The sequence below is a fragment of the Quadrisphaera sp. DSM 44207 genome, assembly GCF_900101335.1.
In the GTDB taxonomy this organism is placed as follows: domain Bacteria; phylum Actinomycetota; class Actinomycetes; order Actinomycetales; family Quadrisphaeraceae; genus DSM-44207.
The window spans coordinates 1,139,820-1,196,585 of record NZ_FNKA01000001.1 but is presented as its reverse complement, the minus strand read 5'-3'; the positions used below and the strand labels follow the sequence as shown (position 1 = coordinate 1,196,585).

Here is a 56,766-nt window from a genome sequence, read left to right as displayed (position 1 = left end):
CCACGACGGGTGCCGGGAGTGCACCGGCTACCACGTCCGGCGCGAGGAGCGCCGTCGCGACCGCTCCCGAGCGCGCCGCGAGCTGCGCGCCTACCGCGACGACGACCGGGAGGACGCCGCACCGGCGAGCCGCGGCCGGCGCGCCTGAGCGCGTCCGGCGCTCAGCCGGCCAGGGCGGCGGAGACGACCGCGCGGGCCTCCTCCTGCACCTGCGCCAGGTGGGAGCGGCCGCGGAAGGACTCGGCGTAGATCTTGTACACGTCCTCGGTGCCCGAGGGCCGCGCCGCGAACCACGCGTCCTGCGTGAGCACCTTCAGGCCGCCGATCGCCTCCCCGTTGCCCGGCGCCCGCGTGAGCACCGCGGTGATCGGCTGGCCCGCCAGCTCCCCGGCGCTCACGTCCGAGGGGCTGAGGCGGGCCAGGCGCGCCTTCTCCTCCCGGGAGGCGGGAGCGTCCACGCGCGCGTAGGCGGGGTCGCCGTGCTCGGCGACGAGCTGCGCGTACAGCTCGCTCGGGCTGCGGCCGGTCGCGCCGCGGATCTCGCTGGCCAGCAGCGCCAGGAGGATGCCGTCCTTGTCCGTCGTCCACACCGTGCCGTCGGTGCGCAGGAAGGAGGCGCCGGCGGACTCCTCCCCGCCGAAGCCCACGGACCCGTCGAGCAGCCCGGGCACGAAGTGCTTGAACCCCACCGGCACCTCGAGCAGGCGCCGCCCCAGCGCGGCCACCACCCGGTCGATCATGGACGACGACACGAGCGTCTTGCCCACCGCCACCTCCGCGCCCCACCGCGGCCGGTGGCTGAACAGGTAGGAGATCGCCACGGCGAGGTAGTGGTTCGGGTTCATCAGCCCGCCGTCGGGGGTGACGATGCCGTGCCGGTCGGCGTCCGCGTCGTTGCCGGTGGCGATGTCGTACTGCGCCTCGCCCTGCATCGTCGTGATGAGGTTCGCCATCGCCGACGGCGAGGAGCAGTCCATGCGGATCTTGCCGTCGGAGTCCAACGGCATGAACGACCAGCGCGGGTCGACGGTGTCGTCGACGACGCTCAGCTGCAGGCCGTGCCGCTCGGCGATCTCCCCCCAGTAGCTCACGGAGGCGCCGCCGAGCGGGTCGGCGCCGATGCGCACCGCCTCGCGCCGCACGGCCTCCAGGTCGAGCGCGCTGGGCAGGTCGTCGACGTAGGAGGAGAGGAAGTCGAAGCCCTCCGCCGCCGCCCGCGCCCGCTCGAACGGCACGCGGCGCACGCCGTCGAGCCCGTTCTCGAGCAGCTCGTTGGCGCGCGCCGCGATGGCGCTCGTCGCCTCCGAGCCGGCCGGGCCGCCGTGCGGGGGGTTGTACTTGAAGCCGCCGTCGCGCGGGGGGTTGTGGGACGGCGTCACCACGATCCCGTCGGCCGTGCCGGCGCCGCGCTCGCGGTTCAGCCGCAGGACGGCGTGGGAGACCGCCGGCGTGGGCGTGTAGCCGTCGCGGGAGTCCACGAGCACCTGCACGTCGTTGCCGGCGAGGACCTCCAGCGCCGTGCGCCAGGCCGGCTCGGACAGCGCGTGGGGGTCGCGGCCGATGAGCAGCGGCCCGCTCACGCCCTGGGCGGCGCGGTGCTCCACGATCGCCTGCGTGGTCGCGAGGATGTGCGCCTCGTTGAAGGCGGCGTCCAGGGACGAGCCGCGGTGCCCGGAGGTGCCGAAGACGACCCGCTGCGCGGGGTCGCTCGGGTCGGGCTCGACGTCCGCGTAGGCGGACAGCAGGGCGTCGAGGTCGACGAGGTCCTCGGGACGGGCGCGGGTGCCGGCGCGGGGGTGCATGGGCGCCATCCCACCGCTCCGGCGGTGATCGGGCAACAGCCGCGGCGCCCGGCCGGGTGGTCAGCGCCTGCGGGCGCGGGGGTCGTCCTCGGAGGGCATGAGCACCCACAGCACCGCGTACACGACCACCTGCGTGCCGGGCAGGACGAGGGAGAGGACGAACAGCAGCCGCACGAGGAACGGGCTGAGCCCGAAGCGGCGCGCCAGGCCGGCGCAGACGCCGGCGACGACGCGGCCGGAGCGGGGGCGCACGAGGGATCTCATCCGGCCATCCCACTCCTCCCGTCGTGGTCGTGCGATCCCCGTCCGCGCGCGGGCGGGAACTGCACGACCACGACGGGAGGAGGGCGGGACGTCAGGCGCGGACGGCGTCCCCGGTCTGAGCGCCGGCCTGGGCCGGCACGCGCAGGTCGACGACGTCGGGGCCGGCGGGGCGCCCGGCGCCGAGCACCTGCCGCGCCGCGAGGTCGATCGTGGCGCGGTCGTAGGCGAAGTACGGGCGCAGCGCCTCCGGGGCGGCCGTGCGGCCCCAGTCGTGGATGAGCTTCTGCGTCTCGGCCGACCCGTCGTGCCAGCGGCGCAGCACGTCGTGCAGGTTCAGCGGGGACGGCGAGGCCTCGCCGTCCCCGAGGAGGAACGCCAGGCGCGGCACGGCGTCCGCCGGCGTCGTCTCCCCGCGCTCGACCTCGAGCACGACCTCGTAGCAGGCGTCGAACTGCTCCTGCGCGGAGGCGAGCTCGGGGCAGAAGGTGCCGGGCAGCGCGGCCCGGTGCAGGCGGTCCAGCTCGGCCACCTCCCTGGTCTCCAGGTAGCGGTAGTAGGAGCCGGCGATGCGGATCACGCCGAGGTTCCACGCCAGGTACCACATCTTCGACCACGCCCGCCACAGGTCGAAGTCGCGGAAGGCGGTGTAGGAGCCGGCGATGAGCTTGTCGTTGTTGTCGAGGATCGCCTGGTTGAGGGTGTCGACGTAGGCGAAGCGCTCGGCCGAGAGGTCGCCGTCGGCCAGGCCCGCCAGCAGGGTCGGCACGAACGCCTCGACGACGGCCATGGTGTTGGCCATGCCGCGGCTGAACAGGGCGTCGATGGCCCCGGCGGCGTGGCTCATCAGCGCCCAGCGGTCACCCACGGTGCGCGAGGAGGAGAACTGGGTGCGGCCGGTGGAGATCCACGGGAACACCGGCTCGGCGTCGGCGAACTGCGCGGCCACGGTCGGGTGGGCGGCGAGGAACTCGGCCCACTCCTGCTCGACGGGCACGCCCTCGCGCACCGGGTGCGAGCGCAGGTCCAGGTTCAGCCCGACGCTGACCAGGTCGGAGCCGGCCTCGTCGTGGTTGTCGAAGGGGATGACCCACATCCAGCCGCCGTCGAAGAGGTGGTGCAGCGTGCCCTCGTGCCAGGGGGAGGGCTGGCCGCTGGCGGCGTCCACGTCGTCGTAGCGCCGCACGCCGCGCATGTGGGTGAAGATCGTGCGGGAGGCGGTGGCGAAGCGGCACGGCTCCTCGCGCAGCCCCAGCTGGTTCGCCAGCACCGACTGGCGCCCGGTGGCGTCGACGACGTACCGGGCGCCGATCACCTCGCCGTCGGCGAGCTCCACGGCGACGGCGTCGTCGCCCAGGTGCACGTGCTGCACGCGCACGCCCTCGCGGGCCAGCGCCCCGTAGCGCACGGCCGCGTCGAAGAGGTACTGGTCGACGTCCGCGCGCATCAGGTGGGACTCCGGGCCGAACGGGCCGGCGGAGACGTTGCACTGGGTGACCTCGTAGGGGGCGTGCTGCTGCCCGGCGCGCTGGTAGACGAAGCCGAAGTTGCGCTTGATGCCGCAGCGGGCGCTGACGTGCTCGGCGAGCCCGGCGGAGGTGGACACGTGCGCCAGCTCGGGCACGTCGTAGCGGGCGGCCAGCTGGCGCAGCAGGAAGGAGGTCTCCCCGATCGTCGACTCGCCGAGGGCGAAGCGGGGGTGGCGGGCGCTGTCGACGAGCGCGACGCGGACGCCGCTGCGGGCCAGCAGGGCCGCGACGGTGCTGCCGCCGATGCCGCTGCCGAGGACGACGACGTCCACCTCGGTCGTCGGCGCGGGGGCGCTCGCGGGGGTGGTCGTGGGCTCGGGGCTCATGCGGGGGTCCTCTCGGAGGGGGTCGGTCGGGGGGCGGGTTCGGGGGCCGGGCCGGGCCGGGCGGGGACGGCGTCCGCCGCCGGGGCCGCGGGCGGGGCGAGGGGCACGAGCGCGAGGAGGGGGCCGGTGAGCACCGTGGTGAGCACGGCCGTGGCGACGAGGACGGCGTGCAGCCGGGCGTCGAGGATCCCGGCGCTCAGCCCGACCTGGAGGACGACGAGCTCGGTGAGCCCCCGGGTGTTGAGCAGGATCCCCAGGCCGAGCGCCTCGGGGCGGGGCAGGCCGCACCACAGCGCCGGCAGCGTCGTGCCGGCGACCTTGCCGGCGACCGCGACGGCCAGCACGAGGGCGAGGGTGGCCAGGCCGGAGGCGCCGAGGGTCGTCAGGTCCACGGTCAGGCCGGTGACGACGAAGAACGCCGGCAGCAGCAGGGTCGCGGACAGGTCCGCCAGCCGGACCTCCAGGCGCTCGACGGTGACCGCGTGCCGGGGCAGGGCCAGCCCGAGCAGGAACGGCCCGAAGACGCTGTGCAGGCCCATCTCGTGGGTGCACCAGGCGGACAGCACCGCGGCGAGCAGCGTCACCGACACGGCGGTGCGGGGCGAGAGGCGGTCCAGCAGGCCGCGGGCCGTGGCCCGCGCGAGCAGCGGGCGGACGACCCCGAGCATCCCGGCCGTGATCGCGACCAGGCCGCCGAGCACCGCCGCGGGGGAGTCGGTGGCCGCCCCGGCCAGGGACACCGCCACGGCCAGCGCCAGCCACGCCACGACGTCCGTGACCGCCGCGCACGCCAGCGCCAGGCCGCCGAGCCCGGTGCCGACGAGGCCGCGGTCGCGCAGGATGCGCGCCAGCACCGGGAACGCCGTCACCGCGAGCGCCGTGCCGAGGAACGCGACGAACGGCGCGAGCGCCACGGGCCCGGCGTCCGTGCGGTCGTGGGCGCCGTGCAGGGCGAGGGCGAGCACCGTCCCGAGCGCGAAGGGCACCGCGATCGAGGACGCCGCGACGGTGCCCACCAGGCGCCCGCGCCGGCGCACCTGCCCCAGGTCGACCTCCAGGCCCACCAGCAGCATGAAGACGACCAGTCCCAGCTGGGCCACGAGCTGCAGGAACGGGCGGGTGCCCGGGGGCACGAGGGCGTCCAGGACGCCGGGGGCGAGCGCGCCGAGCAGGCTCGGGCCGAGGGCGATGCCGGCGACGATCTCGCCGACGACGGCCGGCTGGCGCAGGGCGCGGAAGAGCGCGCCGCCCAGCTGGGCGGCGGCCACGACGACCGCCAGCGCCAGGAGGACCTGGCCGAGGAGCTCCGGGGTCACCGCGCGCTCATGAGAACAGCCTCGTCGTCTCCCCGGCCGCGCGGCGCGCGGCCTGCTCCTGGGAGTGGGCGATGCCCGCGCGGGCCTGGGCGGCGGCCATGGTGCGCCGGGTCATCCCGTCGTGGGCCAGCTCCCGCTGCCACGCGGCCACCCGGGGGCCGGTCTGCTGGGTGAAGTGGGGGATGACCTCGCGGGCGAACAGGTCGTAGGAGCGCTTGGAGGCCTCCGGGTCGGCGAGCTCGCCGTGCTCGATCACGAAGGTGCCGAACCCGCCGGAGATCTCTTGGAGCTTCTCGATGTGCGCGATCGCCTGCGCCGGGGTGCCGACCACGGCGTGCCCGACGAGGCCGAGGACGTCGCACACGGCGTCCACGTCGTCGAGGTCGACCGGCACGTTCATCGGCAGGACCTGGCTCATGAACCGGATGTAGTGCCGCAGCCCCCAGCGCACCTCCGCGCGGGCCTGCTCCTCGGTCTCCGCGACGTGGACGGGGCTGACCACCGACCAGCGCCGCCGGTCGAGGACCTGCCCGTAGCGCTCGGCCTGCTCCTCGGCGACCTCCCAGGCGGTGGTCATGGGGTTCTCCACGCCGCCGCCGATGGAGGCGGAGGCGCCGAACTGCAGCATCCCGGCGCCGAAGCGGCCCGCCAGGCGGGGCCCGGACGGCGACTTGAACGCCGCGACCCGGATGTCCAGCTCCTCGCTGTGGGGCCGCAGGTGCAGCTGCGCGTCGCGCAGGACGAACCAGTCGGTGGTGCGGCTGACCGGGCCCTCGTAGCGCAGCAGCTCGGTGATGACCTCGAGGGCCTCCTCCATCATCCGGCGCGCCTGCATCGGGTCGTGACCGATCATCGTGGAGTCCAGCGCGAGGGCTCCGGCCCCGACGCCGAAGACCAGGCGGCCGCGGGTGAGGTGGTCGAGCTGGACGATGCGGTCCAGCAGGGTGAGGGGGTGGTGGTAGGAGAGCGTCGCCACGCCGGTGCCGAGCCGGATCGAGCGCGTGCGCTGGGCCGCGGCGGCGATCATCAGCTCCGGGGAGGCGATGACCTGCCAGCCGCCGGAGTGGTGCTCCCCGAACCAGAACTCGTCGTAGCCGAGCCGGTCGCAGTGCTCGACCAGCTGCAGGTCGGTCTCCAGCTGCAGCGTCGGGTTGTGGGTGGGGCGGTGCACGGGGAACGTGAGCACCCCGAACTTCAACCTGCTGGTGGGCACAGCTCTCCCCTGGTCGCTCCGGCTGCGGGCCGGCGACGACCGCACCCCGCGCCGCCATCGAACCCGGCGTCGGCGCGCCCGGTCAAGGACGCCGCGGGAACCGGTTGCGCGGAGCGCTCGGCGGCCGATCCGCCCCCTCACCAGGCGTTACGGGTACTGACTGAGCGTTCCGTGTCACGCTGTGCCGGTGCCCGAGCTGCCCGAGGTCGAGGCCCTCGCGGGCTTCCTGCGCGAGCGCGCCGTCGGGTCCGTCGTCGCCGCCGTCGAGGTGGCCGCGGTCAGCGTGCTCAAGACCCACGACCCGCCGCCGTCCGCGCTCGCGGGGCAGGAGCTGACCGGCGTCGTGCGGCGCGGGACGTGGCTCGACCTGGACGTCTCCGGCCTGCACCTGTGCGTCCACATGGCCCGCGCGGGCTGGCTGCGGTGGTCGGAGTCCCTGCCGGCGGCCGCCGCGCGCCCGGGCCGGGGCGTCGTGGCGCTGCGCGTGCGCCTCGACGACGGCGCCGTCGACGAGCGGCTGGCCGCGCAGGGCCGCCTGCCCGGCTTCGACCTCACCGAGGCCGGTCCGCGCAAGGAGCTCGCCGTCCACGTCGCGCGCGACCCGCGCCAGGTGCCGGCGATCGCCGCGCTCGGACCGGACCCGCTCGACCCCGCCTTCGACGTCGAGGCCCTCGCCGCGCTGCTGACCGGCTCGCGCCAGCAGGTCGAGGGCCTGCTGCGCGACCAGACCGCGCTCGCCGGCGTGGGCGACGCCTGCAGCGACGAGGTCCTGCACGCTGCGCGCCTGTCGCCCTTCGCCCTCGCCGGCCGCCTGGGCGCCGAGGAGGTCCAGCGGCTGTGGACGGCCCTGCGCGAGGTGCTCCCCGCGGCCGTGGCGGCGTCCGCGGGCCGGCCCGCGGCGGAGCTGGAGGACGCGCAGCGAGCCGGGATGCGGGTGCACGGGCGCACCGGCGAGCCCTGCCCGGCGTGCGGGGACGTCGTGCGCGAGGTCTCCTTCGCCGACCGCTCGCTGCAGTACTGCGCCACCTGCCAGACCGGCGGGGTGCCGCTGGCCGACCGGCGCACCTCCCGCTTCCTGCGCTGATCGCTGCGCCGGTTCCTGCGCCGGGCCACGGCGGGGGGCTGGGAGGATGGGGGCGTGAGCAGCTGGCTGGAGATCGCCCTCGTCCTCCTCTTCGTGCTCGTCGGCGGCTTCTTCTCGATGTCGGAGCTGGCGCTGGTGTCCCTGCGCGACAGCCAGGTGCGCGCCCTGGCCGCCCGCGGCGGGCGCGGCGCCGCCGTCGAGCGGCTGCGCGCCGACGAGAACCGGTTCCTCTCCTCGGTGCAGATCGGCGTCACGCTCGCGGGCTTCTTCGCCGCGAGCTTCGGCGGTGCGCAGCTGGCGGGGCGCCTGCAGCCGCAGCTGGAGGCCTGGGGGGTGCCCGTGGGCATCGCGGCCACCGTCGCCCTGGTCGTCGTGACGATCCTCGTCTCCTACGCCTCCCTCGTGCTGGGCGAGCTGGTGCCCAAGCGCCTCGCGCTGCAGCGCTCCGAGGGCGTCGCCCTGGTCGTGGCGCCCGTGCTCGACCGCATCGCGACCCTGACCCGGCCCGTGGTGTGGGTCCTCGGCCGCTCCACGGACCTCGTGGTCCGGCTGATCGGGCTGGACCCGAACGCCAGCCGCGAGGAGGTCAGCGAGGAGGAGCTGCGGGAGATGGTCAGCAGCCACGAGCAGCTGGGCGCGGAGGAGCGAGCCGTGCTCACCGACGTCTTCGACGCCGCCGACCGGCGCCTGGGCGAGGTGATGATCCCGCGCACCGAGGTCGCCTTCCTCGACGCGTCCCTGGGCGTGGACGAGGCGGCGACCGTGGTCGAGGACCAGCCGCACTCGCGCTACCCGGTCACGGGGGAGTCCGCGGACGACGTCCTCGGCTTCGTGCACGTGCGCGACCTGCTCGCCGCCGCCCGCCGCGGCCGGGGCGGCACCGTGCGCGACCTCGTGCGCCCGGTGGCGCTGCTGCCCGGCTCCAAGACGCTCCTGCCCGCCCTCACGCTCATGCGCCGCAGCGGCCGGCACCTGGCCGTCGTCGTCGACGAGTACGGCGGCACCGACGGCATCGTCACCCTCGAGGACCTCGTCGAGGAGCTCGTCGGCGAGATCGAGGACGAGTACGACCAGGAGGCCGCCGCCGGGCAGCGCGCCGGTGGGCCGAGCGAGCTCGACGGCCTGCTGCACCGCGACGAGGTGGCCGACCAGACCGGCCTGGCGCTGCCCGAGGGCCCGTACGAGACCCTCGGCGGCTTCGTGATGACGGAGCTGGGCCGGGTGCCCGTCGTCGGGGACGAGGTGGAGGCCCTCGGGCACCGCTTCGCGGTCGTCGCCACGGACGGGCGGCGCCCGGCGCGGATCCGCGTCGAGCCCGTGCCGGGAGAGCCGGGAGAGCCGGGGGAGCCGGGGGACGGCGAGGCGGGCAGCGGGTCGCACCCGCTGCGCGCCGACGAGGCCCCGCCCGGCTCGCGCGCCTGGGCGCCCACGCGCTCCGAGGACCTCCTGTCGCCGTCCGCGCCCGACTTCCCCCACCCCTGAGCCCGGGTCCGGGCCCGCGGGCCCGGCTGCGACGATGGCGCCATGGCCAGCGACCTGCCCACCGCGTCCGTGCGCGAGGTGCCCGAGGGCGCCGTGCTCCTCGACGTCCGCGAGGACGACGAGTGGGCGGCCGGCCACGCCCCCGGCGCCGTGCACGTCCCGCTCGGCGACCTGCCGGCGCGCCTCGGCGAGCTGCCCGAGGACGACGTGTACGTCGTCTGCCGCTCGGGGGGCCGCTCGGCGCGCGCGGTGGCGTGGCTGACCCACCACGGCGTGGACGCCGTCAACGTGGACGGCGGCATGGGGGCCTGGCAGGACGCCGGCCTGCCCCTGGTCGGCGAGGGCCCCGAGGAGCCGCGGGTCCTCTGACCCGGTCAGCGGCACCGCCGGTGGCCCGGTCGGGGCGGCCGGGCTGGTTCGACCCGGCCCGCCGGCGTTTCACGCGGCGCCGGGCCGGGTACCGCTGACGCGGTCGATGGCTGCCGCAGCCGCACAGGGGGAGGCACGAGCGTGCCGGTCGAGTCGAGCCGTTCCGCGGCGGGCCCCGCGCCCGATCCCGCGCCGGCGCCCCCGGGGCGGCCCGCGCTGGACGCCGGGGCGCTGCACCTGGCCCACGGCGCCGCGGCCGTCCCCACCGCGCGGCGGGCCCTGGTCACCTCCCTGACCGCGGCCCGCGCCCAGCGCGAGCTCGTCGACGACGCCGCCGTGGTGGTCTCCGAGCTGCTGGGCAACGCCATGCGGCACGCCGAGCCGCTGGGCGACGGCGGCGTGCTGCTGCGCTGGCGCGTGGAGGCGCGCGCGGTGCGCCTGGAGGTCGTCGACGGCGGCGGCGCCGGCTGCGGCCCGGCCCCGCGCGACGCCGCCGACGGCGCGACGTCCGGGCGCGGCCTGCGCATCGTCGACGCCCTGTGCAGCGGGTGGGGCTCGTGCACCGACGACGCGGGCCGGCACACCGTGTGGGCGGTCCTGGGGACCCAGGGCGCCGTCCCGCGCTCCGCCTGAGCGCGGCGCCTGCCATCCTCTCCCGCGTGAGCTCCTCCGCGACGCAGACCGTCCCCGCCGTCGGGCCGCGCCAGCCGTGCCCCTGCGGCTCCGGCAAGCGCTACAAGGCGTGCCACGGCCGCGCCGCCGCGGCGCGGGCGAGCGCGTTCGTGCCGCGGCCCTTCGCCGGCCTGCCCGGCGAGGGCGACTGGGTGGCCCTGCGGGAGGTCGTGCCCGCCGCCACCGCGCTCGTGCGCACCGCGGCCGGCGCCGCCGAGCACGGCGCAGAGCCCGGCGCGCAGGTCGTCGTGGCGAGCGTGCTGCCGGCGGCGGCCGCGGCGCTGCGCCGCGCGGACGGCAGCGTGCTGCTCGGGCTGCAGACCCCGGTCAGCTCCGGGGACCCCAGCCGCGACGCCGCCGCCGCCCTGGTGCGCGCGATGGCCGCCGAGCCGGGCACGGCCCTGCCGCCCGCGGGCCTGCCCGGCCCCGGGCCCCGCCTGCAGGACCTGCTCGACCCCGACGGCGGCTTCGCCGTCACCGTGCACGACGGCTTCGGCTTCTGGGTCGCGGACGGCGCGCGCACCCCCGAGACCGACGCCGCCCTGCAGGAGGCGAACGCCTCCGTCGTCCCCACCCGCCGGCTGACCGGCGTCGAGGCCGCCTACTGGTGCCAGGTGGGACACCGCCGCCACCTGCGCTGGGTGCTGCCGCACGAGGAGGACGCCCTGCTCGACGCCCTCGCGCGCCTGCACGCGGCAGGGGCCTCCGCCCTGGGGCCGGAGAGCCGCTACCTGGGCGCCTTCCGCGCGCACGGCCTGCTGGTGCCGGTGTGGGACCTCGCCCCCGACGCCGGCGCGCAGGACGTCGAGGAGCCCGCCGCGGCCTTCGCCGCGCGCCTGGAGGAGGCGCTGGCCGCCACCGGGCCGCTGAGCGCGGAGGAGCGCCGCGCCCGCGCCGGCGTGGTCTCGCGCCAGCTGACCCTGCGGTGACGCCGCCCGGGCGCGCCGTCCCGACCGGCCTGGCCGTCGTCGTCCCGGCCAAGGACGAGGCGGAGCGGATCGCGGGGACCGTCGCGGCCGCGCGCACCGTCGCCGGCGCCGACCTCGTCGTCGTGGTCGACGACGGCAGCCGCGACGGCACCGGCCGGATCGCCGAGGCGGCCGGCGCGCTCGTCGTGCGCCACGCGCGCAACCGCGGCAAGGCCGCCGCGATGCAGACCGGCGCGGACGCCGTCGCGGCCCGGCCCGGCGGGGCCAGGCGGGCGCTGCTGTTCGTCGACGCCGACCTGGGGGCGACGGCGGCGGCCACGGCGGTGCTCGCCGAGCCCGTCCTGGCCGGGGCCGCCGACATGACCATCGCGGTGCTCCCGCCGCAGTCGGCGCCCGGCGGCGGGCGCGGGCTCGTGGTCGGCCTGGCCCGGCGCGGCGTCGTGCGCGCCACGGGCTGGACGCCGACCCAGCCGCTGTCGGGCATGCGGTGCCTGACCCCGCAGGCCCTGGCCGCGGCCCGTCCCCTCGCGCGCGGCTGGGGCGTGGAGACGGCGCTGACGATCGACCTGCTGCAGCAGGGCTTCCGGGTGCTGGAGGTGCCGTGCCCGCTGCAGCACCGCGTCACCGGCACCGACCGGCGCGCGCAGCTGCACCGCGCGGCGCAGTTCCGCGACGTCGCCCTCGCGCTCGCGGTGCGGCGGGCCCGGCGGGCGCTCAGGCGCCGGCCGGGCGGCTCCCGGAGGGCGCCGGCGCCCGGGTGAGCGCGCGGCCGTCGTCACCGCCGTCCCCCTCGGGGGAGCGCGGGGGCTGCTCGGCGCCCGCCTCCTCCTCGAGCACGCGCGCGCACGCGGCGAGCACGAGCGGCAGGGCCAGCGTCGCTGCGACGGCCGGCACCGCGACGCCGGAGTCGTTGACCGCGAACCCGACGGCCACGAGCACCAGCAGCGACGTCAGCCCGGCGCGCAGCGTCGGCGAGGCCGCGTAGGCCCGCTGCAGCACCGGAGCCCCCCACGCGGCCGGGCGCAGCAGCACCAGCCCGACGAACGCGGCGGCGAACGGCACGAGCAGCGTGAGCGCGTTCAGGCCCAGCAGGCCGAGGTTGGCCATGAGCTTGCGCTGCACCACCTGCCAGGCCCCGCCGTCGAGCACCGTCTGCACGAAGCGGCCCAGGTGGGTGCGGTCGGCCGGGTCGCGCAGCCAGTCGGCCACGGACAGCACCACGATCACCGCGGCCGTGCCCGCGGCCACCACGAGCAGCCGCCGCCACGTCACGCGGCGGCCCGCGACCGCGAGCGCGAGCAGCGCGAACGCCGGCACGATCGCCGGCGGGCCGCCGAAGTCGCTGCCCAGGCCGGGGTAGCCGTCGACCACCGTGGCGACCGCGCCGGTGAGCACGACGGCGGCGACGGCGGCCCGCCGGCGCCCGCGGCGCACTAGGGCGTCCGCGACCGCGGTGGCCAGCAGCAGGGCCCCGGTGGCGAACAGCGCCATCTGCACGTTGCCGAAGCCGTAGAAGCGGCCGCCGACGACGGGCTGGATGCCCATCAGGCTCGAGGTCATCAGCCGCGAGCCGGTGAGCACGTCGAGGGCCAGCACGCCCGCGGTCGCCCCGGCCACGGCGCCCACCGGGCCCAGGCTGGCGCGGCCCCACGGGCCGGCGAGGGCGAGCACGGCCACGCCCGCCGCCCCTCCCGCGACGGCGGGCACCACGCCGAGCGCCGGGTGCTCCAGGCGCCACCACGGCACGAGGTTGGCGAGGAACGTGGCGACGGGGACGGCGGCGAAGAGCACCGAGGCCCACCGCAGCTGGCGCAGCACCCGGCGGCGGCGCACGGGGTCGGTGGCCCGCGTGCGCAGCGCGCGCGCCGCGGCGCCGTAGAGCACCAGCTGCAGGGCGACGAGCGCCCAGAAGAACGGCGCGATGAGCGGGCGCACCGCCTGGTTGGCGGCGTCGGCGTCCAGGACGACCTCCAGCCGCTCCCGCGCGCTCTCCGGCGAGCCGGGCAGCGGGGTGATCACCGCGCCGACGGCGCCGTCGGCGCGGGGCAGGCCCAGCAGCTCCAGCACGGTCGGCAGCAGGTCCGTCGTCTGCACGATGCCGTCCTGGCGGGTGGAGCTGCTGCCCACGAGCGCCTCGGCGTAGGCCCGCCCGCCCGGCCCGGGGCCCGTGGCGGCGAGCAGGCCCAGGTGCGGGCTGCCGCCGGAGCCGGCCAGCGCCGCCACCAGCACGGTCGAGCCCTCCGGTGCTCCGGCCAGGACGGCGCCGACGCGCTCGTCGAGCTGCGCGGCCTGCACCGAGCGCTCGGGGCGGAAGCGCGCGGGGTCGTCGGCCGGGGACTCCTGGGCCCGCTCCTCCGGCGCCTCCTCGGACGCGTCGTCCGCGGCGTCGTCCGCGGCGCCGTCGGCGCCCTGCGCGGCCGCTCCGCCGTCGCCGTCCTCCTGCTGCGCCTGCGGGGCGTCGCCCGCCCCGTCCCCGCCGGCCTCCTGCTCCCCGTCCCGCTCTCCGCTCTGCTCGCCCCGCTGCTCCTCGGACGCGTCCTCGGGCGGGAGGTCGTACGGGGTGTCGTCGGGGTCGCGAAGGGCCCCGGCGTCGACCACGACCAGCTGCGCGCCGGCGGCCACGGCGTCCGCGACGCCCTGCGCGAGCAGCTGCGCCGGCCCGCCGGCGGGGGCGTAGGGGCCGACGAGCGCGCCGTCGCCGTCCGCGAGCGCGACGGCCGCGCCCGGCCCGATCGCCACCGCCGCGACGCCGGCGCGCTGCAGCGCCCCTCCCAGCGCGCCCGGCTGCGCGCCGTAGTCGCCCTGCGCGGCCTCCTGCGCGTACACCGGCCAGCGGCCGAGGGTCGCGGGCCCGCCCGCGGTGGTGTCCGGGGGCTGCGGCGTGCGGCACAGCGGCTCGTCCTCGGTGCGCACCGCGTCGGCGGCGCGCCGCCCGGCCGACAGCGCCAGCCACCCGTCGACCGGGCAGTCCACCGAGCGGACGCTGCGCGTGACGAGGGTGCCGACCGCCCCCTGTCCCAGGAGGCCGTGCAGCGCCGGCGTCGTGGCCGGGTCGACGTCGTCCCAGCGCAGCCCGGGGACGCCGACGACCACGACCGGCCCGGGCACGGCGCCGGCGCGGTCGGGCGCCGCCGCGGCGGCGGGGGAGGCCCCCGCCGCGAGGCCGATCAGCCCGGAGCCGACGACCCCGAGGCCGAGGAGTGTGAGCAGCACGGCCAGCGCGGCGGCGAGCGCGGCGGCGGCCCCCCGCCGTCCCGAGGGCGGGGCTGGGCGGCTCACCCGGCCAGGCTAGTGCCCGGCGCCGTGCTCACCGGCCGGCGCCGCCGAGGTCGAGGGGCCCGCTGCTGCGCGGCGGCAGGCCCGCCGCGGCGTAGCAGGCGTCGACCAGCTCCATCGTGGCCACCGCGTCGTCGGCGTCGACGAGCCGCACGGCGCCGGGGTCGCCGCGCAGCGCGCGGGCCAGGGCGTCGAGCTGGTACGCGTAGGACGAGCGGCGCCCCAGGTGCTCGACGCGCTCGCCGGCGCCGGTGCGCACGACGACGCGGTCGTCCTGCTGCGGCTTGACGAAGTTCGGCGCCTCCGCCTCCCCCGCCGTGCCCACCAGGCGGCAGGCGAAGCGCCACTCCTGCCCGCCCATCCGGCTGCGCACCGCGCCCTCCACCCCGCCGGGCAGCTCGAGGTCGGCGTCCAGCTCGGCGTCGACGCCGGGGTGGTCGGGGTGCTCGACGGCGCGGGCGGCGACCACCCGGGGGCCGGAGCCGAGCTCCGCGCCGTTCGCTGCGCCGTTCCCGGCGCCGTCCCCGCCGGAGCCCGGGGGCAGGTGGCGCAGCGCGTGCAGGCCGTAGCAGCCGAGGTCCATCACGGCGCCGCCGGCGAGCTCCAGGCTCCAGCGCGGGTCGGCGTCGTCGGGCGCCGGCATGAGCATGTCGACCTCGACGCGCCGCAGCTGCCCGAGCTCGCCGCCCGCCGCCAGCTGGCGCAGGCGGGCGGCGACGGGGTGGTGCAGGTAGTGGAAGCCCTCGGCGAGGACGACGCCCGCGGCGGCGGCCGCGTCGCGCACGGCGCGGGCCTCGGCGGCGTTGCCCGCGGACGGCTTCTCGGTGAGCACGTGCTTGCCCGCGCGCACGGCCGCGAGGTTCCACGGCGCGTGCAGGGCGTTGGCGAGCGGGTCGTAGACCACCTCGACCTCGGGGTCCGCGAGCACGTCGGCGTAGCCGGGCAGGACGCGCTCGGCGCCCGCGGCGGCGGCGAACGCCTCGGCGCGGGAGCGGTCGCGGGCGGCGACGGCGACGATGCGGTGGCCGGCCGCGCGGGCCGGCTCGACGAGGGCCTCGGTCGTGATCCGGGCGGCGCCGAGGACGCCGATCCGCAGCGGCTGTCCGCGTCGCACAGGTCCTGCCTCTCGAGGTGGGGGGTGGGCGGCGGGCCCGACCGACACCGGGAGCGCCGCCGCGCCCGAGGATGCTGCCCGGCGCGCGCGAAGGCAAGGACGCCCACCCCGGAGCACCCCGGGGCCGCGGGCCTGAGCACGGGCCGGCGTCAGTAGCGTGGCGGCGGTGAGCCCCGCCCCGTCCGCCCCGCCCCGGCGCCTCGGCTTCCTGGGCCCGGCGGGCACCTTCACCGAGTCCGCGCTGCGCCGCCTGCCCGGCGCGGACGCCGCCGCGCGCGTGCCGTTCGCCAGCGTCGACGCGGCCCTGGACGCCGTGCGCTCCGGGGAGGTCGACGCCGCCGTCGTCCCCATCGAGAACTCCGTGGAGGGCGGGGTGAGCGCCACCCTCGACGCCCTCGCGGCCGGCCACCCGCTCGTCGTCGTCGGCGAGGTGCTCGTGCCGGTCGCCTTCGTCCTCGCCGCGCGCCCGGGCACCCGCCTGGAGGACGTGCGCCGCGTCGGCAGCCACCCGCACGCCCTCGCGCAGTGCCGCGGCTGGATCAGCCGGCACCTGCCGGGCGCCGCCACCGCGCCCAGCGCCTCCACCGCGGCGGCCGCGCACGCGCTGACCGCCGGCGGCGCCGCCTACGACGCGGTGCTGTGCGCGGCCGTGGCCGCCGAGGGTGCCGGCCTGCACGTGCTCGCGGACGGCGTCGCCGACAACGCCTCGGCCGTCACCCGCTTCGTGCTCGTGGCCCCGCCCGGCCCGCCGCCGGCGCCGACGGGCGCCGACAAGACCACCCTCGTCGCCTACCTGGCGCAGAACCACGCGGGAGCGCTGCTGGAGCTGCTGGAGCAGTTCGCCACCCGCGGCATCGACCTCACCCGCATCGAGTCCCGTCCGGTCGGCACCGAGCTGGGCGAGTACTGCTTCTCCATCGACTGCGAGGGCCACGTGCACGACCTGCGCGTGGGGGAGGCCCTCATGGGCCTCAAGCGCGTGTGCCGCCAGCTGCGCTACCTCGGCTCCTACCCGCGCGCCGACGGCCTGGCCCCCAGCCCGCCGCCGGGCACGGCGGACGCCGACTTCACCGCCGCCCACGACTGGCTCACGCGCGTGCGCTCGGGCGCCACCACCTGAGCCGCCGTCCGAGCCCCGGGTGCGGCGCGGGTCAGCGCTCCCCGCGCGCGAGGGCCGCGGCGTGGCGGCCGGGCTCGCGGTAGAGCGGGTAGAGCCGGCCGACGCGAGCGGCGACGCCGTCGCGGTCCAGCCAGGCCGGCCCGCCGAGGCGCTCGAGCGCCTCGGCGGTCAGGTGCACCCGGGCCCAGCCCAGCCCGTCCGGCCGCCGCCCGACCGCGACCAGCTCCCGGCCCTGCCCCGGGGGGCGCTCGAGCAGCGCGCGCACGCCGCGCTCGCCGATGCGCCCGTAGCTCATCGTCTCCACCTCCAGCCCGGGCACGAGCGCCTTGACCACGGACACCGGGCCCGAGCGGACCTCGGCGACCAGCACGTCCGTCCCGGCCGCCCGCAGCCGGCCGGCGACGTCGTCGAGCAGCTCCTGCGGGCCGCCGTCCGCGGGGGTGGAGGGCAGGTCCGCCAGGGCCGTGCTGCTGCGGCGCGAGAGCACCACGGGCTCCAGCAGCGCGCGCACCTCGGCCGCGGAGCGGGAGGTCCAGGCGAGCATCTCCGCCAGGGCCCGCGGCTCCTGCACGCCCGGGCCGGCGGCCACGACCCGCTCCACGTAGTCCGGCGGCGCCACGCGCCGCACCGCGGCCAGGGGGCCGTGCATGAAGGCCAGGCGCGCGCGGGCGGCGGCGAACTCCAGCAGCGCCTTGCGCACCGCGCGCACGGCGTCCGGGTGGGCCGCCTCCCCGCAGGCGCCGAGCACGACGGGCAGCGCGTCGTCGGCGCTGCCGCGCCCGGCCCCGACGCAGTAGACGACGGGGACGCCGAAGGCGGTCGAGGCGAGCTTGACGACCGGCTCGACGTCGGCCGCCTCCAGCCTGGCCAGCACGTCGAGGGCGACGGGGTCGTCCAGGCCGGCGAGGTCGACCACGACCCCGGTGCCCATCGCCCGGAACGACAGCCCGTCGCCGTCGCGCTGCAGCACCTCCAGCAGCGCGTGCGAGAGCGCCTGGGCCCGGGACAGCCCCGCGCCCTGCCCGTTCGTGACCGGCGTCGTCAGCCAGCCGCCGGGCGGTGGGCCACCGGGCAGCTCCGCCTCGTCGGAGGCGACCAGCTCCGCCGGCGCCCACACCGTCTCGCCGTCGGAGAGCCGGGTGGTCGCCAGCCACTGCAGCGGCCGGTCGGCGTCGTAGTCCGACCCCGCCTCGAGGACGAGCGAGACGGGGTCGGCGACGCGGTCGGCGCCCTCGCGGCGCGCCATCTGCGCGTACGAGGCGGTCGGCCGCTCGCGCCCGGCGGCGCCCGCCTTCGGCAGCACGGCCTCCGCCAGCTCGCCGTGGGCACCGGTGCGCGCGTCCTCGCGCGTCGCGCCGTAGCCGATGCCCGCCCCGCCCAGCCCGCCGGCGCCGATCAGGCGCACCGCGTGCACCGGCACGCCGACGCGGTCGAGCCCGTCGAGGGCGAACTCCTCTCCCCGACCGGGGGGCAGGTGCTCGCGGTAGACGTCGGCGGGGCTGCGGCTCACGGGACCTCCGGGATCACGGGACCTCCGGGACGGCGGGCGGGTGCGGAGCGCCTCAGCGGGCGGCGGGCGCTCCCGGCTCGTAGGCGTCCTCCACGCGCGCCTGCCCCGGCCGCGCCGTGCTCGGCCCGAGCCCCGCCCCGCGCAGGGCCGCCTCCACGGCGGCCACGCCGGTGCGCTCGGCCTCGGCCGGCGTGCCGCCCTCGGCGAGCACCACGACGTCGAGCGCCCTGCGGTCGGTGCTGAGGGTGGCGGCGTCCTCCCGCGCCTGCTCGTCGGCCATGGCCGGCACGAGGTCCAGCGGCAGCGCCGCCGCGACGGCGCCCTCGAGGCCGTCGGCGGCGGGGTCGTCCAGGTCGACCACGACGGTGACCCGGTACAGGGAGGGCTCGTAGTCCAGCGGCTCGCTCACGACCCCAGCGTGGCGGACGGCGGCGCCCCCGGCGCGGCGGGCCGGGTGCGCGAGGAGCGCACGGCCGTCACCGCGCCCGCGGCCACCGTCACGACCAGGGCCGCCAGCGCGGTCCAGGCGGCGGGGACCATCACGGCGTCCAGGTGCGCCGTGGAGCGGCCGGCGTCGGCCAGGTCGAAGCCCATCCCCCACGTCACCCACACCGTGGCGGCGGCGAGGACGAGGACGACGGCCCCTGCGCCCGCCGTCCAGGCGCCGCGCTGCTGCCCGCTGGCGCGCGCCCACGCCGCCGTCAGCAGCACCAGGCCGGCCACCAGGGCACCGAGCGCCGTCCACCCCACGACGCGCGACGCCAGGACGAGGTCCGGGCGCTGGCCGGAGACCGCGGGATCACCCGAGACGGGATCTCCAGAGACGGACAGCACCGCCAGGACCGCCGCTGCGGGCAGGCCCACCACGGCGCCCAGCAGGCATGCCGAGCCCCAGAACGCCTGCCGGTCGCCGTGCCGGGCCGCGTGCAGGCCGACGACCGCGCCGGCACCGGCGAGCAGGAAGCCCCCGAGCGGCACCACCAGCAGCGCTAGCCCGCCCAGCACCAGCAGCACCGCCACGACTGGCCCGCGGGACGACGGGCTCGCCGCGGACGGGGTCGGCGCGGGGTGCGACGGGTGCTCCACGGGGCCAGGCTGGTGGCGGCCGCCCGGTGGGTCAACAGCACCGCGCGGCCCCACCCCGGTCGGCTCAGGGCTTGGCGCCCACCCCGGGGGCCACGCGCACCAGCAGGGCGTGCTCGTCCACGCGCATCCGCAGCTCCACGGCGTCGCCGACGGGGTCGCCGTCCAGCTGCGCGGGCTGGGGGGTGTCGGCGCGCAGGGCGATGCCCTTGCCGCTCCAGTGGTGGATGCGGTCCGCGCCGCGCCCGCGGCCGGTCAGCACCCGGCCGGTCACCCCGGCCCACTCGGCCAGGTTGCGCGGCCCGATCGCCACCACGTCCAGGCGGCCGTCGTCGACCTCGGCGTCCGGCAGCAGCGCCAGGCCGCCCTGCAGCTTGCCGACGTTGCCGACCACGACGGTGCGCACCCGGCGCTCGTGGCGGGCGCCGTCCACGTCGATCGTCACCCGAGCCCGCTTGCCCTTCAGCTGCTGCAGGCCTGAGACCACGTAGGCGATCGGCCCGACGCGCGCCTTGAGGGCCTCGGGCGCGTTGGCCATGATCGCGGCGTCGAAGCCCATGCCCGCCATGACGAGGAACGCCTGCTCGTCGGGGGCGGTGTGCTCGTCGCCGCCGGGGCCGACGACGGTGATCCAGCCGACGTCGACGGGCCGGTCCTGGCCCGTCAGCGCCACGCGCATCGCCGCATCGACGTCGTCGGGGGACAGCTCGGCGCCGCGGGGGGTGACGACGTCCAGGTTGCGGGCCAGCAGGTTGCCGGTGCCGGCGGGCGCCAGCCCCATCGGGGTGCCGGTGCCCGCCAGCGCCTCGCCGACGCAGCGCACGGTGCCGTCGCCCCCGCAGGCGACGACGACGTCGGCGCCGGCGTCCAGGGCCTCCTTCGTCTGGCCCACCCCCGGGTCCTCGGCGGTCGTCTCCAGCCACAGCGGCTCCGCCCACCCCAGGTCGGCGCAGACGCGGGTGGCGGCGGCGCGCAGGGGCCCGACGTCCTCGAACTTGCTGGGGTTGACCACGACCGCCGCCAGGGGCTCGCGCGGCGCGGGCGCCGCGGGCGTCGGTTCGGGAGCGGGCTCGGGCACGGGGACCTCCTGGGGCGCCGTCCGGCGCCGGTGCAGGCTCTGGACGGCGACGACGGCGATGACGAGGACGACCACGGCGAGCGCGCTCGACCACAGCGTCAGCTCCAGGCGGGTCACCGGCGGAACGCTAACGGCGCGGCCCGCCGCGGGCACCCGCGGGCTAGGCTGGCCGCTCGTGATCGACGTGCGGCTGCTGCGGGAGGACCCGGGGGCGGTGCGCGCCAGCCAGCGCGCCCGCGGGGCGGACGAGGGGGTCGTGGACGCGGCGCTGTCCGCGGACGCCGAGCGCCGGGCGGCCATGACGCGCTCGGAGTCGCTGCGCGCGGAGCAGAAGGCCCTCGGCAAGCGCGTCGCGTCGGCGCAGGGCGAGGACAAGCAGGCCCTGCTCGCCCGCGCGAGGCAGCTGGCGGACGACGCGAGGGCCGCCGCCGCGCGGGCCGAGGAGCTGGGCGGCGCCTACGAGGAGCTGCTGCGCTCCATCCCGAACGTCGTCGAGCCGGGCGTGCCCGCCGGCGGGGAGGACGACTACGCCGTCCTGCGCGAGGTCGGCGCCCCGCCGTCCTTCGACTTCCCCGTCCGCGACCACCTCGAGCTCGGGGAGTCGCTGCGCGCGCTCGACACCGAGCGCGGCGCGAAGGTCTCCGGCTCGCGCTTCTACTTCCTCACCGGCGTCGGCGCCCGCCTGGAGCTGGCGCTGCTCAACCTCGCGGTCGAGCGCGCCCTCGCCCACGGCTTCACCCCGATGATCACGCCCACGCTCGTCAAGCCGGAGGTGATGGCGGGCACCGGCTTCCTCGGCGCGCACGCCGACGAGGTCTACCGGCTCGAGGCCGACGACCTCTACCTCGTCGGCACCTCCGAGGTGCCGCTGGCCGGCTACCACGCGGGCGAGGTGCTCGACCTCTCGAGCGGGCCGCTGCGCTACGCCGGCTGGTCGGCCTGCTACCGGCGCGAGGCCGGCTCCTACGGGCGGGACGTGCGCGGGATCGTCCGCGTGCACCAGTTCCACAAGGTGGAGATGTTCTCCTACTGCCGCGTCGAGGACGCCGCGGCCGAGCACGAGCGCCTGCTCGGCTGGGAGGAGGAGCTGCTCGCCGCCGTCGAGGTGCCCTACCGGGTGATCGACGTCGCGGCCGGCGACCTCGGCTCCTCCGCGGCGCGCAAGTACGACTGCGAGGCGTGGCTGCCCTCCCAGCAGCGCTACCGCGAGCTGACCTCGACGTCGAACTGCACCACCTTCCAGGCGCGCCGGCTCGGGGTGCGCGAGAAGGGCCCGGACGGCGCGAACCGGCCGGTGGCGACCCTGAACGGCACCCTGGCGACCACCCGCTGGCTGGTGGCGATCCTCGAGAACCACCAGCAGGCCGACGGGTCCGTGCTCGTGCCGTCCGCGCTGCGCCCCCTGATGGGGGGCCTGGAGGTGCTCACCCCGGCTGGGTGAGCTCGACGCAGGCGCACCCCGCCGCGGCTGCCCGTCGTGACGACGGGGGCCGGGCCCAGCGGTGAGCGCGGTGGGGCTCAGGCGGCGCGGGCGCCGCCGGCGACGGCCGGGATGCCGCCGGGCGGGGTCTTCAGGTGCTCCTCGAGGCTCTCGAGGCTGTGGCCCTTGGTCTCGGGCGCGAACCTGCTGATGAAGACGATCGAGGCGGTGTTGATGAGCACGAAGAGGCCGAAGGTGGCCGTGGAGCCGAGGGTGGCGGCGGTCGGGGGGAACGCGAAGGAGATCAGGCCGTTGACCGTCCACAGGACGAAGACCGACAGGCCCATCGCGAAGCCGCGGATCGCCAGCGGGAAGATCTCCGCCAGCACCAGCCAGATGCCGGTGCCGATGAAGCACTGGACGAAGGCGACGAAGACGATCATGGCGCCGAGGATGGTGTAGCTGCGGAAGGTCGACTGCGGCAGCAGGAACACCGCGGCGAGCACCGCCTGGGAGGCGGCCACGCCGACGAAGCCGGTCAGGAGCATCTTGCGGCGGCTGACGAAGCCCAGCAGCCAGATGCCGAGGATCGTCATGGTGACCGAGGTCGCGCCGATGGCGATGGTGGAGACCAGGGCCGCCTGGTCGCCCAGGCCGCTGCCCTCGAGGATCGTCGTGCCGTAGTAGTTCACCGTGTTGATGTCGGTGGCCTGCTGCACGGTCGCCAGGCCGGCGCCGATCCACAGCAGGCGGCGCATCCACGGGTTGGCGCGCAGCACCTGGCGGACCGAGGCGCGCGAGGCGCCGCGGTCCTCGTCGGCCAGGTGCTTCACCTCGGCGAGCTCGCGGTCCGCCTGCTCGACCGTGCGGCAGCGGTGCAGGACGGTGCGGGCCTCGTCGGTGCGCCCCTCGAGGGAGAGCCAGCGCGGGGACTCCGGCAGCAGGAACATGCCGATGAGCAGGCCGACGGCGGGGATCGCCGCGACGCCGAGCATGACGCGCCAGACGCCCTGCCCCTCGACGGTGGCGCCGATCAGGGCGTTGACGGCGAAGGCCAGCAGCTGACCCGTGACGATCATCAGCTCGTTGATGGTCACCATGCGGGCGCGCGCGTCCTTCGGCGCCATCTCCGCGAGGTACACCGGGCAGATCACCGCCGCCGCCCCGACGCCGAGGCCCAGGAGGAACCGGAAGGCGACCAGGGAGAGGAAGCCCGGCGACAGGGCGCACCCCAGCGCCCCGACGAGGAAGACGGCGCCGCAGATGATCAGCGTGGAGCGGCGCCCCAGGCGGTCCGCGATCCGTCCGGCGAGCAGCGCGCCCAGCGCGGCGCCGGGCAGCAGCAGGACCGTGACCACGGTGGCCGTCTGGAAGGTGGTGAGCCCGAGGTCCTCGGGCATGGTGAGCAGCGCCCCGGCGATGACGCCGGTGTCGTAGCCGAACAGCAGGCCGCCGAGGGTCGAGATCACGGTCAGCCTGACGAGGAACCTGCGGTGCCCCGCGCTCGGGGCGCGGGTGGTCGGGACCGGTGATGACACGGGGAGCTCCTTCGCGCCCGGGGCGGTCTCGCCCGCCCTCGTCCGGGGGTGGCGGTCCGGTGCGGGCCGGGTGCCTCGCCGTCGACCGTCGTCCCGACCGCACGAGCCGTCACTTTGTCAGGTCAACAGCTCAATACCAGGGCGCCGGATGGCGGGGCCGCCGGGCTCGCGCCGTCCTGCACGCAGCCAGTCGTCCGCCGCGGTTGACAGGACATATGCACCTGGCTCCATCATGGAGCGCGGGCAGCGCCGCTCGGCCGGCGCGGACGTCGACGCAGACCCCGAGGAGAGACGATGACGCTGACCGTTGAGCCGCCCACCGCGCAGGCCTCCCAGCTGCCGCTGCGCATCGCGGCCGAGACCACGCCCACGTCCCTGTGGAACGACTCCGCGGACCTGGACGAGCTCACCCAGGCCATCTCCTGGGGCGCGGTGGGGGCCACGTGCAACCCCGTCATCGCCCTCACGGTGATCAAGAACCACCTCGACCGCTGGGTGCCGCGCATCCGCGAGCTCGCCGAGGAGCACCCCACGGCCGGTGAGTCGGAGCTGGGGTGGAGGGTCGTCGAGGAGCTGTCCGTGGAGGCCGCCGAGCTCCTGGAGCCCGCCTTCGCCGAGCACGGCGGCGTCAACGGGCGCCTGTCGGTGCAGACCGACCCGCGCCTGCACCGCGACGCCGACGCCCTCGTGGAGCAGGCGGTGCGCTTCTCCCGGCTCGCGCCGAACATCATCGTCAAGATCCCCGCGACGAGGACGGGCATCGCGGCGATCGAGGAGGCCACCTACCGCGGCGTGAGCATCAACGCCACGGTCTCCTTCACCGTCGCCCAGGCCGTCGCCGTCGCCGAGGCGATCGAGCGCGGCTTCGCCCGCCGCGAGGCCGAGGGCCTGCCCGTGGGCGACTTCGGGTCCGTCTGCACGATCATGGGCGGCCGCCTCGACGACTGGCTGAAGGCCTGGGCCGCGAAGAACCGCGTGCTGATCGAGCCGGGGCACTTCGAGTGGGCCGGCGTCGCCGCGCTGAAGAAGGCGCACGCCATCTACACCGAGCGCGGGTACCGCGTGCGCATCCTCTCCGCCGCCTTCCGCAACCACCTGCAGTGGAGCGAGCTCGTCGGCGGCGACCTCGTCGTCTCCCCGCCCTTCGACTGGCAGCGGCGGATCAACGAGAACCGCATCCCCGTCGACCCGCACGCGATCGAGCGGCCCGTCGACCCGCGCGCCATCGACACCCTGCGCGCGCGGGTGCCCGAGTTCACCAAGGCCTACGACGAGGACGGCCTGGCCGTGGAGGACTTCGAGCGCTTCGGCGCCACGGTGCGCACCCTGCACCAGTTCCTGGACGCCGACGCCCAGCTCGACGGCGTCGTCCGCGACGTCCTGCTCGGCCCGGCCTGAGCACCACCCGAGCGCCCCGGGCCCGCGCTCAGCGGTCGACGACCGTGCTCTCCACCGCGTAGCGCGAGGCCCGGTAGACGTGCGAGCCGTGCTCGACGGCGCGGCCGGCGTCGTCGTAGGCGGTGCGCACCATCGTCACCAGCGGTGAGCGGGGGCGCTCCTCGAGCAGCTTCGCCTCGGGGGCCGTGGCCAGCCGGGCCCCCACCCGCTGGTGGGCCACCCGCAGGTGCACGCCGCGGTCGCGCAGGCACTGGTAGAGGCCCTCGACCTCCAGCTGCTCGCGCGAGGGCGCCAGCGCGGCGGGCAGGTAGTTCGTCATCACCGCCAGCGGCTCGCCGCCGGCCCGCCGCAGCCGCCGCAGGGTGAGGACCTCGGCGCCCGGCTCCAGGCCCAGCGCCTCGGTCACCTCCGCCGGCCCGGGGCCCAGGGCGTACTCCAGGACCTCGGTGCTCGGCACCTGCCCGGACCCGGCGAGGTCGTCGTGCAGGCTCGTCAGCGCCATGGAGCGGCTGACCTTGGGGTGGACCACCTGGGTGCCCACGCCGCGGCGGCGCACGAGCAGGCCCCGGTCGACGAGCTCCTGCAGGGCGCGGCGCATCGTCGGGCGCGAGAGCCCCAGCCGGTCGGCGAGGGCGACCTCGTTCTCCAGGCGCGTGCCCGCCGGCAGGACGCCGTCGTCGACGGCCCCGCGGATCAGCTCGGCGAGCTGGTGGTAGAGCGGCACGGGGCTGGAGCGGTCCAGGCCGCGCAGCAGGAGGGCGGCGAGGTCCTGCTGGCCCCGGGCCCGGGCGTCGGCGGCGGCGTCCATGCGCCCAGCATCTCAGGAGCGGCCGCGGCCGGGCAGGGCGACCACCCGTGCGGTCGTGTTGACACTTTGTCAGGACAAAGAGTTGACACTGCTCGGCGGCGAGGACCAGAGTACGGAGGCACGGACAGCGGCCCGCCGCTCCGAGCATCCCGGAACCATCCCGGCACCACCCCGGAACTCACGACGCTGTGGAGGCCCGCGTGACCGGTGCGTCCCAGGACGCGCTCCCCGACCGCCCGGCCGAGGTGCTCGTGATGGGCCGCTGCGGGGTGGACGTCTACCCCCTGCAGACCGGCGTCGGCCTGGAGGACGTCGAGACCTTCGGCAAGTTCCTCGGCGGCAGCGCCGCCAACGTCGCGGTGGCCGCGGCCCGGCTGGGCCACGGCGTCGCCCTGGTCTCCGGCGTCGGCGACGACCCGTTCGGCCGCTTCGTGCGCCGCGAGCTGCGCACCCGCGGCGTCGACGACCGGTACGTCGTCGTCGACCCGGACAACCTCACCCCGGTGACCTTCTGCGAGGTCTTCCCCCCCGACGACTTCCCCCTCTACTTCTACCGGCGCCCCACCGCGCCGGACCTGCGGGTGCGCCCCGAGGACGTCGACCCCGGGGCCGTGCGGGACGCCGACCTGCTCTGGCTGACCGGGACCGGCCTGTCCGCCGAGCCCAGCCGCAGCGCCCACCTGGCCGCGCTCGAGGCGCGCGAGCGGCGCGGGTGCACCGTCCTCGACCTGGACCACCGCCCGATGTTCTGGCCCTCGGTGGAGGCCGCGCGCGAGCAGGTGCAGCGCGCCCTGGCCGGCGTGACCGTCGCGGTCGGCAACCGCGCCGAGTGCGAGGTGGCCACCGGCGAGAGCGACCCCGACCGCGCCGCCGACGCGCTGCTGGCGGCCGGCGTGGAGCTGGCGGTGGTCAAGCAGGGCCCCGCGGGCGTCATGGCCGCCACGGCCGACCAGCGCGTCGTCGTGCCGCCCACGCCGGTGCAGGTCGTCAACGGCCTCGGGGCCGGCGACGCCTTCGGCGGCTCGCTGGTGCACGGCCTGCTCTCCGGCTGGCCCCTGGAGCAGGTGCTGCGCGCGGCCAACGCCGCCGGGGCGATCGTCGCCTCCCGCCTGGAGTGCTCGACCGCGATGCCCACGGCCGCCGAGGTCGAGGCCTTCCTCGCCGCGCACGGCGCGGCACCCCGTCCCCACCCGGAGGCCAGCCGTGCCTGACACCGCCGCGCCGTCCGCGCCCGCACCGCCCGCTGCGCAGCCCGCCGCGCAGCCCGCGCACCTCCCGCCGCTGGCGCGCAGCTACGCGGAGGTCACCGAGCTGCGCGCGCGCCGTCCCGAGGTCGTGGCCCAGGCCCTGGCCCGGCGCGCCCGCCGTCCGCTGCTCGGCGACGACGGCCGCCTCATGATCGTCGCCGCCGACCACCCGGCGCGCGGGGCGCTGGCCGCGCGCGGCCGCGCCGACGCCATGGCCAGCCGCACCGAGCTGCTCGACCGCCTGCAGGCGGCGCTGGCCCGCCCCGGCGTCGACGGGCTGCTCGCCACCGCCGACGTCGCCGAGGACCTCCTGCTGCTGGGCGCGCTGGAGGGCAAGGTCGTCATCGCCTCGATGAACCGCGGCGGCCTCGCCGGGGCGTCGTTCGAGCTGGACGACCGGATGACCGGCTACGACGTGCCCGGCATCGTCGAGGCCGGCTTCGACGGCGGCAAGATGCTCCTGCGCGTGGCCCTGGACGACCCCGGCACGGCCGCCACGCTGCAGGCGTGCGGCCGCGCGGTCACGGAGCTGAACCGCGCCCGCCGGGCCGCCCTGCTCGAGCCCTTCTGGTCCTCGCGCCGCGAGGGCAGGGTGGTCAACGACCTCTCGCCCGCCGCCGTGGTCCGGTCGGTCCACGTCGCGCAGGGGCTCGGCGCCTCCTCCGCGCACACGTGGCTGAAGCTGCCCGTCGTCGACCAGATGGAGCGCGTCATGGACGCCACCACCCTGCCGACCCTCCTGCTCGGCGGCGACCCGGTGGCCGCGCCGGAGGAGACCTACGCCGCGTGGAGCACGGCGCTCGCCCTGCCCGCCGTGCGCGGCCTCGTGGTGGGTCGGGCCCTGCTCTTCCCCCCGGACGACGACGTGGCCGCGGCGGTCGACACCGCCGTGTCCCTGGTGCGCTGATGGTCGCGCACCCGTGGCACCTGCCCGCGGGCTCCACGCGCCGCGGCCCGTACGACGTGTCCGTCACGCCCGCCAGCGCGGGCTGGGGCCACAGCTCCCTGCACGTGGCCGACCTGGCGCCCGGGCAGGCGGTGGACCTGAGCACCGGCCCCGACGAGGTCGTCGTCCTGCCGCTGCGCGGCGGGTGCACCGTGAGCGTCGACGGCACCGCGCACGAGCTGGCCGGGCGCAGCGGCGTCTTCGCCGGCCCGAGCGACTTCGCGTACCTGCCGCAGCGCACCCGGGCCGTCCTGCGCAGCGCGCAGGGCGCCCGCGTGGCGCTGCCCGCGGCCCGCGTGGACGAGGGCCGGCCGCGGCTGCCGGTGCGGCGCGTCGCGGCGTCCGACGTGGCGGTGGAGCTGCGCGGCGCGGGCTCGTGCAGCCGCCAGGTGCACAACTTCGCCGCCGCCGGGGTTTTCGAGGCGCACTCCCTGATCGCCGTCGAGGTCATCACCCCGGGCGGCAACTGGTCGTCCTACCCGCCGCACAAGCACGACGAGGCCAGCGAGCACGAGAGCGAGCTCGAGGAGGTCTACTACTACGAGATCGCGCCGGGCCCGGACGGCCAGCCGGGGGTGGGCTACCACCGCACCTACGGCACGCCGGAGCGCCCGGTCGACGTGCTCGCCGAGGTGCGCACCGGCGACACCGTGCTCGTGCCCCACGGCTGGCACGGCCCCTGCGCCGCCGCGCCCGGGCACCACATGTACTACCTGAACGTCATGGCCGGGCCGGGGGCCGAGCGCGAGTGGCGCATCGTCGACGACCCCGCCTTCGCCTGGGTGCGCGGGCAGTGGGCGCACCAGGACGTCGACCCGCGCCTGCCCCTGCACCAGAGCACCGACGCCGTCCCCACCGCGCCCGGAGGAGAGCAGCGATGACCCCCAGCCCCGACGACACCGTCCGGCTCACCACCTCCCAGGCCGTCGTCCGCTTCCTGGTCGCCCAGCACGTCGAGCGCGACGGGGAGCGCAGCCGCTTCTTCGCGGGGTGCTTCGGCATCTTCGGCCACGGCAACGTCGCCGGCCTGGGGCAGGCGCTGCTGCAGGCGGAGCTGGAGACCCCGGAGGGGGAGGAGCCGGCGCTGCCGTACGTGCTGGGCCGCAACGAGCAGGCCATGGTGCACACCGCGGTCGCCTACGCCCGCGCGAAGGACCGGCTGCAGGCGTGGGCGGTGACGGCGAGCGTCGGGCCGGGCTCGACGAACATGCTCACCGGCGCCGCGCTGGCCACCATCAACCGCCTGCCGGTGCTGCTGCTGCCCGCCGACACGTTCGCGACCCGCTCCGCGGGGCCGCTGCTGCAGGAGCTGGAGCTGCCCAGCAGCGGCGACGTCACCGTCAACGACGCCTTCCGCCCGCTGTCGCGCTACTTCGACCGGGTCTGGCGCCCCCAGCAGCTGCCCGGCGCCCTGATGAGCGCGATGCGGGTGCTCACCGACCCCGCCGAGACCGGCGCCGTGACCATCGCCATCCCCCAGGACGTGCAGGCCGAGGCGCACGACTGGCCGCTGGAGCTGTTCGCCGAGCGCACCTGGCACGTCGGGCGCCCGCTGCCGCAGCCGGACGCCCTGGCCCGCGCGGTGGAGGTCGTCCGCTCCGCGCGCCGTCCCCTGCTCGTCGCCGGCGGCGGGGTGGTCTACTCGCGCGCGACCGAGGAGCTGCGGGCCCTCGTCGAGGCCACCGGCGTCCCGGTCGGGCAGAGCCAGGCCGGCAAGGGCTCCCTGCCGTTCGACCACCCGGCCTCCGTCGGAGCGATCGGCTCCACCGGCACCACGGCCGCCAACGCCCTGGCGCGCGAGGCGGACGTCGTGATCGGCGTCGGCACCCGCTACCAGGACTTCACCACCGCCTCCAGGACGGCCTTCCAGCACCCCGGCGTCCAGTTCGTCAACGTCAACGTCGCCGGCCTGGACGCCGTCAAGCACGCCGGCGTCTCCGTCGTCGCCGACGCCCGCGAGGCCCTGACCGCGCTGACGGCAGCCCTGCAGGGCTGGTCGGTCGACGACGGCTACCGGCAGGAGGTCGCCCGCCTGCGGGCCGAGTGGGACGCCACCGTCGCCCGCGCCTACGACCGCGCCGCCGCCGAGGGCGGGGACCTGTCGGCCCAGCCCACCCAGAGCCAGGTGCTGGGCGCCGTCAACGAGCTGTCCGACCCGCGCGACGTCGTGGTGTGCGCGGCCGGCTCCATGCCGGGCGACCTGCACAAGCTGTGGCAGGTGCGCGACGCCAAGGGCTACCACGTCGAGTACGGCTACTCCTGCATGGGCTACGAGGTCGCCGGCGGCATCGGCGTGCGGATGGCCTGCCCGGACCGCGACGTGTTCGTGATGGTCGGCGACGGCTCCTACCTGATGATGGCGACCGAGCTGGTCACCGCCGTCCAGGAGGGCGTGAAGGTGGTCGTCGTCCTCGTGCAGAACCACGGGTTCGCCTCGATCGGCGCCCTGTCGGAGGAGCTCGGCTCCCAGCGCTTCGGCACCCGCTACCGCGCCCGCAGCGCCTCCAGCCACCGCCTCGACGGCGACCTGCTGCCCGTCGACCTGGCGGCCAACGCGGAGAGCTTCGGCATCCACGTCGTGCGCACGCACAGCCGCAAGGAGCTCGAGGCCGCGATCCTCGACGCCAGGGCCAGCACCACGGCCACCGTCATCCACGTCGAGACCGACCCGTTCGTCGGGGCGCCGTCGAGCCGGTCCTGGTGGGACGTGCCGGTGGCGGAGACCTCGACGCTGGAGTCGACCCGGCGGGCGCGCGAGGTCTACGAGCAGCACAAGGCCGAGCAGCGCCCGCACCTGACCCCGTCCGACCCCGCCGGCGCCTGAGCCGCGACGGCGAGCCCGCACCCGACCTGGAGGAACGATGACCGAGCTGCTGCCCGAGGAGCACCAGGGGATGGACCACGAGCAGGGAGGCCCTCCCGCCGACGTCCGCCCGCCGGAGGTCGTCCAGCACTGGATCGGCGGAGCCGCCACCCCCGGCGGCTCCGCGCGGCGGGCGGACGTGTTCGACCCCGCCACCGGTGAGGTGGCCCGCCAGGTGGTCCTCGCGGAGCCCTCGGACGTCGAGGCGGCGGTGGCCGCGGCGGCGGCGGCGTTCCCGGCGTGGCGCGACACCTCCCTGACCCGGCGCACGCAGGTGCTCTTCCGCTTCCGCGAGCTGCTCAACGCCCGCGCCCCGGAGCTGGCGGCGATCATCACCGCCGAGCACGGCAAGGTGCTCTCCGACGCCGCCGGGGAGGTCGCGCGCGGCCAGGAGGTCGTGGAGTTCGCGTGCGGCATGCCGCACCTGCTCAAGGGCGCCTTCACCGAGAACGCCAGCACGAGCGTCGACGTGCACGCCCTGCGCCAGCCGCTCGGGGTGGCCGCGATCATCTCCCCGTTCAACTTCCCGGCGATGGTGCCCATGTGGTTCTTCCCCATCGCCGTCGCCGCGGGCAACGCCGTGGTGCTCAAGCCGAGCGAGAAGGACCCCTCGGCGTCCCTGTGGCTGGCGCAGCTGTGGAAGGAGGCCGGGCTGCCCGACGGCGTCTTCAACGTCCTGCAGGGCGACAAGGTCGCCGTCGACGGCCTGCTGACCCACCCCGACGTCGCGTCGGTGTCCTTCGTCGGCTCCACCCCGATCGCGCGCTACGTCTACGAGACCGGCACCGCGCACGGCAAGCGGGTGCAGGCCCTGGGCGGGGCGAAGAACCACATGGTGGTCCTGCCCGACGCCGACCTCGACCTGGCCGCCGACGCGGCGGTCAACGCCGGGTTCGGCTCGGCGGGGGAGCGCTGCATGGCCATCTCCGCGGTGGTCGCCGTCGGCGGCACCGGGGACGAGCTGGTCTCCCGGATCGCCGACCGGGCGGGGAAGATCCGCACCGGCGACGGCCGGCGCGGCTGCGACATGGGTCCGCTGGTCACGCGCGCCCACCGCGACAAGGTCGCCTCCTACGTCGACGCCGCCGAGCGCGACGGCGCGAGCGTCGTCGTCGACGGCCGGCAGGTGAGCCCGGACGCCGACGGCGAGGGCTTCTTCCTCGGGCCGACGCTGCTGGACCGCGTGCCCACCACCAGCTCCGCGTACACCGACGAGATCTTCGGGCCGGTGCTGCTCGTGGTGCGCGAGGACACCTACACCGCCGCGGTGGACCTGGTCAACGCCAACCCCTACGGCAACGGGGTGGCGATCTTCACCAACGACGGCGGCGCGGCGCGGCGCTTCACGCACGAGATCCAGGTCGGGATGGTCGGGGTGAACGTGCCGGTGCCCGTGCCGATGGCCTACTACTCCTTCGGCGGGTGGAAGAGCTCCCTGTTCGGGGACACCCACGCCCACGGCACCGAGGGCGTGCACTTCTTCACCCGCGGCAAGGTCGTCACCTCCCGCTGGTCGGATCCCTCCCACGCCGGGATGGACCTCGGGTTCCCCACCAACGACTGAAGGGCTGCGACGACGATGACGCAGACGACGACGATGACGCAGACGACGACGCAGACGGCGGTCCAGGCCCGGGCCGGGTCCGCCACCCCGCTGCAGGAGCTGAGGGTCGCCGTCCTCGGCGTCGGCCTGATGGGCGCGGACCACCTGAGGCGCCTGGCCGCGAGGACCTCCGGGGCGCGCCCGGTGGTCGTGGCCGACGCCTTCGCCGACAGGGCGCGGGAGGTGGCCGGCGAGCTCCCGGGCGTGCGGGTGGTGGAGGACCCGTTCGACGCCATCGCGGACCCCGAGGTCGACGCGGTGGTGATCGCCACGCCGGGCGCCACGCACGAGGAGCTCGTCCTCGCCTGCCTCGAGCGCGAGCTGCCCGTGCTGTGCGAGAAGCCGCTGACCACCGAGGCCGACACCTCCCTGGCGGTCGTGCGGGCCGAGCAGGCCCTGGGGCGCCCGCTCGTGCAGGTCGGGTTCATGCGCCGGTTCGACCCGGAGTACGCCTCCCTGCGCGAGCTCATCGCCTCCGGCGACCTCGGCCGCCCCCTGCTGGTGCACTGCGCGCACCGCAACCCCGCCGTGCCGGCCCACTTCACCTCCGAGATGATGATCACGGACTCGGTGGTGCACGAGGTCGACGTGGCGCGCTTCCTCCTCGGCGAGGAGGTCACCGCGGTCACCGTCCTGACCCCCGCGGCCTCCCGGGACGCCCCGGCGGGCCTGGCCGACCCCATGGTCGTGCTGTTCGAGACCGGCAGCGGGCGGCTGGTGGACGTCGAGCTGTTCGTCACCACCGGCGTCGCCTACGAGGTGCGCACCGAGGTCGTCGGCGAGCGCGGCACCGCCATGATCGGCCTGGACACCGGCGTCGTGCGCTCCAGCGGGGACGGCCGGCGCGGCCAGGTGATCACCCCGGGCTTCCGCGAGCGCTTCGCGCAGGCCTACGACATCGAGGTCCAGCGCTGGGCGGACGCCGCCCGCCGCGGCACCGTCGACGGGCCGGGCACCTGGGACGGGTACGCCGCCACGGCGGTGTGCACGGCCGGCGTGGAGGCCCTGCGCACCGGGCGCCGCACCGAGGTGCGGCTGGCCCCGCGCGAGGCCTGACGCGCCGGCCTCGCCGCGCTGACGCCGGCGCGTCAGCGCGGCGGGGCGGTCGTGCCGCGCACCACCAGGCGCGGCGGCACGACCTCCTCGCCCGCGGGCTCGTCCGCGCGCTCGAGGCGGGCGAGCGCGCGGGAGAGCGCCAGGGACGCCATCCGTGCGGCGTCCTGCGCGACGGTGGTCAGGTCCACGTGCGCGAGGCGGGCCAGCCGGCTGTCGTCGTAGCCGGTGACGCTGACGTCTCCGGGCACCGAGCGGCCCGCCCGGCGCAGCACGTCCAGCACCCCCGTGGCGCAGCGGTCGTTGAAGACCGTGACGGCCGTGGGCGGCGCGCCCTCGAGCAGGGACCGGGCCGCGGCAGCGCCGTCGTCCTCGGCGGGCCCGCCGGCGACGGTGCGGACCTCGGCGGACAGCCCGTGCCGCGCCATCGCCTCGCGGTAGCCGCGGCGGCGCTCGGCGGCGCCGGGGGCGCGCCCGCCGTCGACGTGCGCGATGCGGCGGTGGCCGAGGCCGACCAGGTGGTCGACGGCCAGGTGCAGCCCCTCGTCGTCCGCGGTGCGGACGACGTCCACGCCGCGCGCGCGCACGGCCCGGGCGACCACGACCACGGGCAGGCGCGCCGCCAGCTCGGCCAGCTGCGCCGCCGGCGACCGCGGCCCCAGCAGCACCAGCGCCTCGCACCGGTCGGACAGCAGGCTCCCGACCGCGCGGGCCTCGTCGCGCGAGGGCGTGACGGCGCTGAGGGCGAGCTCGTACCCGGCGGCCTCGGCGGCCTCGTACAGGCCGCCGAGCAGGTCGCCGTGGAAGGTGCCCTGCACCTCGAACACCACGCCGAGCAGGCGGCTGCGGTGGGCGCGCAGCAGGCGGGCCCGGGCGTCGGGGCGGTAGCCGATCTCCCGCGCGGCCCGCAGGACGCGCTCGCGCGTGGCGGCGCTCGCACCGGGGGCCTCGCGCACGACGATCGAGACCAGGGCGGTGGACACCCCGGCGCGCGCCGCGACGTCGGCCAGGGTGGGACGTCGCCCCTCGCCGGGTCCAGGGGCCGCCACCCCGGCAACCTAGCCCGGGCGCCCTGAGCCCCGGCCTTGACGGCCGGGAGGCACCCGGGCCACGCTGACCGCCACTAGAACGTTCTAGGAGGTGGGTGTGAGCGAGGGCGCGGGAGAGCAGCCGGTGCGGGTGGCGCTGGTCGGGTCGGGGCGGATGGGCTCCTTCCACGGGCGGACGCTGAGCAGCCGGCTGCCCGGGGTGCGGCTGGCCGCCGTCGCGGACCCGGCGCCGGGAGCCGCCCAGCGGCTCGCCGACGCGCTGGGCGCCGCGCGGGCGAGCACCGACCCCGCGGAGGTCCTCGCCGACCCCGACGTCGACGCCGTCGTCGTCGCGGCGCCGGCGCGCTTCCACGCCGACCTGGTCGTGGCCGCCGCCGGCGCGGGCAAGCACGTCTTCTGCGAGAAGCCCATGGCGATGCACCTGGCCGACGCCCGGCGGGCCATCGACGCCGCGCGCGAGGCCGGGGTCGTGCTGCAGGTGGGGTTCAACCGGCGCTTCGCGCCCGACTGGAGCGCCGCGCGGGCGCTGCTCGACGACGGCCGCCTGGGCGCCGTCCGGCTGCTGCGCTCGCTCACCCGCGACCCCGGCGGCTTCGACCCCTCCCGCGTCGCGCCGGACACGATCTTCCGCGAGACCCTCATCCACGACTTCGACACCCTGCGCTTCCTGCACCCCGGGGCCGAGGCGGTGGAGGTCTTCGCCCTCGCCGACGCCCTCGTCGAGCCCGGCTGGCGCGAGCGCGGGCTCCTCGACACCGCCGTGGTGACCGTGCGCTTCGACGACGGGGCGATCGGGACGGCGGAGGCGTGCTTCGAGGCCGCCTACGGCTACGACGTGCGCGGGGAGGTCCTCGGCTCCGGCGGTTCGGCGACGACGGGCGACGGGCGGCGCACCGGGATGGTGTTCTCCGGCGCCGACGGGCGCCGGGTCGACACGGCCCGCAGCGACCAGGAGCTGTTCGCCGGCGCCTACACCGCCGAGCTGGCCGCCTTCACCGACGCCGTCCGCGCCGGGACCCCGGCCGCGGTGACCGGGGAGGACGCCTACGCCGCCCTGGCGATCGCGCTGGCCGCGGCGGAGTCGGTGCGCTCGCGGCGCCCGGTGCGGATCGACGAGGTGCCGATCGACGAGGTGCGGGTCGACGAGGTGCGGGTCGACGAGGTGCCGCGGTGAGCTTCCGGCTCGCGGCGTCGGCGGAGATGCTCTTCCTCGACCTGCCCGTGACCGAGCGGGTGCGCCGCATCGCCGACCTCGGCTTCGAGGTCGAGATCTGGGACTGGACCGCCAAGGACCTGGCGGCGCTGGCGGCCACCGGCGCGACGTTCTCGTCCATGACCGGCTACGTCACCGGGGCGCTGGCCGACCCCGAGGGCGCCGAGGAGCTGCTGCGCACCGCCGAGGCGTCCCTGCGCGCCGCGGAGCAGCTGGACTGCCCGCGCCTGAACGTGCACGGCACCGGGCTCGACCCCCGCGGGCTGCCGCTCGTGCCGGTCGAGGTGGTCACGCCCGCGATGTGGCTGCAGGCCGCCCGCACCCTGGAGCGGCTGGCCGCCCTCGGCGAGCGGGCGGGCCGGGTGTTCACGCTGGAGAACCTCAACACCGCCGTGGACCACCCCGGCACCCCGTTCGCCCGCGCGCAGGACACCACCGCCCTCGTGGAGGCGGTCGCCAGCCCCTCCCTGCGGCTGAACCTCGACCTGTACCACGCCCAGATCGGCGAGGGGAACCTCGTCGCGCTCGTCGAGCGGGCCCTGCCGCTGGTCGGCGAGGTGCAGGTCGCCGACGTCCCCGGCCGCTGCGAGCCGGGGACCGGTGAGATCTCCTACCCGGCGGTCGCGGCCGCCCTGGACCGCCTCGGCTACTGCGGCGTCGTCGCCCTGGAGGGCTGGGCGTCGGGCGACCCCGCGACGGCCCTGCAGCGGTTCCGCGACGCGTTCACCGTCCCTCCCGCCGACGCGTCGGGCGCGGGAGCGGCGGCTCAGGCGTAGGGGTCCTCGCCCGCGCTGACGCGCTCGGCGTGCTCGGCCAGGGCCGTCAGGTCCGGTTCCGCGCCGGCCGCGCGCACGACCTCCGCCAGAGCGGCGAGGACCTGCGGCGCGGGTCGACCGGCGTGCGCGCGCGCGACGGCGGACAGGTGCGGGCGCACCCGCTCGCTCAGCTGCCGCTCCAGCCGCGCGGACGGCGGGCGCAGCAGGGCCAGGAGGTCCTGCTGCACGCGCTGCGCCGACCACGGACCGCTCCCCACCGCCCACCCCCGCGCTCGTGCCGGCGCCCCGCGGCGACCGGGGCCGTCACGACCCTTGACCCTGTCCGAGCCCCGTGCCACAGTGCGGATGTGAGCATGTCAGTACATGCTCGTTGTCGCAACGACGCACAACTCCACCTGCACGCCCCGAGCCGGTCCTGACCGCTCCCCGACCCGCGCGGCGGCGACGCCGGGAGGGTCGGCCCAGTCGCTGGTCGGCTCCGGCGCCACTCCCCTCGACGTCCTCCCCGGATCACCGCAGACCGGGCGGGACGCGCCACAGGAAGGACTCCCGATGAGGATCACCCGCAGGTCCCTGAGGACCACGGGCGTCGGCGTCGCCGCCGCGCTGGCCCTGGCCGCGTGCAGCAGCAGCGGCGGCGCGGCGGAGAACGAGGCGCCCGAGGCGTCCGCGGCCGGCGGGGGCGGGGGCGGCACCGAGCACTCGATCGCCATGATCACGCACGAGGCGCCGGGCGACACGTTCTGGGACAAGATCCGCGCCGGCGCCGAGCAGGCCGCCGCCGACCACGGCGTCGACCTGCGGTACTCCAACGACCCCGACGCCGGCGAGCAGGCCACGCTGATCCAGAACGCCGTCGACAGCGAGGTGGACGGCATCGCCACCACCCTCGCCTACCCGGACCAGGTCGGCCCGGCCGCCCAGGCCGCCGCCGGGGGCGGCATCCCCACCGTGGCCTTCAACTCGGGCATCAGCGACTACACGACCTACGACATCCCGATGTACTTCGGCTCCGACGAGGACCTCGCGGGCCAGACGGTCGGCCAGCGCATCGGCGAGGACGGCGGCGGCAAGACCCTCTGCGTGATCCAGGAGCAGGGCCAGGTCGCCCTCGAGACGCGCTGCGCCGGTGTGACGAAGGGCTTCTCGAACACGGAGATCCTCTACGTGACCGGCACCGACCTGCCCTCGGTGCAGCAGACCATCGGCGCCAAGCTGCAGCAGGACCCCTCGGTCACCCACATCGTCACCCTGGGCGCCCCGATCGCCCTGGCCGCGATGGAGGCCAAGGACGGCGCCGGCAGCCAGGCGGAGGTCGTCACCTTCGACCTCAACGCCGACGTCGCGCAGGCGATCCAGGACGGCACCATCACCTTCTCCGTCGACCAGCAGCCCTACGTGCAGGGCTACATGGCCGTCACGGCGCTGTGGCTGAACCTCACCAACGGCAACGACATCGGCGGCGGCCAGCCGGTCCTGACCGGCCCGTCCATCGTCGACTCCGAGAACATCGGCCCGATCGTCGAGTACGCCCGGAACAACACCCGCTGACCCGCGCGGCGAGGGGAGCCGACCGGGCCGGCTCCCCTCGCGCGCACCGGCCCCACCACCCCGACCCCCTCTGAGCGGAGCAGGCCATGAGCTCATCCGTGGTGACGCAGCCGTCATCGCCGACCCGGGCCGGCGCACCAGCGCGCGCCCAGCGGTCGCTGCTCTCCCGCGTCCTGGCGCGTCCGGAGATCGGCGCCCTCGCGGCGGCGGTCGTCATCTTCGCCTTCTTCTTCGCGATGGCGCCGTCCTTCCGGACGCTGGCCGCCCTCTCGACCGTCCTGTACGCCAGCTCCACCATCGGCATCGTCGCCCTCGGCGTGGCGCTGCTGATGATCGGCGGCGAGTTCGACCTGTCCTCCGGCGTCGCCGTGACGACCTCGGCCATCACCGCCGCGATGACGAGCTACCAGCTCACCCTGAACGTGTGGGTCGGGGCGGCGATCGCCCTCGTCGTGGCCCTCGCGATCGGCTTCGTCAACGGCTGGCTCGTCATGCGCACGGGCATCCCGAGCTTCCTCGTCACCCTGAGCACCTTCTTCGTGCTCCAGGGCGCCAACCTCGGCGTGACCAAGGCCGTGACCGACACGGTCGCGACGACCAACATCAGCGACATGGACGGCTTCGCCGCCGCGAACGCCGTCTTCGCCGCCGACGTCGACCTCGGCGTCATCACCGTGAACATCACCGTGCTGTGGTGGCTGCTGTTCACGGCCGTCGCCACGTGGGTGCTGCTGCGCACCCGCACCGGCAACTGGATCACCGCCGCCGGCGGCAACCAGGCCAGCGCCCGCGCGGTCGGCGTCCCCGTCGCCAAGGTCAAGATCGGCCTGTTCATGGCCGTGGCCTTCCTGGCCTGGTTCCTGGGCATGCACCTGCTCTTCAACTTCAGCTCCGTGCAGGCGGGCCTCGGCGTCGGCAACGAGTTCGTCTACATCATCGCCGCGGTCGTCGGCGGCGCCCTGCTGACGGGCGGCTACGGCTCCGCCGTGGGAGCCGCCATCGGCGCCTTCATCTTCGGCATGACCGTGCAGGGCATCGTCTACGCCGGCTGGGACCCCAACTGGTTCAGGACCTTCCTCGGCGTGATGCTCCTGCTCGCGGTCATGGTCAACCTCTACATCAAGAACTACGCCGCGCAGAGGAAGTGACATGACCGACACCATCCAGGAGCACGCCGCGCCGGACCTGCAGGCCGGGACGCCCCTCGTCGAGATGCACGGCGTCGGCAAGACCTACGGGGCCATCCGCGCCCTCGAGGGCGTCGACCTGCGGGTCAACGCCGGGGAGGTCACCTGCGTCCTCGGCGACAACGGCGCCGGCAAGTCCACCCTCATCAAGATCATCTCCGGGCTGCACCAGCACTCCGAGGGCACGCTGAAGGTGGACGGCGCGGAGGTGCGCTTCTCCTCCCCGCGCGAGCCGCTGCAGCACGGCATCGCCACCGTCTACCAGGACCTCGCCGTCGTGGGCCTGATGGAGGTCTGGCGCAACTTCTTCCTCGGCTCGGAGATCCGCAAGGGCGGCTACCCCCTCGCGCCGCTCGACGTGAAGGCCATGCGCCGCATCGCCGACACCGAGCTGCAGAAGATGGGCATCCACGTCAAGGACATCAACCAGCCCATCGGCACCCTCTCCGGCGGCCAGCGCCAGTGCGTGGCCATCGCCCGCGCCGTCTACTTCGGCGCCCGGGTGCTCATCCTCGACGAGCCCACCGCGGCGCTGGGCGTCAAGCAGTCCGGCGTGGTGCTCAAGTACACCGCCGCGGCCCGCGACGCGGGGCTGGGCGTCGTGTTCATCACGCACAACCCGCACCACGCCTACCTGGTCGGCGACCACTTCATCATCCTCAAGCTCGGTCGGCGCGTGCTGGACCGCAAGCGCTCCGAGGTGGGCCTGGAGGAGCTGACGGCCGAGATGGCGGGCGGTCAGGAGCTGGAGGAGCTCTCGCACGAGCTGCAGCGCTGACGCAGCGCCGACGCAGCGCCGACGCAGCGCGAGCACCACGGACGAGCCCCGCGGCCGGGGCACGACGAGCACGGGAGACGGCGCCGCCGGCGCGCCGCGGGGACGAGGGGGAGCACGAGGGTGAGCGAGGCGACGGGACTGAGGATCGGGACGGCTCCGGACTCCTGGGGGGTGTGGTTCCCCGACGACCCGAAGCAGGTGCCGTGGCAGCGGTTCCTCGACGAGGTCGCCGAGGCCGGCTACCACTGGATCGAGCTGGGCCCCTACGGCTACCTGCCCACCGACCCCGAGCAGCTGCGCGACGAGCTCGCGAAGCGCGACCTGGAGCTGTCCGGCGGCACGGTCTTCACCCACTTCCACCGCGAGGACGACGACGCGTGGGACGACGCGCGCGGGCAGGTGGAGCAGGTCGCCGCCCTGACCGCCGCCCTCGGCGGCCAGCACATCGTGGTCATCCCCGCCCTGTGGCGCTCGGACGCCACGGGGGAGGCGCTGGAGCCGCGGACCCTCAGCGACGAGCAGTGGCGCCGGCTCGCATCGGGGCACGACCAGCTCGGCCGCCTCCTGCTCGAGCAGTACGGGCTGCACCAGCAGTTCCACTCCCACGCCGACAGCCACATCGGCACCTCCGCCGAGGTCGAGCGCCTCCTCGCCGAGACCGACCCCCGCTACACGAACCTGTGCCTGGACACCGGCCACTTCGCGTACTACCTCGGCGACAGCCTGGCGCTGATCCGCAACCACCCCGAGCGCATCGGCTACCTGCACCTGAAGCAGGTGGACCCGCAGCTGCGGGCGGCGGCGCTGAAGAACGACACGCCGTTCGCCACCGCCGTCCAGCAGGGGATCATGGTCGAGCCGCCGCTGGGGGAGCCCGAGCTCGCGCCGATCATCGACGTGGTCGCCGACCTCGACCCGAGCACCTTCGCCGTCGTGGAGCAGGACATGTACCCCGTGGCCAGCTTCGACGAGCCGCTGAAGATCGCCGTCCGCACGCGGGAGCAGATCTTCGCCACGAGCAGCCGGGCGCGGATCCGGTGAAGATCGCCCTCGACCCCACGCCGTTCCACGCGACGCACTCCCTGCTGGACCTCCCCCGGCTCGTCGCCGACCTCGGCTACGAGCACGTCCAGCTGACGCCGCACCGCGACTTCATCCCGTTCTTCCGCCACCCCCGCGCGGACGACGACCTCGTGCGCAGGTTCCGCACGGCGTGCGCCGACGCCGGGATCGGCATCGCCTCGGTGCTGCCGGTGCAGCGGATCTCCGGCCCCGACGAGGACGCGCGGGAGGCGGCGGTGCGCAACTTCAAGCGCATCATCCAGATCACGGTCGACCTCGGCGTGGACGTGATCGGCACCGAGTTCAGCGGGCGCCCGGAGCGGGCGGAGGAGTCCGAGCGCGCCTTCTTCCGGTCCATGGAGGAGCTGCTGCCGATCGTCGAGCGCGAGGGCCTGGACCTGCGCATCGACCCCCACCCCGACGACTTCGTCGAGGAGGGCCTGGAGGCGGTGCGCGTCCTGCGCGGCCTGAACTCGCCCAACGCGGGCTTCGTCTACGTCGCCTCGCACACCTTCCACATGGCCGACCCGCCGGAGGAGATCTTCGCCGCGGCCGGTGACCTGCTGCGGCTGGTGCACGTCTCCGACACCTTCGACCACCGCCGCTCGGCGGGCCTGCGCTACATCACGAACCCGCCCGGCAACCCCGTGCGCGTGCACTCGCACCTGAAGATCGGCGACGGGGACGTCGACTGGCAGCAGTTCTTCGGCGGCCTGGCCGGCCTGGGGTTCTTCGACCGGCCCGAGACGGTCATGGCCTCCAGCGTCTTCGCGGAGAACGAGGCCGCCGAGGAGGTCTCGCGCTACCAGCTGCGGACCATCCGGGAGTGGGTCGCGAAGGCCGGCGGCGCGGGCTGACCCCGCCCCTCAGGGGGTGGTCCTGTCGAGGACCTCCTGCGCAGCGCACGGCCGCGGACGTCAGCCGCTCGTCGTCGCGGGCTCCCGGGTGGCCGTCCAGGACGCCAGGAGGGCGAGGCGCTCCGCGGTCGGCGAGGCCGGCTCGGCGGCGTAGAGGGTGAGGCTGAGGCCGGGCTCGGAGACCACGTCCATGCTCTCGTAGGCGAGCTCGAGGTCGCCGACGACGCGGTGGGAGAAGGTCTTGGCGCCGGCGCCGTGCAGCCGCACGTCGTGGGAGCTCCACCGGCGGCGGAACTCCTCGCTGCGCGTCGACAGCTCCCCCACGAGGTCGTGCGGGCCCTTGTCGTGCGGGTCGCGGCCGGCCTCGGTGCGCAGGATGGCGACGGCGGTGTCGGCGGCGCGCTCCCAGTCGGGGTAGAAGCGGCGCGCGTCGGCGTCGAGGAAGGTGTACCGGGCGAAGTTCGGCGGGCCGGTGGGGTGCGCGTCGTACAGCGAGGAGTGCATCACGCGTCCGAGGGCGTTGGTGGCGAGGAGGTCCATGCGCCCGTTGCGGACGACGACCGGTCCGGCGGTGACGGTGTCCAGGGCCCACTGCAGGGCGTCGAGCACGGACGGCGAGGCGCCGGCGAGGGCGCCGCGCTCGAGCTTGGCGTAGTGCTCCACGCTGATCCCCGCCAGGGCGGCGACCTCGCTGCGCCGCAGGCCGGGGACGCGCCGGGCGCCGACGTCCGGCAGGCCCGCCTGCTGCGGGCCGATCTCGGCCCGGCGGGTGGTGAGGAAGTCCCTGACCTCGGCGCGGTCGTCCACGCCTCGACGGTAGGCCGCTCCTGAGGGGCCTGGGACGCCCTGCCGGTACACCCCTCGACAGGGACTGTCCCGCGGCGTCCTCAGCGGCTTGCCTGGGAGCGTCGACGCGACGGTCCCGGGCCGGACCCGGCGCCGTCGCACCGCAGCTGACCCGACCTGAGGAGTTCTCGTGCGTGGTGTCGTGATGCACGCCCCCGGTGACGTCCGGATCGAGGAGCGGGAGGACCCGACGATCGAGCAGCCGACGGACGCGGTGCTCCGGGTGGCCGCCGCGTGCGTGTGCGGCTCGGACCTGTGGCCCTACCGCGGCGTCGACCCCGTGGACCAGCCGACCCCGATGGGTCACGAGTACGTCGGCGTCGTCGAGGAGGTGGGCTCCGAGGTCAGCACCGTCGGCCCCGGCGACTTCGTCGTCGGCACGTTCTTCGCCAGCGACAACACCTGCGAGATCTGCCGGGCCGGGTACCAGACCCACTGCGTGAACGCCCAGCCCGGCTGCACCGGCTCCCAGGCGCAGTACACCCGGGTCCCGCTGGCCGACGGCACGCTGGTGGCCACCCCGGGGACGCCGGACCCGGACCTGGTGCCGCACCTGCTGACCGCCTCCGACGTCCTGGGCACCGGCTGGTTCGCCGCGGTGGCCGCCGAGGCCGGCCCGGGCCGGACCGTCGCCGTCGTCGGGGACGGCGCGGTCGGCCTGCTCGGGGTGCTGGCGGCCCAGCAGCTGGGCGCCGAGCGGATCATCGCGTTCAGCCGCCACGCCGACCGGCAGGCGCTGGCCCGGGAGTTCGGGGCCACCGACGTCGTCGAGGAGCGCGGCGACGAGGGCGTGGCGCGCATCAAGGAGCTCACGGACGGGCTCGGCGCGCACTCGGTGGTCGAGGCGGTCGGCACCCAGGAGTCGATGATGCAGGCCATCCGCTCCGCCCGCGCCGGTGGGCACGTCGGCTACGTCGGGGTCAACCACGACGTCTCCCTGCCCGGGGAGCAGCTGTTCTCCTCCGGCGTCCACCTGCACGGCGGCCCCGCCCCGGTGCGCCGCTTCCCGCCGCAGCTGATCGACCTCGTCATCAGTCGCCGGATCGGGCCGGGGAAGGTCTTCGACCTGGACCTGCCGCTGGAGGAGGCCGCCGAGGCCTACCGGGCGATGGACGAGCGCCGCGCGATCAAGGCGCTCCTGCGCCCCTGACACGAGACCGCGGAAGGACCCACGACCACGGCAGACGCGCAGCGCTTCCCCGGCAGGACCGCGTTCGTCACCGGTGCCGGCACCGGCACCGGACGCGCCACCGCCCGGGCCTTCGACGACGCCGGGGTCGAGCAGTCCCGGACCCCCACCGCGGACCTGGGCACCGAGGAGCGGACCCGGGTCGTCGACACGGACCTGACCGGGGACGCGGGAGACCCCGTCCAGGTCGAGGTGCCCGCCCGGCTCATCCGGTGAGCGCGGCGAGCGCGACCCGCGTGGCGTCGGCGACGAGCGCGTCGTCGTGGTCGGCGTCCGGCTCGTCGCGGCTGGACAGCACCGCGAGCACGACCGGGTCCCCGGACGGTGGCCAGAGGACGGCGATGTCGTTGCGGGTGCCGTAGCCGCCGGCGCCGGTCTTGTCCCCGACGACCCACCCGGCGGGGGCTCCGGCGCGCACGAGGGCGTCCCCGGTGGTGTTCTCGCGCAGCCACCCGGTGAGCAGGGCGCGGTCGTCCTCGGGAAGGGCGTCGCCGACGGCGTAGGCGTGCAGGTCGGTGGCCAGGGCCCTCGGGGTGCTGGTGTCGCGGACGTCGCCCGGGACGGCCTCGTTCAGGTCGGTCTCGAGGCGCTCGGGGTCGGTGACGGCGTCGCCGAGGCTGCGCAGCGACCGCTCGAACCCGTCGGGCCCGCCGAGCTCGCGCAGCAGCAGGTTGCCGGCGGTGTTGTCGCTGTAGCGGATCGCGGCGTCGGCCACCTCGCGCAGGGTCATGCCCGTGCCCGCGCGCTGCTCGGCGATCGGGGAGTGGGTGACCAGGTCGGCGTCCGTGACGGGGACGACCCGCTCCAGGTCGGCCGAGGAAGTCCGCTCCAGCACGGCCGCGGCGGCCAGCGCCTTGTACGTCGAGGCGTGGGCGAACCGCTCGTCGGCGCGGTGCTCGACGCTGCGACCGGAGCCGGTGTCGAGGGCGTAGACGCCGAGCCGGGCGTCGTGGTCGGCCTCGAGCTGGGCGAAGGCGGCCTGCGCCGCGGAGGCCGGCGCCGAGGAGGGCGCGGACGGTGCGGCGGAGCTCGATGCCGTGGCCGCAGGGGGGTCGGCCGGCTGCCCCGTCGCGGAGCACCCGGTGAGCGGGATGAGCGCCAGCACCGCGGCCACCCCGGCGCGGGCCGCGCGGCCGGGGCGGCTGGTGGGCGGGGGGTGGGTCGTCGTCACGGTCGTCATCCTGTCGCGGGCGGCGCGCCCAGGCGCCGGACGGCCTCGACCAGGGCGGCGCGGTGGTCGGCCACGCGCACGGGGTCCTGCGGGTCGCGGCCGTCGGCGCTGAGCAGGTCCCGCGACGTGCTGACCCAGGCGGCGGCCATGCCGTGCACGAGGACCAGCACGTCCGCCGCCGGCAGGGCGTGCGGGGAGCGCGCGGGGTCCTCCATCATGCGGGCGGTCAGGTCGGCGTAGACGCCGGTGTCGTCCGGCCCGGCGTCCGGAGCCTCCAGGAACCGCCAGCGGCTGAGCCGGACGGCGTCGGGGTGGGCCAGCAGCCAGTCGAAGGTGCGCCCGGCGAAGCCGGCCAGGTCCTCGGGGGTGACCGGCACCTCCTCGCCCAGGGCGTGCAGCGCCTCGGTGACGGCGGCGTGGAAGAGCCGCTCCTTGTTGCCGTAGTAGACGTAGAGGGAGCGCACGTTGGCGCCGGCGGCCCGGGCGATGCGGTCGACCCGCCCGCCGGCCAGGCCGTGGGCGGCGAACTCGTCCACGGCCGCCCGCAGGATGCGCGCGCGCGTCGCTGCCGCGTCCCGGACCACACCTCCAGCCTAGCGACGCAAGTATGCGGTTGTTGACTCCGCTGCACGACAGCTGTATACAAGTATCCGCTTACTTCCAGAGGAGGACCTGCCGTGGGGACGAGGCTGTCGGGGAAGACCGCGCTGGTGACCGGGGCGACGAGCAACATCGGGCGGGCGGTCGCCGAGGCCTTCGCCGCGCAGGGCGCGCACGTGGCCGTCAGCGGCCGGGACGCCGGGCGCGGCCGGGCCGTCGTCGAGGCCGTCGCCGCTGCCGGAGGGCGGGCGGTGTTCGTGCCCGCCGACCTCGACGGCACCGTCGCGACCTCGCACGACCTCGCGGACCGCGCCGAGCGGGCCCTCGGCGGCCGCGTCGACGTCCTGGTCAACAACGCCGCGGTGGTGCCGGTCGCGGGCACCGCGGAGACCGACGAGGCGGCGCTGGACGCGGTGTGGGCGGTCAACGTCAAGGCGCCCTTCTTCCTCGTCGCCCGCCTGGCCCCGGCCATGGCCGCGCGCGGCGGCGGGGCGGTCGTCAACACCAGCTCCTGGATGGCGCGGCCCGGCACCGCCGGGGTCGTCGCCTACACCGCCAGCAAGGCGGCGATCGAGGTGCTCACCCGGGACTGGGCGGCCGAGTTCGGGCCGGCCGGAGTGCGGGTCAACGCCATCGCGCCGGGCGTGGTCCGCGAGGACCCGCAGCGTCCCGACCCCGGCGCGGCCGCGATGGCGGGCACGCCCTACGGACGGATCCTGCCCCCGAGCGCGATCGCCGCCGCCGCGGTGTCCCTGGCCAGCGACGAGGCGTTCGGCGTGCACGGCGCCTGCCTGGACGTCGACGGCGGCCGCGGCGCCGTCGCCGTCTTCGCCGGCTGAGGTGCGGCGCTGGTACCGGAGCCTGCTGGGGGTCTTCACCGCCGCCGGGTTCCTCGTCGTCAGCCTGCTCTCGCGGCTGCCCGCGGTGCGCGACGAGCTCGCAGCCTCCACCAGCCAGGTGGGGCTGCTGGTCCTCGGCGTCTCCAGCGGCGCGGTCACCGGGCTGCTGCTGGCCGGTTGCGTCGTCGCGCGCCTGGGCGCCACCCGCACGGTCGCCGCCTTCGCCGTCGTGGCCGCCGCGGGGGTGGCCGGCGCCGGGGCGGTCGTCACCTGATCGTCCTCGCTGCCCGCCGCCTTCGCCGTCCTGGCCGTCGTCGGCGCCGGCAACGCCGTGCTCAACGTGGCCATGAACGTCTCCGGAGCGGCGGCCGAGGAGGTGCTGAATCGCACCCTCATGCCGCGCCTGCACGCCGCCTTCAGCCTCGGCAGCCTCGTCGGAGCGGGCAGCGCCGTGCTGCTCGCCTCCGCCGGCGTCCCGGTCGGCCCCCACGCCGCCGGCGCGGGCCTGGCGGCCGCCGCCGCCCTGGTGGTGCTGGTGCGGGGCCTGCCCGCCGACGCCCCCACCCGCGTCCCGGCCCCCGCTCCCGCCGCCGACGTCCCCGCCGTCGCACCCGACGTCGGCACCGGGAGGGCGCCGAGCGCGTGGCGCGAGCCCCAGGTGCTGCTGATCGGATCGGTGGTCTTCGGCGCCGCCTTCGCCGAGGGCAGCGCCAACGACTGGATCGGCCTGGTCGTGGTCGACGACCACCACATCGGTCAGGGCGCCGGCGCCGCGGTGCTCGGCGTCTTCCTCACCGCCGTGCTCCTCACCCGCCTCGCCGGCGCCCGGGTGCTGGACCGGTTCGGCCGCGTCCTGGTGGTGCGCGCCTCCGCGGGCTGCGCCGCCGCCGGCCTGGCCCTGGTCGTCCTCGCCCCCACGGCGCCCGTCGCGGTGCTCGGGGTGGCGCTGTGGGGCACCGGCACCGCGCTCGGCTTCCCCGTCGGGATGTCCGCCGCCGCCGACGACCCGACCCGGGCGGCGGCCCGGGTCGGCGTCGTCTCCACCGTCGGGTACGGCGCCTTCCTCGTCGGCCCGCCGCTGATCGGGGCCCTCGGTGAGCGGGTGGGGCTCTCCCGCGCCCTGCTGGTGGTGCTGGTCGCCGTCCTGCTCTCCGGGGCCGCCGCCGGCGCGGTCCGCGCACCGCGCCGCGACGCTGCGTCCTCCGGTGGGATCCGGGGCCCGCTCCGCGGATGCTCTACGTCCCCGCCCCGGGCCAGTAGACGTCCTCCAGGTGCAGCGGCTCCATGATCCGGCGGATGGTCGCCTCCACCGGGCGGCCGGTGACGGCCTGGAGCACCAGACCGGCCAGGAGGTCCAGGTGCTGCACGACGTCGGGCCGGTCCCCCGCGGCTGCGCCGTTCCCGCCGGCGGACGGGGGAGCGACTCCGGCGGCGCAGCCGCTGAGGACCAGGGCCGCCGCTGCCGAGGCCAGCACGGCCGGCACCCTCCAGCGGCGGCCCGAGGACGCCGGCGCGGCAGCGGGAGCGGTCGGGGGGCGAGCGGGCACGAGGACCACTCCTTCGACGGGCCGTCGGGCTCTGACCCGTCAAGGCTCCCCGTCCCCGCCCCGGGGATCGATCCCGCGCACTGGACGGCACGAGGTGCAGCAGGCTGTACCGACGGCGACCCCGCGGCGACCTAGGGTCGCCGAGCAGGAGGTGGGATGCCGGTGCAGCAGCGCAGCGCGTCCGGCGTCCGCGACGCCCGTGAGGTCTACGACGCCCGTGACGTCGAGGTCGCGGACGTCGCGGACGTCAGGGTGCGGGAGCCTCGAGCGGTCCGGGTGGCCCGGGTGGCCCGGGTGGCCCAGCGCGGCTTCGCGGCGCTGCAGCAGCTCGCGGGCGGGTTCGGCACCGCGCTGCTGGCCCTCCTCGTCATGCTCGGGGTGGTGCTCACCGCCCTGGCCTGCCTGGTGCGGGGAGGGCTGCTCGCGGTGCCGCCGGTCCTGCGGGCGGTGCGCGCCGCCGCCGACCTGGAGCGGGAGCGGCTGGGCCAGTGGGGCCCGGAGGTGGTGCCGCCGGGCCCGGCGCCGGAGCGGCTGCGAGAGGCCGCCGCCGACCGCGCTCTGCGGCGGGAGCTGACGTGGCTGCTCTGGCACGCCACCGCCGGGCTGCTGCTCGGCCTGGCCGGTGTGCTGCTGCCCGCCCTGGCCGTGCGCGACCTGCTGTTCCCGCTGTACTGGCGGGCGGCGCCCCCCGGCTCGACGAGCACCTCCGTGGGCTGGGGCACCGCGCACGAGTGGGGCGACACCGTCGCCCCGCTGGTGCTGGGCCTGGTCTGGGTCGCCGCCATCGTCTGGCTCAGCCCGGGCGCGGCCCGGCTGCAGGCGGCGCCTGCACGGCGCCTGCTGGCCCCGCCCCCGGGAACGGACCTGACGCTGCGGGTGGCGCAGCTGGCCGCCACCCGCGCCGCCGCCCTCGACGCCCACGCCGTCGAGCTGCGGCGCATCGAGCGCGCCCTGCACGACGGCACCCAGAACCGGGTGGTCGCCGTCACCGTGCTGCTCGGGGCCGCCCGACGCGCGCTGGAGCGCGACCCCACCCGCGCCGACGTCGTGCTCGGGCCCCTGCTCGAGCAGGCGCACGGCGCCGCCGAGCAGGCCCTGGAGGAGCTGCGGGGGGTCGCCCGCGGCATCCTGCCCCCGGTGCTCGCCGACCGGGGGCTGGCCGGGGCGCTGACCGGGCTGGCCGCCGCCAGCCCGGTGCCCACCCGCGTCGACGTCGACGTGCCCGGCCGGTGCCCGGCGTCCGTGGAGGCCACCGCCTACTCCGTGGTGGCCGAGGCCCTGACGGGCGCCGCCCGGCGCGGCGGGGCCGCGCAGGTCGTGGTCACCGCCCACCGCCGTGGGGAGCGGCTGCACCTGCGCGTCGTCGACGACGGGAGCGGGGAGGCGCAGGAGGGCGGTGGGCCGGGCCTGGCCGGCGTCCGCCGCCGCGTCGAGGCCCACGACGGCACCCTGGTCGTGACCTCCCCGCCCGGTGGGCCCACCACCGTGGCGGTGGAGCTGCCGTGCGGGTCGTGACCGTCGAGGACGTCCGGCTCAGAGGCCGAAGACCTCGCGCAGCCCCTGCTGCAGGGGAGCGGGCTCGCGGCCCAGCAGCGCCTGCAGGTCGGTGCTGGTCTCCTCCAGCTGGTGGTCGCGGATGTCGCAGGAGAAGCCGAGGACCTGGCGGGCGCGGTGCTCGGGCACTCCGGCCCGCACCGCGCCGGCGAGCCACTCCTCGTCGGAGACCGGCGTGTACGTGACGGTCCTGCCCGAGATCTCGGTGAGGGCGGCCGCCACGTCGTCGAAGCCGTAGGCGCGGGGGGCGGCGATCACGCGGGCGGCGCTGGTGCCGGCGTGGTCGAGCATCGCGTCGGCGATGGCCTCGCCCATCTCCCGGCGCAGGGCGTACGCGACCGCACCGTCGCCGGTGGGCAGCCGGATGCCGGTCTCGAACACGCGCGGGCCCTGGACGTAGAGCGGGACGGTGTCGAGGTAGAGGGCGTTGCGGAAGAGCAGGTGGGGCAGCCCGCTGGCGGCGATGCGCTCCTCGGTGCGCAGGTAGTCGCCCATGAAGGGGTTCACCGAGGCCGACCCGTCCCGCAGCGACCGGCTGGTGAAGCCGAGCAGGCCCACGCCGGCGCGGGCGGCGGCGTCGACGGCGTTCTGGTGCTGCTGGACCCGCCTCTCGTGGTCGGGGTCGTTGCTCGCGACGAGCAGGACCCGCTCGACGCCGGCCACGGCGGCGTCCAGGGCGGCGGTGTCGTCGTAGTCGCCGACGCGCACCGAGACGCCGCGGTCGGCGAGGTCGGCGGCCCTGGACGCGTCGCGCACGAGCACGGCGACGTCCGCGGCGTCGGTGCGCTGCAGCAGGCCGGCGAGCACGGCGGAGCCGAGCGCTCCGGTGGCTCCGGTCACGAGGATCACGAGGGCCTCTCCTTCCTCCTGCGCACCGGCGGTGGGGCGGTCGCCCGAGCAGCCGCCGAAGCCGGTGTTCTACGACTGTAGATATCTACAGTCGTAGAAGTCAACAGGTGGGGATGTACGGTGGGCGCTGCCACGAGGGAGGCGGTCGATGAGCGCGCGCGCGTCCGGCGAGGTCCGCGAGGAGGGGTCGGCGGGAACGGCGGAGCCGCCCCAGCGGCCCAGCGGGCGCCGGCGCGGGCACAGCGGCACCCGGGCGGCGATCCTGACCGCCGCGCGCGAGCAGTTCGCCGCCACCGGCTACAGCGCCACCAGCCTGCGCACCATCGCTGCCGCCGCCGGAGTGGACGTGGCCCTGATCCGCTACTTCTACGGCAGCAAGGACGACCTGTTCGCCGCCGCCGTGGACCTCCCGCCCGACCTGCCCCAGCGCGTCGCCACCGTCCTGGCCGGGCCCGTCGAGGGCCTGGGGGAGCGGATGGTGCGCACCTACCTGGGCCTGTGGGAGGACCCGGCCACCGCCGCGCCCCTGCTGACGATGTTCCGCTCGGCCGTGACCACCGAGCAGGCCGCCGACCTGCTGCGCGACTTCCTCAGCGCCCGCGTCCTGCGCCAGGTGGCCCCCGGCCTGGGGACCGACCGGCCCGAGCTGCGGGCGCTGCTGGCCAGCTCCCACCTGCTCGGCACGGTCGTCGCCCGGTTCGTCCTCCACGTCGAGCCGCTGGCCAGCCTCGAGCGCGACGAGGTCGTCGCCCTCCTCGCGCCCACCGTCCAGCACTACCTGACCGGAGACCTCGCGCGGGCGCGGTGAGGGGACCCGCTGCGCCGCGGAGCCGGACGGCGCGGCGCCTCAGGAGGCGCGCCGGGTGAGGGCGAGGACCAGGTCGGTGACGGTCACGGCCTCCCCGTCCGGGGTGGTGGCACCCCGTCGCGGGGCCCCGGCGCGGGACGTGCGCCACTCGGCGGGGTCGAGGCCGAGGGCGTCGAGCACCTGCGGCGCGGCGCTGGACGCGGCGTCGGCGTCGGTCCACGACCACGGGCTCATCCACTCGTGGTCGACGACGATCAGCACCCCGCCGGGGGCGACGGCCTGCGCGGCCCGGTGCAGCACCCGGTCGCGGTCCATCGGCACGGGGCTGTGCAGGTAGCAGGCGCAGACGAGGTCGAAGGCGCCGTCCGGGAAGGAGGCGGTGAGGTCGTGCCGTCCGATCTCGAGGCGCTCCGCGAGGCCGGCCGCCGCGGCGCTGGCGGCCAGCCGCTCCAGGGCCGTGGCGGAGACGTCGACGGCGGTCACCCGCCACCCCCGCCCGGCGAGCCACAGGGCGTCGCCGCCCTCGCCGCAGCCGAGGTCGAGGGCGGTGCCGGGGGGCAGGGGCGAGGCGACGTCGACCAGCGCCGGGTTCGGGTTCCCGCTCCAGCGGGGACCGGGGCGGTACAGGTCCTCCCAGAACCGCTCCACGTCGTCGGGGACGGCGACGGAGGGCTCGCCGCCGTGGCCGCCGTGGCCCGGGTGGTGGCCCGGGTGGTGGCCCGCGGCGCCGTGGTGGTGGGCCCCGGCGTGCTGCGTCGGGTCGGGGCTCGTCACGGCGCCACCACCACGCGGCGCTCGGCCTGGCCGGCTGGGTCGGCCTGACCGGCCCGGTCGGCCCAGTCGGCCCGGTCGGCCCGGCGCGCCCGGTCGGCGACGGCGCGGGCGGTGTCCTCCTCGATCAGCTCGGCGTTGATCGCCGCCCCGGCCGCCAGCCCCTGGGCGGCGGAGCTGACCACCTGGGCCATGGGGTCGGCGACGTTGCCGGCCGCCCACACCCCGGGCACCGCGGTGGCGCCGGTGGGGCCGGCGGGGACGTGGGTGGCCACCACGTGCTCGCCCATGCGCATCTCCGCCGGCTCCACGCCGAGCGCGGTGAGCACACCGGAGCGGGCGTGCAGGCGGGGGGAGACCACCAGCGCCCGGCAGGGCACGACCCGACCGTCGGCCGTGCTCACCCCGGTCAGCTGGTCGTCGTGCAGCTGCAGGCCGGTCACCCGCCCGTCGACGACCGTGATGCCGCGGGCCGCCAGCCGCTCCTCCTGCTCGTCGCTCAGCTCGGGCGCGGTGTGCCGCAGGAGGGTGACGTTCCCGCTCCACTGCCGCCACATCAGCGCCTGGTGCACCGCCAGCGGGCCGGTCCCCAGGACCGCGACGGGCTGGTCGCGGACCTCCCAGCCGTGGCAGTACGGGCAGTGCACGACCTCCCGCCCCCACCGCTCGGCCACCCCGGGGACGTCCGGCAGGTCGTCGACGCCACCGGTGGTCACCAGCAGCCGGCGCGCGCGCACCTCGCGCCCGTCGGCGAGCGTGACGGCGAAGGCCCCCTCCGCGGTGTCCAGCGGGCCGGGCAGGCGCTGCGCCGAGGTGGCCGCGGCGGCGAGGAGGTGCCCGCCGTAGCGGGCCACCTCCTCCCGGCCGGCGGCCAGCAGGTCTCCCGGCGCCACGCCGTCCAGGGCCAGGTAGTTGTGCACCCCGTGCGCGAGGGCGTTGCGGGGGGCGCCGTCGTCGAGGACGAGCACGTCCCGGCGCGCCCGGCTCAGGGCCACCGCCGCGGAGAGCCCGGCCGCACCGCCGCCGACCACCACGACGTCGTAGCACTGGTGCAGCCGCCCTCCCGGCGCGCCCGGCTCGTCCGTGGGCACCGCCTGAGCATCGAGGTCCACCACGCGTCCTCCTCCGTGTGCACCGCCGTGCGGCGGTCGTCCGATGCCCAGGACTGTCCGCCGCCTCCCCGCGGGTTGACAAGCGTCGTTGCGAGAACGGCAAGTCTCGGGGGTGACGGCCGTCGCCTCGGCCACGAGCGGCACGGGCGACGCCGGACAGGAGGGCCAGCCGCAGCCTGGTCTCGTCCTCGGTGCCGGGGCTGCCCGCCTCGATCGGCTGCGGAGGGTCAGCGGTCGACGGCCAGGCGCCCCCCGAGGCCGATGAAGATCCCTCCGGTGGCGGCGTCGATGCGCTGGCGGGCGGTGCGCCGCTGGCGCAGCCAGGCCCCGATGCGCCCGGCCAGCACCCCCACGGTGCCGTCGACGACGAACTCCAGGGCGATGAGGATCGCGCCGAGGACGGCCAGCTGCAGCCACACCCGCCCCAGGGCGGGGTCGACGAACTGGGGCAGGAAGGCGAGGGTGAAGGTGACCATCTTGGGGTTGAGCAGGTTCGTCACCAGCCCGCTGGTGCTGGCCCGCCGCCCGGACAGGTCCCCGCCCGCCACCGGCTCGTCCAGGTGGGCGTCGCGCCGGTGGCGGATCATCTGCACGCCCAGGTGGATCAGGTACGCACCACCGACGACGCGCAGCACGGTGAAGGCGGTGGGCACCGCCTCGAACAGGGCGGCCAGCCCGACGGCGACCGCGGCGACGTGCACGACCTCGCTGGTGGCGACCCCGGCCGTGGCCAGCAGGCCGGCGCGCGGGCCGCCGCGCATGCCGCAGCCGAGGACGAAGAGCACGTCCGGCCCGGGCGTGATCATCGCGATGACCGTGGTCACGGTGAAGGCGATCAGCAGGGTCTCGTCGATCGGCACGGGCGGAGCCTGGCAGAGGCCCACCGGCGCAGGAAGGTGGTCCCGGGCTGCCGGCAGATCCCCCGCCGGGACGCCGTCCGCTGGCACGATCTGGCAGGTGACCCGCAGGCCCGTGGACAGGGAGGCACGATGAGCACCGCCACGAGGACGGACCCGCAGGCGCCGGCGCCGCACGCCGCCGACAGCCACGACCTGATCCGCGTGCTCGGCGCGCGCGAGAACAACCTCAAGGACGTCAGCGTCGAGATCCCCAAGCGCCGGCTGACGGTGTTCACCGGCGTCTCCGGCTCGGGCAAGAGCTCCCTGGTGTTCGGCACGATCGCCGCGGAGTCGCAGCGGATGCTCAACGAGACCCACAGCGCCTTCGTGCAGGGCTTCCTGCCGACGCTGGCGCGCCCGGACGTCGACCTGCTCGAGGGGCTGACGACGGCGATCATCGTCGACCAGGAGCGCATGGGCGCCAACCCCCGCTCCACCGTCGGCACCGCCACCGACGCCAACGCGATGCTGCGGATCGTCTTCAGCCGGCTCGGCCAGCCGCACGTCGGGTCCTCCCAGGCGTTCTCCTTCAACGTCGCCTCGATCAGCGGCGCGGGGGCGGTCACGCTCGAGCGCGCCGGCAGGACGGTCAAGGAGCGCCGCGAGTTCAGCGTCACCGGCGGCATGTGCCCGCGCTGCGAGGGCATGGGCCGGGTCTCCGACATCGACCTGTCGGCCCTCTACGACGGGTCGAGGTCCCTGCGCGAGGGCGCGCTCACCGTCCCCGGCTACAGCGTGGAGGGGTGGTACGGCCGCCTCTTCCACGGCGTCGGCCTCGACCTGGACAAGCCGGTGCGCGACTACTCGGGAGAGGAGCTGCACACGCTCCTCCACGGGGAGCCGACCAAGATCGAGGTCGAGGGCGTCAACCTCACCTACGAGGGCGTGGTCCCCCGGATCCGGAAGTCGATGCTGTCCAAGGACGTCGACGCGCTGCAGCCGCACGTGCGCGCCTTCGTGCAGCGGGCGGTCGCCTTCACCGCCTGCCCCGAGTGCGACGGCACCCGGCTCAGCGAGGCGGCCCGCTCCTCGAAGATCGCCGGGACCAGCATCGCCGACGCCTGCGCGATGCAGATCAGCGACCTCGCCGCGTGGGTGCGCGGCCTCGACGAGCCGTCCGTGGCGCCGCTGCTGGCGTCGCTGGGGGAGATCCTCGACTCGTTCGTGGAGATCGGGCTGGGCTACCTCTCCCTCGACCGGCCGTCGGGCACGCTCTCGGGCGGCGAGGCGCAGCGCACCAAGATGGTCCGCCACCTCGGCTCCTCGCTGACCGACGTCACCTACGTCTTCGACGAGCCGACGACCGGGCTGCACCCCCACGACGTCGCGCGCACGAACGACCTGCTGCTGCGGCTGCGCGACAAGGGCAACACCGTGCTCGTCGTCGAGCACGAGCCGGAGGCGATCGCGGTCGCCGACCACGTCGTCGACCTCGGCCCCGGCGCCGGGACCGCCGGTGGCGAGGTCGTCTTCGAGGGCACCGTGGCGGGCCTGCGCACCAGCGGCACCCTGACCGGGCGGCACCTGGACGACCGCGCCCGCCTCAAGCCCCGAGCGCGCACGCCCTCGGGGGCGCTGGAGGTCCGCGGCGCGAGCACCCACAACCTGCGGGACGTCGACGTCGACGTCCCGCTCGGCGTGCTGGTCGTGGTCACCGGGGTGGCGGGCTCCGGCAAGAGCTCCCTCGTCCACGGCTCCGTCTCCGGGCGGGACGGGGTGGTGACGGTCGACCAGGGCGCGATCCGCGGCTCGCGGCGCAGCAACCCGGCGACGTGCACGGGGCTGCTGGACCCGATCCGCAAGGCGTTCGCGAAGGCCAACGGCGTGAAGCCGGCGCTGTTCAGCGCCAACTCCGAGGGCGCCTGCCCCACCTGCGACGGCGCCGGCGTCATCTACACCGACCTGGCGATGACGGCCGGCGTCGTCACGACCTGCGAGGTGTGCGAGGGCAAGCGGTTCGCGGCGTCGGTGCTCGAGCACCGCCTCGGCGGCCGCGACATCAGCGAGGTGCTCGCGATGTCGGTGACCGAGGCGGAGGAGTTCTTCCGCGCCGGCGAGGCCCGCACGCCGGCCGCGCACGCCGTCCTCGAGCGGCTCGCCGACGTCGGGCTCGGCTACCTCACCCTGGGCCAGCCGCTCACGACCCTGTCCGGTGGGGAGCGGCAGCGGCTGAAGCTGGCCACGCACACGGGGCAGGAGGGCGGCGTCTACGTCCTCGACGAGCCGACCACCGGCCTGCACCTCGCCGACGTCGAGCAGCTGCTCGGCCTGCTCGACCGGCTCGTCGACTCCGGGACGTCGGCCGTCGTCATCGAGCACTCCCAGGCGGTCATGGCGCACGCCGACTGGATCATCGACCTCGGCCCCGGCGCCGGCCACGACGGCGGCCGGGTCGTCTTCGAGGGCACGCCCGCCGACCTCGTCGCCGCCCGCTCCACCCTCACCGGTGAGCACCTCGCGGCCTACGTCGGCGCCTGAGCGACGCTCTCGCGGACGCCGGGTCCCCGCACGGGGGGACCGGTGGCGCGCCGCGCCTGAATGCACCGGTTGTCTTGACATGATCCGCGGCGGTTCCTAGGTTCGGGACCTCGCGCCGGGGGCGGCGCGGGACTCGACGACGAGGGGGCGCCATGGGCGCTGCAGGGCTGGGCGTGGCCGTCATCGGCGCCGGCATGGCGGGGCGGGCGCACGCCCAGGGCTACCGCACCGCGACGTCCCTGTACGCCACCGACCTGCCGCCCGTGCGGCTGGTCGCGATCGCCGACGCCCACGAGCCGTTCGCCCGCGACGCGGCGACCCGCTACGGCTACGAGCGCGCCGAGACCTCCTGGCAGGCGGTCGCGCAGGCCGATGACGTCGACGTCGTCAGCGTCGTCGTGGCCAACCACCTCCACCGCGAGGTCGTCGAGGGCCTGCTGGGCGCCGGCAAGCACGTCCTGTGCGAGAAGCCGCTGGCGCCCAGCCTCGAGGACGCCCGCGCCATGGTCGCGGCCGCTCAGTCCAGCGACCGCCACAGCGCGGTGGGCTTCACCTTCCGCCGCTCGCCGGCGATCGCCGCGGTGCAGGAG

The 56,766-nt window shown here is 76.4% G+C and carries 54 protein-coding genes (2 of these 54 running past the window's edge); 31 read left to right on the top strand and 23 right to left on the bottom strand.

Annotated features, from left to right (window positions below):
- A protein-coding gene (locus BLS82_RS05755) for a hypothetical protein (protein WP_143028750.1) crosses the window boundary here: on the top strand, positions 1-148 show its final stretch. It extends 194 nt beyond the left edge of the window; the window shows 148 of its 342 coding nt (coding positions 195-342); the start codon falls outside the window, past its left edge; its stop codon occupies positions 146-148.
- A gap of 13 nt (positions 149-161) precedes the next feature.
- Here BLS82_RS05755 and pgm read toward each other — a convergent pair whose 3' ends face one another.
- The 5 genes from pgm to BLS82_RS05730 all read right to left on the bottom strand — a co-directional run bounded on the left by pgm (position 162) and on the right by BLS82_RS05730 (position 6,447).
- On the bottom strand, positions 162-1,802 hold the full coding sequence (gene pgm / locus BLS82_RS05750; protein WP_092862858.1) for a phosphoglucomutase (alpha-D-glucose-1,6-bisphosphate-dependent): 1,641 nt from the start codon (positions 1,800-1,802) through the stop codon (positions 162-164).
- A 60-nt stretch (positions 1,803-1,862) separates the two neighbouring features.
- Positions 1,863-2,066 (bottom strand): PspC domain-containing protein, encoded by a 204-nt coding sequence (locus tag BLS82_RS05745; RefSeq protein WP_092862264.1) that lies wholly within the window; start codon positions 2,064-2,066, stop codon positions 1,863-1,865.
- A gap of 91 nt (positions 2,067-2,157) precedes the next feature.
- Positions 2,158-3,918 (bottom strand): NAD(P)/FAD-dependent oxidoreductase, encoded by a 1,761-nt coding sequence (locus BLS82_RS05740; RefSeq protein ID WP_092862262.1) that lies wholly within the window; start codon positions 3,916-3,918, stop codon positions 2,158-2,160.
- Positions 3,915-5,234, bottom strand: a complete 1,320-nt coding sequence (locus BLS82_RS05735) for a cation:proton antiporter domain-containing protein (protein WP_092862261.1) — start codon at positions 5,232-5,234, stop codon at positions 3,915-3,917. The genes BLS82_RS05740 and BLS82_RS05735 overlap by 4 nt, the downstream gene beginning before the upstream one ends.
- A 7-nt stretch (positions 5,235-5,241) precedes the next feature.
- Positions 5,242-6,447: an LLM class flavin-dependent oxidoreductase gene (locus BLS82_RS05730; RefSeq protein ID WP_143028749.1), complete on the bottom strand. Its 1,206-nt coding sequence runs from the start codon at positions 6,445-6,447 to the stop codon at positions 5,242-5,244.
- Between the two features lie 187 nt (positions 6,448-6,634).
- On the opposite strand from BLS82_RS05730, the gene BLS82_RS05725 reads away from it, so the two are divergent.
- The 6 genes from BLS82_RS05725 (at position 6,635) to BLS82_RS05700 (ending at position 11,744) form a co-directional block, all read left to right on the top strand.
- Positions 6,635-7,531, top strand: a complete 897-nt coding sequence (locus tag BLS82_RS05725) for a DNA-formamidopyrimidine glycosylase family protein (protein WP_092862257.1) — start codon at positions 6,635-6,637, stop codon at positions 7,529-7,531.
- A gap of 54 nt (positions 7,532-7,585) precedes the next feature.
- Complete coding sequence (locus tag BLS82_RS05720) at positions 7,586-9,013, top strand: hemolysin family protein (protein WP_092862255.1); 1,428 nt, start codon at positions 7,586-7,588, stop codon at positions 9,011-9,013.
- A gap of 42 nt (positions 9,014-9,055) precedes the next feature.
- Complete coding sequence (locus BLS82_RS05715) at positions 9,056-9,382, top strand: rhodanese-like domain-containing protein (RefSeq protein WP_092862253.1); 327 nt, start codon at positions 9,056-9,058, stop codon at positions 9,380-9,382.
- A gap of 141 nt (positions 9,383-9,523) precedes the next feature.
- Positions 9,524-10,015 carry an ATP-binding protein gene (locus tag BLS82_RS05710; protein WP_218123591.1) on the top strand — a complete coding sequence of 164 codons (492 nt, stop codon included), beginning with the start codon at positions 9,524-9,526 and terminating at the stop codon, positions 10,013-10,015.
- Positions 10,016-10,041: 26 nt separating this feature from the next.
- The gene (locus BLS82_RS05705) at positions 10,042-10,983 is read left to right on the top strand and encodes a DUF5926 family protein (protein WP_218123590.1); all 942 of its coding nucleotides are present in this window, start codon (positions 10,042-10,044) and stop codon (positions 10,981-10,983) included.
- Positions 10,980-11,744, top strand: a complete 765-nt coding sequence (locus BLS82_RS05700; RefSeq protein WP_092862251.1) for a glycosyltransferase — start codon at positions 10,980-10,982, stop codon at positions 11,742-11,744. Before BLS82_RS05705 ends, BLS82_RS05700 begins: the two co-directional genes overlap by 4 nt.
- Here the strand turns inward: BLS82_RS05700 and BLS82_RS05695 are convergent.
- Positions 11,698-14,262, bottom strand: a complete 2,565-nt coding sequence (locus BLS82_RS05695) for a hypothetical protein (RefSeq protein ID WP_092862249.1) — start codon at positions 14,260-14,262, stop codon at positions 11,698-11,700. The two genes, BLS82_RS05700 and BLS82_RS05695, sit on opposite strands and share 47 nt — an antisense overlap.
- A gap of 28 nt (positions 14,263-14,290) precedes the next feature.
- Positions 14,291-15,373, bottom strand: coding sequence for a Gfo/Idh/MocA family protein (locus BLS82_RS05690; RefSeq protein WP_218123588.1), 1,083 nt, complete (start codon positions 15,371-15,373; stop codon positions 14,291-14,293).
- Between the two features lie 166 nt (positions 15,374-15,539).
- Between BLS82_RS05690 and pheA the strand changes: the two genes are divergently transcribed.
- Entirely contained in the window at positions 15,540-16,493 is a 954-nt protein-coding gene (gene pheA, locus BLS82_RS05685) for a prephenate dehydratase (RefSeq protein ID WP_092862846.1), read from the top strand.
- A gap of 31 nt (positions 16,494-16,524) precedes the next feature.
- Here the strand turns inward: pheA and BLS82_RS05680 are convergent, their stop codons facing one another.
- The 4 genes from BLS82_RS05680 to BLS82_RS05665 all read right to left on the bottom strand — a co-directional run bounded on the left by BLS82_RS05680 (position 16,525) and on the right by BLS82_RS05665 (position 20,281).
- Positions 16,525-18,003, bottom strand: a complete 1,479-nt coding sequence (locus BLS82_RS05680; protein WP_218123587.1) for a YcaO-like family protein — start codon at positions 18,001-18,003, stop codon at positions 16,525-16,527.
- A 52-nt stretch (positions 18,004-18,055) separates the two neighbouring features.
- Positions 18,056-18,412 (bottom strand): hypothetical protein, encoded by a 357-nt coding sequence (locus BLS82_RS15610; RefSeq protein WP_092862247.1) that lies wholly within the window; start codon positions 18,410-18,412, stop codon positions 18,056-18,058.
- Positions 18,409-19,089 carry a hypothetical protein gene (locus BLS82_RS15605; protein ID WP_092862245.1) on the bottom strand — a complete coding sequence of 227 codons (681 nt, stop codon included), beginning with the start codon at positions 19,087-19,089 and terminating at the stop codon, positions 18,409-18,411. The genes BLS82_RS15610 and BLS82_RS15605 overlap by 4 nt, the downstream gene beginning before the upstream one ends.
- Positions 19,090-19,153: 64 nt before the next feature.
- Positions 19,154-20,281, bottom strand: a complete 1,128-nt coding sequence (locus BLS82_RS05665) for a diacylglycerol/lipid kinase family protein (protein ID WP_218123585.1) — start codon at positions 20,279-20,281, stop codon at positions 19,154-19,156.
- Between the two features lie 58 nt (positions 20,282-20,339).
- On the opposite strand from BLS82_RS05665, the gene serS reads away from it, so the two are divergent.
- Positions 20,340-21,605 (top strand): serine--tRNA ligase, encoded by a 1,266-nt coding sequence (gene serS / locus BLS82_RS05660; protein ID WP_092862243.1) that lies wholly within the window; start codon positions 20,340-20,342, stop codon positions 21,603-21,605.
- A 77-nt stretch (positions 21,606-21,682) separates the two neighbouring features.
- Here the strand turns inward: serS and BLS82_RS05655 are convergent, their stop codons facing one another.
- Complete coding sequence (locus tag BLS82_RS05655) at positions 21,683-23,122, bottom strand: sugar porter family MFS transporter (RefSeq protein WP_092862241.1); 1,440 nt, start codon at positions 23,120-23,122, stop codon at positions 21,683-21,685.
- A gap of 294 nt (positions 23,123-23,416) precedes the next feature.
- On the opposite strand from BLS82_RS05655, the gene BLS82_RS05650 reads away from it, so the two are divergent.
- A complete protein-coding gene (locus BLS82_RS05650; RefSeq protein ID WP_092862239.1) occupies positions 23,417-24,520 on the top strand; it encodes a transaldolase family protein in 1,104 nt (367 codons plus the stop codon).
- 28 nt (positions 24,521-24,548) lie between these two features.
- Here BLS82_RS05650 and BLS82_RS05645 read toward each other — a convergent pair whose 3' ends face one another.
- Positions 24,549-25,328 carry a GntR family transcriptional regulator gene (locus BLS82_RS05645; RefSeq protein ID WP_092862237.1) on the bottom strand — a complete coding sequence of 260 codons (780 nt, stop codon included), beginning with the start codon at positions 25,326-25,328 and terminating at the stop codon, positions 24,549-24,551.
- A gap of 200 nt (positions 25,329-25,528) precedes the next feature.
- Between BLS82_RS05645 and iolC the strand changes: the two genes are divergently transcribed.
- From iolC to BLS82_RS05615, 6 genes are all read left to right on the top strand, one after another.
- Positions 25,529-26,539, top strand: a complete 1,011-nt coding sequence (iolC, locus tag BLS82_RS05640; RefSeq protein WP_255378132.1) for a 5-dehydro-2-deoxygluconokinase — start codon at positions 25,529-25,531, stop codon at positions 26,537-26,539.
- 70 nt (positions 26,540-26,609) lie between these two features.
- A complete protein-coding gene (locus tag BLS82_RS05635) occupies positions 26,610-27,482 on the top strand; it encodes a Cgl0159 family (beta/alpha)8-fold protein (protein WP_092862834.1) in 873 nt (290 codons plus the stop codon).
- A complete protein-coding gene (gene iolB, locus BLS82_RS05630) occupies positions 27,482-28,402 on the top strand; it encodes a 5-deoxy-glucuronate isomerase (RefSeq protein WP_092862235.1) in 921 nt (306 codons plus the stop codon). The genes BLS82_RS05635 and iolB overlap by 1 nt, the downstream gene beginning before the upstream one ends.
- Positions 28,399-30,345, top strand: a complete 1,947-nt coding sequence (iolD, locus tag BLS82_RS05625) for a 3D-(3,5/4)-trihydroxycyclohexane-1,2-dione acylhydrolase (decyclizing) (RefSeq protein WP_092862233.1) — start codon at positions 28,399-28,401, stop codon at positions 30,343-30,345. The genes iolB and iolD overlap by 4 nt, the downstream gene beginning before the upstream one ends.
- Before the next feature lie 70 nt (positions 30,346-30,415).
- Complete coding sequence (locus tag BLS82_RS05620) at positions 30,416-31,948, top strand: CoA-acylating methylmalonate-semialdehyde dehydrogenase (RefSeq protein ID WP_092862831.1); 1,533 nt, start codon at positions 30,416-30,418, stop codon at positions 31,946-31,948.
- Positions 31,949-32,038: 90 nt separating this feature from the next.
- On the top strand, positions 32,039-33,043 hold the full coding sequence (locus BLS82_RS05615) for a Gfo/Idh/MocA family protein (RefSeq protein ID WP_176818958.1): 1,005 nt from the start codon (positions 32,039-32,041) through the stop codon (positions 33,041-33,043).
- Positions 33,044-33,075: 32 nt separating this feature from the next.
- On the opposite strand, the gene BLS82_RS05610 is transcribed toward BLS82_RS05615, so the two are convergent.
- Complete coding sequence (locus BLS82_RS05610) at positions 33,076-34,089, bottom strand: LacI family DNA-binding transcriptional regulator (protein ID WP_092862229.1); 1,014 nt, start codon at positions 34,087-34,089, stop codon at positions 33,076-33,078.
- A gap of 97 nt (positions 34,090-34,186) precedes the next feature.
- Between BLS82_RS05610 and BLS82_RS05605 the strand changes: the two genes are divergently transcribed.
- Positions 34,187-35,263: a Gfo/Idh/MocA family oxidoreductase gene (locus BLS82_RS05605; protein WP_255378129.1), complete on the top strand. Its 1,077-nt coding sequence runs from the start codon at positions 34,187-34,189 to the stop codon at positions 35,261-35,263.
- Positions 35,264-35,289: 26 nt separating this feature from the next.
- The gene (locus BLS82_RS05600; protein WP_092862825.1) at positions 35,290-36,078 is read left to right on the top strand and encodes a TIM barrel protein; all 789 of its coding nucleotides are present in this window, start codon (positions 35,290-35,292) and stop codon (positions 36,076-36,078) included.
- Here the strand turns inward: BLS82_RS05600 and BLS82_RS05595 are convergent.
- Complete coding sequence (locus tag BLS82_RS05595; protein WP_143028748.1) at positions 36,069-36,305, bottom strand: hypothetical protein; 237 nt, start codon at positions 36,303-36,305, stop codon at positions 36,069-36,071. The two genes, BLS82_RS05600 and BLS82_RS05595, sit on opposite strands and share 10 nt — an antisense overlap.
- A 325-nt stretch (positions 36,306-36,630) precedes the next feature.
- On the opposite strand from BLS82_RS05595, the gene BLS82_RS05590 reads away from it, so the two are divergent.
- The 5 genes from BLS82_RS05590 to BLS82_RS05570 all read left to right on the top strand — a co-directional run bounded on the left by BLS82_RS05590 (position 36,631) and on the right by BLS82_RS05570 (position 41,513).
- A complete protein-coding gene (locus tag BLS82_RS05590) occupies positions 36,631-37,629 on the top strand; it encodes a substrate-binding domain-containing protein (protein ID WP_092862226.1) in 999 nt (332 codons plus the stop codon).
- An 86-nt stretch (positions 37,630-37,715) separates the two neighbouring features.
- The gene (locus tag BLS82_RS05585; protein ID WP_092862223.1) at positions 37,716-38,777 is read left to right on the top strand and encodes an ABC transporter permease; all 1,062 of its coding nucleotides are present in this window, start codon (positions 37,716-37,718) and stop codon (positions 38,775-38,777) included.
- 1 nt (position 38,778) lies between these two features.
- Positions 38,779-39,594, top strand: coding sequence for an ATP-binding cassette domain-containing protein (locus BLS82_RS05580; RefSeq protein WP_092862221.1), 816 nt, complete (start codon positions 38,779-38,781; stop codon positions 39,592-39,594).
- Between the two features lie 120 nt (positions 39,595-39,714).
- Positions 39,715-40,635: a sugar phosphate isomerase/epimerase family protein gene (locus tag BLS82_RS05575; RefSeq protein WP_092862219.1), complete on the top strand. Its 921-nt coding sequence runs from the start codon at positions 39,715-39,717 to the stop codon at positions 40,633-40,635.
- A complete protein-coding gene (locus tag BLS82_RS05570; protein WP_092862217.1) occupies positions 40,632-41,513 on the top strand; it encodes a sugar phosphate isomerase/epimerase family protein in 882 nt (293 codons plus the stop codon). The genes BLS82_RS05575 and BLS82_RS05570 overlap by 4 nt, the downstream gene beginning before the upstream one ends.
- 60 nt (positions 41,514-41,573) lie before the next feature.
- Here the strand turns inward: BLS82_RS05570 and BLS82_RS05565 are convergent, their stop codons facing one another.
- A complete protein-coding gene (locus tag BLS82_RS05565; RefSeq protein ID WP_092862215.1) occupies positions 41,574-42,320 on the bottom strand; it encodes a helix-turn-helix domain-containing protein in 747 nt (248 codons plus the stop codon).
- A 169-nt stretch (positions 42,321-42,489) separates the two neighbouring features.
- Here BLS82_RS05565 and BLS82_RS05560 point away from each other — a divergent pair, with 169 nt between their 5' ends.
- Complete coding sequence (locus BLS82_RS05560; RefSeq protein WP_092862213.1) at positions 42,490-43,509, top strand: zinc-dependent alcohol dehydrogenase family protein; 1,020 nt, start codon at positions 42,490-42,492, stop codon at positions 43,507-43,509.
- Positions 43,510-43,753: 244 nt separating this feature from the next.
- Here BLS82_RS05560 and bla read toward each other — a convergent pair whose 3' ends face one another.
- Both bla and BLS82_RS16585 read right to left on the bottom strand, forming a co-directional pair.
- Entirely contained in the window at positions 43,754-44,728 is a 975-nt protein-coding gene (gene bla, locus BLS82_RS05555; protein ID WP_092862211.1) for a class A beta-lactamase, read from the bottom strand.
- A complete protein-coding gene (locus BLS82_RS16585) occupies positions 44,725-45,303 on the bottom strand; it encodes a TetR/AcrR family transcriptional regulator (RefSeq protein ID WP_092862209.1) in 579 nt (192 codons plus the stop codon). The genes bla and BLS82_RS16585 overlap by 4 nt, the downstream gene beginning before the upstream one ends.
- Before the next feature lie 93 nt (positions 45,304-45,396).
- Between BLS82_RS16585 and BLS82_RS05545 the strand changes: the two genes are divergently transcribed.
- The 3 genes from BLS82_RS05545 to BLS82_RS05535 are packed head-to-tail and all read left to right on the top strand — an operon-like array spanning position 45,397 to position 47,446.
- A complete protein-coding gene (locus tag BLS82_RS05545; protein WP_092862207.1) occupies positions 45,397-46,158 on the top strand; it encodes an SDR family NAD(P)-dependent oxidoreductase in 762 nt (253 codons plus the stop codon).
- 1 nt (position 46,159) lies between these two features.
- Positions 46,160-46,432: a hypothetical protein gene (locus tag BLS82_RS05540; protein WP_092862205.1), complete on the top strand. Its 273-nt coding sequence runs from the start codon at positions 46,160-46,162 to the stop codon at positions 46,430-46,432.
- A gap of 9 nt (positions 46,433-46,441) precedes the next feature.
- Positions 46,442-47,446, top strand: a complete 1,005-nt coding sequence (locus tag BLS82_RS05535; RefSeq protein WP_369811047.1) for an MFS transporter — start codon at positions 46,442-46,444, stop codon at positions 47,444-47,446.
- On the opposite strand, the gene BLS82_RS05530 is transcribed toward BLS82_RS05535, so the two are convergent.
- Positions 47,394-47,705 carry a hypothetical protein gene (locus BLS82_RS05530; RefSeq protein WP_143028746.1) on the bottom strand — a complete coding sequence of 104 codons (312 nt, stop codon included), beginning with the start codon at positions 47,703-47,705 and terminating at the stop codon, positions 47,394-47,396. The two genes, BLS82_RS05535 and BLS82_RS05530, sit on opposite strands and share 53 nt — an antisense overlap.
- Before the next feature lie 162 nt (positions 47,706-47,867).
- Here BLS82_RS05530 and BLS82_RS05525 point away from each other — a divergent pair, with 162 nt between their 5' ends.
- A complete protein-coding gene (locus tag BLS82_RS05525; RefSeq protein WP_369811046.1) occupies positions 47,868-49,220 on the top strand; it encodes a sensor histidine kinase in 1,353 nt (450 codons plus the stop codon).
- An 18-nt stretch (positions 49,221-49,238) separates the two neighbouring features.
- On the opposite strand, the gene BLS82_RS05520 is transcribed toward BLS82_RS05525, so the two are convergent.
- Entirely contained in the window at positions 49,239-50,108 is an 870-nt protein-coding gene (locus BLS82_RS05520; protein ID WP_092862197.1) for an NmrA family NAD(P)-binding protein, read from the bottom strand.
- A gap of 148 nt (positions 50,109-50,256) precedes the next feature.
- On the opposite strand from BLS82_RS05520, the gene BLS82_RS05515 reads away from it, so the two are divergent.
- Entirely contained in the window at positions 50,257-50,916 is a 660-nt protein-coding gene (locus BLS82_RS05515; RefSeq protein WP_092862195.1) for a TetR/AcrR family transcriptional regulator, read from the top strand.
- A gap of 39 nt (positions 50,917-50,955) precedes the next feature.
- Here BLS82_RS05515 and BLS82_RS05510 read toward each other — a convergent pair whose 3' ends face one another.
- From BLS82_RS05510 to BLS82_RS05500, 3 genes are all read right to left on the bottom strand, one after another.
- Entirely contained in the window at positions 50,956-51,690 is a 735-nt protein-coding gene (locus BLS82_RS05510; RefSeq protein WP_218123584.1) for a class I SAM-dependent methyltransferase, read from the bottom strand.
- A complete protein-coding gene (locus BLS82_RS05505; protein ID WP_092862819.1) occupies positions 51,687-52,742 on the bottom strand; it encodes an NAD(P)/FAD-dependent oxidoreductase in 1,056 nt (351 codons plus the stop codon). Before BLS82_RS05505 ends, BLS82_RS05510 begins: the two co-directional genes overlap by 4 nt.
- A gap of 284 nt (positions 52,743-53,026) precedes the next feature.
- Positions 53,027-53,659, bottom strand: coding sequence for a LysE family translocator (locus BLS82_RS05500; protein ID WP_092862193.1), 633 nt, complete (start codon positions 53,657-53,659; stop codon positions 53,027-53,029).
- 129 nt (positions 53,660-53,788) lie between these two features.
- Between BLS82_RS05500 and BLS82_RS05495 the strand changes: the two genes are divergently transcribed.
- Both BLS82_RS05495 and BLS82_RS05490 read left to right on the top strand, forming a co-directional pair.
- Positions 53,789-56,176, top strand: coding sequence for an ATP-binding cassette domain-containing protein (locus BLS82_RS05495; RefSeq protein ID WP_092862191.1), 2,388 nt, complete (start codon positions 53,789-53,791; stop codon positions 56,174-56,176).
- A gap of 152 nt (positions 56,177-56,328) precedes the next feature.
- Positions 56,329-56,766: the 5' portion of a Gfo/Idh/MocA family protein gene (locus tag BLS82_RS05490; RefSeq protein ID WP_092862189.1), read on the top strand. It continues 744 nt past the right edge of the window; the window shows 438 of its 1,182 coding nt (coding positions 1-438); the start codon lies at positions 56,329-56,331; its stop codon lies off the right edge, out of view.

Coding starts and splice junctions, on each gene's coding strand:
- pgm (WP_092862858.1), bottom strand. CDS start 1,802: ATGCACCCCCGCGCCGGCACCCGCGCCCGTCCCGAGGACCTCGTCGAC.
- BLS82_RS05745 (WP_092862264.1), bottom strand. CDS start 2,066: ATGAGATCCCTCGTGCGCCCCCGCTCCGGCCGCGTCGTCGCCGGCGTC.
- BLS82_RS05740 (WP_092862262.1), bottom strand. CDS start 3,918: ATGAGCCCCGAGCCCACGACCACCCCCGCGAGCGCCCCCGCGCCGACG.
- BLS82_RS05715 (WP_092862253.1), top strand. CDS start 9,056: ATGGCCAGCGACCTGCCCACCGCGTCCGTGCGCGAGGTGCCCGAGGGC.
- BLS82_RS05650 (WP_092862239.1), top strand. CDS start 23,417: ATGACGCTGACCGTTGAGCCGCCCACCGCGCAGGCCTCCCAGCTGCCG.
- BLS82_RS05645 (WP_092862237.1), bottom strand. CDS start 25,328: ATGGACGCCGCCGCCGACGCCCGGGCCCGGGGCCAGCAGGACCTCGCC.
- iolB (WP_092862235.1), top strand. CDS start 27,482: ATGGTCGCGCACCCGTGGCACCTGCCCGCGGGCTCCACGCGCCGCGGC.
- iolD (WP_092862233.1), top strand. CDS start 28,399: ATGACCCCCAGCCCCGACGACACCGTCCGGCTCACCACCTCCCAGGCC.
- BLS82_RS05620 (WP_092862831.1), top strand. CDS start 30,416: ATGGACCACGAGCAGGGAGGCCCTCCCGCCGACGTCCGCCCGCCGGAG.
- BLS82_RS05600 (WP_092862825.1), top strand. CDS start 35,290: ATGCTCTTCCTCGACCTGCCCGTGACCGAGCGGGTGCGCCGCATCGCC.
- BLS82_RS05590 (WP_092862226.1), top strand. CDS start 36,631: ATGAGGATCACCCGCAGGTCCCTGAGGACCACGGGCGTCGGCGTCGCC.
- BLS82_RS05585 (WP_092862223.1), top strand. CDS start 37,716: ATGAGCTCATCCGTGGTGACGCAGCCGTCATCGCCGACCCGGGCCGGC.
- BLS82_RS05580 (WP_092862221.1), top strand. CDS start 38,779: ATGACCGACACCATCCAGGAGCACGCCGCGCCGGACCTGCAGGCCGGG.
- bla (WP_092862211.1), bottom strand. CDS start 44,728: ATGACGACCGTGACGACGACCCACCCCCCGCCCACCAGCCGCCCCGGC.
- BLS82_RS05515 (WP_092862195.1), top strand. CDS start 50,257: ATGAGCGCGCGCGCGTCCGGCGAGGTCCGCGAGGAGGGGTCGGCGGGA.
- BLS82_RS05495 (WP_092862191.1), top strand. CDS start 53,789: ATGAGCACCGCCACGAGGACGGACCCGCAGGCGCCGGCGCCGCACGCC.